The sequence below is a fragment of the Sphingomonas rosea genome, from assembly GCF_039538065.1.
Classification (GTDB): domain Bacteria; phylum Pseudomonadota; class Alphaproteobacteria; order Sphingomonadales; family Sphingomonadaceae; genus Sphingomicrobium; species Sphingomicrobium rosea.
In genome coordinates this window covers 2,565,301-2,621,962 of record NZ_BAABBR010000001.1, presented here as the reverse complement: position 1 = coordinate 2,621,962, position 56,662 = coordinate 2,565,301, and the positions used below count along the sequence as shown (strand labels likewise).

Sequence of the window (56,662 nt, the reverse complement as noted above, 5' to 3'; positions counted from 1 at the left end):
CAAGCGCGATCACCACCAGCACGAGGATGTTGACCGCCATGATCCGGCGGGACAGCCGCCAGCTCAGCTGCCGCCCGAACAGGGCCTGCCGATAGGGATCAGCCATCGTTGAACCGGTAGCCGACCCCGTAGAGCGTCTCGATCGCGTCGAAGGTCGGGTCGGCGCTGCGGAACTTGCGCCGGATGCGCTTGATGTGGCTGTCGATCGTGCGGTCGTCGACGAACACGTCCTCCTGATAGGCGATGTCGAGCAGCTGGTTGCGGCTCTTCACCACCCCCGGCCGCTGCGCCAGTGCCTCGAGGATCAGGAATTCGGTCACGGTGAGCGTGACCGGCTTGGAGTCCCAGCCGACCTGGTGGCGGGCGGGGTCCATGACCAGCCGGCCGCGCTCGATGACTGCCTCGGCGGGTTGTTCGCTGCTGGAGGCCGCCGAGCGGTTCATGTCGGCGCGGCGGAGGATCGCGCGGATGCGGGCGATCAGCAGGCGCTGGCTGAACGGCTTGGCGATGTAGTCGTCGGCACCGGCGGCAAGGCCGTGCGCCTCGTCCTGCTCCTCGTCCTTGGAGGTGAGGAAGATGACCGGCATCGCCGCCGCCGCGCCGCCCGCCGAGCGGAGCGCCTGAAGCAAGGACAGCCCGTCCATGCCGGGCATCTTGATGTCGAACACGCCAAGATCGGCGGGATTGTCGGCCAGCGCCTTCAACGCGCTCGAGCCGTCGGGATAGAGGCGGGTGACGAAGCCCTCGGCCTGGAGAGCGATCGACACGGACGTGAGGATATTGCGGTCGTCGTCGACCAGCGCGATCACCGGGCTCGTCATGGCGGGGAGGGCGTAGCGCCAAAGCGGGACGGTCTTCAAGCGGGGGCCTCGTTTGACCCGGGCAACCTTTTCCGCGCATAGGCGCTTTGACTACGCATACGTATGCGGCGGTGTCCCGAGGTAAGGGGCGCTGCCCTCTAAGCATGAGCGAAAGGGTTCTAATGACTTCGACCAGGGTTCCCGCACACGGTCTCGAGGCGCAGGGCATTTCCACTGCCGCCCGGCTCCATTGGAACCTCGTGACCGCCCCCCTCTACGAGGCGGCGGTCCGCCGCAACGAGGCGATGATCGCGAAGGACGGCCCGCTGGTCGTCACCACCGGTGCGCACACCGGCCGCAGCGCGCAGGACCGCTTCATCGTCCGCGACGACACCACCGAGCAGTCGATCTGGTGGGGCAAGTCGAACAAGCCGATGGACCCGGCCGCCTTCGACCGCCTCCACGAGGACTTCCTTGCCGCGCTCGGCCAGAAGGACGAACTGTTCGTCGCCGACCTGTTCGGCGGGTCGCAGCCCGAGCATCGCGTGAACGTGCGCGTGATCAACGAGCTTGCGTGGCACAACCTCTTCATCCGCACGATGCTGGTCCGCCCCGAGGGCGAGCAGCTCGCGGACTTCGTTCCCGACTACACGATCATCGACCTGCCGAGCTTCAAGGCCGATCCGGAGCGACACGGTTGCCGTTCGGAGACGGTGATCGCGATCAACCTCACCAAGAAGCTGATCCTCATCGGCGGCACGCAATATGGCGGCGAGATGAAGAAGAGCGTTTTCGGGCTGCTCAACTATCTTCTGCCGCAGGACGGCATCATGCCGATGCACTGCTCGGCCAACATTGGCCCCGACGGCGACACGGCGGTCTTCTTCGGCCTTTCGGGCACCGGCAAGACCACGCTCTCGGCCGATCCCAACCGCACGCTCATCGGCGACGACGAGCACGGCTGGTCGGACACCGCGGTCTTCAACTTCGAAGGCGGCTGCTACGCCAAGATGATCCGCCTGTCGGAAGAAGCCGAACCCGAGATCTACGCGACCACCCGCCGCTTCGGCACGGTGCTCGAGAATGTGGTCATGGACCCCGAGACCCGCGAGCTCGACCTCGACGACAACAGCCTCGCGGAGAACAGCCGCGGCGCCTATCCGATCGACTTCATCCCGAACTCGAGCGACGACAACCTCGGGCCCGTGCCCAAGACCATCGTCATGCTGACCGCCGACGCATTCGGCGTGCTGCCCCCGATCGCGCGACTGACGCCCGATCAGGCGATGTTCCACTTCCTCTCGGGTTACACCGCCAAGGTCGCCGGCACCGAGATCGGCGTGACCGAGCCCGAAGCGACCTTCTCGACCTGCTTCGGCGCGCCGTTCATGCCGCGTCATCCGAGCGTCTACGGCAATCTCCTCAAGGAGCGGATCGCCAAGGGCGGGGTGACCTGCTGGCTGGTCAACACCGGCTGGACCGGCGGCAAGTACGGCACCGGCAAGCGCATGCCGATCAAGGCGACTCGCGCGCTCCTCAACGCCGCGCTCGACGGCTCGCTGAACAACGCCGAATTCCGCAAGGACCCGCTGTTCGGCTTCGAAGTGCCGGTCGCCGTGCCGGGCGTCGACAGCGCGATCCTCGATCCGCGCTCGACCTGGGCCGACAAGGACGAGTTCGACCGCACCGCGGCCAAGCTCGTCGACCTCTTCTGCGACAATTTCGAGCAGTTTGCCGAGCATGTCGAAGAGGGCGTCCGCCAGTGCGCCCCCAAGGTGACCGCCGAGGTCGCCTGATCCTTTGCTGATGCGGCGCGGCTTCGGTCGCGCCGCCTCACGCCTGCGCGCTTGCCGCGCTTATTCGGTCTGCATGTCGCGCAGCGGCGCGCTGGCCCTGACCGTCAGCCCGGTCGCCTCGAACTGACGCTCCACCCCGCCGGACCCCGCCAGCCCGAGTCCGATCACGCGCGAGCCGAAGCCCTTGCGCTGCGGCTCGACCGCCGGCGGACCGCCGCGCTCGGCCCACACGAGGTCGAAGGTCTCGCCGCCCTCGGCGCCCGACACCGACCAGCGCACCTCGACCTTCCCGCCGACCGCGCTCAGCGCGCCATATTTGACCGCATTGGTCGCGAGCTCGTGGAACAGGAGCGAGGCCGCAAGGGTCGCGCGCGGGCCGATCGTCACGTCTGGTCCGGACAGGATGAACCGGTCCTCGCCGAAGCTCGCCAGCGCGGCGCGGGCGACATCGCCGAACTTCGCTTCCGACCAGCTCTGCCCGGTAAGCACGTCGTGCGCTGCGGCAAGCGCGCTCAACCGCCGCCCGAAGGCCGCGACCGCCGCCTGATCCTCGGACTTGCCCAAAGTCTGCTGCGCGATCGCCTGCACCAGGCTCATGGTATTCTTGATCCGGTGCGCGAGCTCGGCGTTGAGCAATTGCTGGCGGACCCGCGCCTGCTGCAATTCGGTGTGATCGCGCGAGACCGACAGGATCCGCGCGACATTGCCCTGCGCGTCCTCGATCGGCGAGACCGAGACTGACCAGTGCCTTGGATTACCCGCGAAGGTGTCGGCCGGCGCCTCGAAATGGGTAGTCTCGCCGCGCTTCGCGGCCTCGAGCGCGGCCCGGGCATGATCGGGCCCGTCGCCGTCGAGGAAGTCGGGCCAGGCACAGCCCCTGACGGCATTGAAGTCGCTGACTTCCATGACCTGCATCCCGCCATCGCTCATGAAGGACAGGCTGCCGTCGAGTTCGAGCACCTTGATGCAGTCGGTCGAGGCGGCGAGCACGCTGCCCATGAAGGCGGCCGCTTCGCGCGCGTCCTGCTCGGCCCGGCGCCGGGCCAGGCCGGCGCGGATCCGCGAGGCGGCGTCGGCGACGAAACTCAGTTCCTCGGTCTGCCATTCGCGGGGTTCGCGATCACCGATGAACAGCACCGCCACCGTCCGCCCGTCCTCGACGATCGGCTGGTTGACGAGACTGCGCACCGAGATTTCCGCGAAACGGCCGCGCGCACCGGCAGTGCGGGGATCATTCTCGACGTCGGCAATGACGACCATCTGGCCTTGCCGAAGCTCCTCGGCTTGCCGGCCGTAATCGTCGAGGACGTGCGGGCCGACAAGGCTCGGCAATCCCTCGGCCGCCCAGTCGCTGGCGATGGTGTAGGTCGTGCCATCCTCGCCGAGGGTCGCATAACCAACCCGCGCCACGCCGAGCGCACGGGCGATGAGCGCGGTCGAGGCCTGCTCGGCTTCGTCGCTGTCGCGCGCGGCGAACAAGGTACGGCCGAGCTCGGCCAGCGCCTCGCGCCGCGCATCCGCCCGGATCCGCGCAGTCACATCGACGAACAGCATGGTGAAGCAATCGCCGCCGGCGGGCTGGCAGATGCCCTCGAACCAGCGCTTCAGACGGTCGGAGTGGCGCGTGAACCGGATCGCCTCGCCCGTGTCGACGACTTGGGCGATTTCTTCGATCCAGCCGCTTGCAGCGTCGGGGAAGAGTTCGCGCATCGTCCGGCCGACCATCGACCCGCGTTCCATCTCGACGAGGTCGTACCAGGCGCTGTTGACCTCCTCGTAGCGAAAGTCGGTGACGGTGCCCGCCGGATCACGAATGACCTCGCCGAGGACGAAGCCTTCCTGCAGCGTCTCGAACAGCCCGTGCCACTTGGCTTCGTTGGCGGCGAGCTTGCGCGTCGCTTGGTCGCGCTCCTGCGCTGCCATGACGCGCGGCGTGCTGTCAGAGGTGACGTTGAGCAGCCCGACGATCTGCCCCGTCTCGTCGCGCACGGGCGAATAAGCAAAGTCCCACCACGTCTGCTCGGCAAAGCCGCGGCGGGTCATGGTCATCGGCTGGTCTTTGAAGGCGACGCTCTGCCCGGCGAAGGTGCCGTCGATCAGCGGCGCGATGTCGGGCCACAGTTCCGGCCAGACCTCGGCGGTGGGTCGTCCGAGCGCCGCGGGATGGCGGTCGAACAGCACCGGTGCATAGCCGTCGTTGTAGAGCAGGATGCGCTCGGGGCCCCAGATCAGGCACATCGGATGGAGCGAGGCGAGCATTGTCTGGACGCTGATCGTAAGCACCGCCGGCCAGGTCTCGCGCGCGCCGAGCGGGGTCGCGGCCCAGTCGTGGACGCGAAACAGGTCGATCATCGTCTGCGGGGTCGCGGGGGTCGCCTCGTCGAGCATCTCTCTTAAGCGTGGCTCCTCCCGCGAGCATTCTCAAGCGTCGCCGGAACGAGATGGCAGGAGCGAACCGGCAAGTCCATGCAATCGAACCATTAATTCTCGGCCATCAAAAGCCTTGCGACCGCGGTCGGCAATGCGCGTTGAGCGGGCATCAAAGCGAGGAAAAGCGACGTGAAGACGGTGACACTGCCCGGCGGCGAACAGGTGCCGATGCTCGGCCAGGGGACTTGGATGATGGGCGAGCGGCCCGAGCGCCGCGCCGACGAGATGGCGGCGCTGCAGGCCGGGGTCGAACTTGGCATGACCCTCGTCGACACCGCCGAAATGTATGGCGAGGGCGCCGCCGAAGAACTGATCGGCGAAGCGCTCGGCCACCGCCGCGACGAACTCTTTCTCGTCAGCAAGGCCTATCCGCACCATGCCTCGCGAACCGCGCTGCCCCGCGCCTGCGAAGCGAGCCTCGCGCGGCTCGGAACCGACCGCATCGACCTCTACCTGCTGCACTGGCGCGGGAGCGTGCCGCTCGCCGATACGGTCGAGGCGATGGAGCGGCTCCAGGAAGCGGGCAAGATCCGCCACTGGGGCGTCAGCAACCTCGACACCGACGACATGGAAGAGTTGCTCGAAGCGGGTGGCGAAGGCTGCGCGACCGACCAGATCCTCTACAACCTGACGCGGCGCGGGCCGGAGCAGGCACTGATGCCGTGGCTTGCCGCGCACCGCATCCCGGTCATGGCCTACAGCCCGGTCGAACAGGGGCGGCTGCTCGGCCACGCCCGTCTGGCGGCCATCGCCAGCCGCCTCGGGGCGACCCCGGCGCAGGTGGCGCTCGCCTGGGCCATGCGCGGCGAGGATGTGATCGCCATCCCCAAGGCGGGAACGCCCGAGCATGTGCGGGAGAACCGCGCCGCCGCCGATCTCGTCATCACTCCCGACGAACTTGCCGCGCTGGACGCCGCCTTCCCGGTCCCCGCGCGGCCGGTCGCGCTTGAAATGCTCTAGCCCGCGCCGCCCTTCGCACGGATATATTCGCCGACGTTCAAGGCGAGGACGTCCATCGGCACGTTGCCGCCGAGCACCACGGCATCGTCGAAGTCGCGCAGGTCGTAGCGCGCGCCCAGCGCCGCCTGCGCCCGGCTGCGTTCGCGGACGATCGTCTGGTGCCCGATCTCGTAACCACAGGCCTGTCCCGGCCAGGAGCAATAGCGATCGACCTCGCTCGCCACCTCGAGCGGGTTCGACCCATTGCGCTCGACGAAGAAATTGACCCCCTGTTCGCGGGTCCAGCGCTTGGCATGGAGGCCGGTATCGACCACCAGCCGGCAGGCACGAAAGGCGATCGACTGGAGATAGCCGAGGCGCCCGGCGGGAAAATCGTCGAACACGCCCAGTTCGTCCGCCAGCTGCTCGGCATAGAGCGCCCAGCCTTCGGAATAGGCATTGAACGCGAGCAGGGTCCGGATCAGCGGCAGCTGGAAGGTATATTCGCCCTGCCAGACGTGGCCGGGAATCGCTTCGTGGTGGGCGAGATCGGGCAGGCTGACGCGGCTGTGGAGGTCGGTCGTCCGCAGGTTGATCCAGAACTTGCCCGGGATCTTGCCGTCGGGCGAGCCGGGACCGCCATAAGCGCCGGGCGCGCCGGGTTCTTCCTCGGGCGGAAGGCGCTTCACCTCGAGATTGCCCTTCACCAGCGTCCGGAAGGCGCGGGGGAGCTGGGCCCGGATGATCCCCAGCCGCTCCTGGATGAAGGCCATGATCTCGGCCCGGCCCTTGTCGCCCTCGCTGAAGGCGTAGCGCGGGTCGGCGGCGAGCGCGCGCATCCGCTGGCCGACCGACCCTTGCGTGAGGCCGAGCTGGCGCAGCAGCGGATCCATCCGCGCGTGCAGCGCGTCGAGCGTGGTGAGGCCGAGCTGGTGGATCTCCTCGGGCGTCATGCGCGTGGTGGTCGAGGCCCGGAGCGCCCACTCGTAATAACGCTCGCCGCCGGGCCGTGCCCACATGCCGGCTTGGTCGGTGGCGAGCGGTCGCTGGCGGCGCAGTTCGGCAATCTGCCGCTGGAGCGCGGGCGCGACCTGGCCGGTGGCGATCGCCCGGGTGCGGGCGTCCCAGTCGCCGGCGATGCCCTTTTCGCGGGTGCGGCGGACGAGGCTCTCGACCAGCCCGCCGCCCTTGGCCGCGTCCTCGGCCGATCGGGTGAGCTGGGTGATCGCCTTGTCGATCAGGAAGCCGGGCGGGATCAGCCCCTTGCCCGCGGCCGCGCGCATCCGCTCGAACTCGCCGTCGAGGACCGCCGGATATTGGCTCAGCCGCGAGACATAGGCCTCGGCGTCCTCGCGGGTCTCGACCAGATGGTCCGTGTCGAGGAAGCGCGGCACGTCGAGATAGGCGCCGGTATTCTGGATCACGACATAAGGCGTGTTGCGCCAGCCCCCGACCGCGACGTCGCCATAGGGGAGGGCAAAGCCTTCGAGCGCGGTGCGGTAGGTCGAGCGGATGACCTCGAGCGTGGTCCGGGTCGAATGGTCGAGCGCGGCGAAGTCGGCGGTGTCGAGCGCCGCGAGGTCCTCGCGCAGGCCCGCCGCATAGCGCGACTGGCCAAGCGGGCTGCGATCGCCCAGCTGTCCCTTGAGCGCCGCCCAGCGGCCCTTGTCGACATTGTTCGAACTCGCCGCCTCGGGATTGAAGCGCAGGAAGCGGTCGGTGATCCGGTCGATCAGCGCGTCGGCCTCGGCCTTGGCGAGCGGGCGCTTCGCCGAGGCGGCGGTGCCGGGAAGGGTCGCGCAGGCGGCGAGCGGGGTCGAGGCGGCGGCGGCCAGTGCCTGGCGGCGGGTGAGGGCGGTCATCCCTCGAGCTTAGGCGCGGCCCTTACCATCAGGCAATTGCCTTCGACGGCCATGATCTCGACCCGCTCGCCCGGCCCAGCCGGCCCGCCACGCGCGCTCCATTCGCTGTCGCCGAGCCGGACCCGGCCACCATGCTCGTCGATCGCGCTGACCGCGACCGCGGTTCTGCCGATGAGTGCGCCCGAGCGGTCGTTGAGATGCCGGGCCGAGCTCGGCACCGGCCGGTTGGCATAGGCCTTGCGCCCGAAATAGACCGCCACCGCGGTGTAGATGGCGAACAGCGCGAGCGCGGGTGCCAAACCGAAGTCGAACAGCAGCACGAACACGCCGGTGATGATCGCCGCGACCCCGATGAACAGCAGGAAGAAGCCCGGCGCGAGCACCTCGGCGATCAGCAGCAGGACGCCGCCGATCAGCCACCACCAGCCCTGCGCGATCCCGTCCATCCGCTCAGGCCTGCGGAATGCCCGGGACGACCCGCGGCTTCGACGGCGCGGCAGTCTTGTCCGGCGCGTCCGAGAACGCGGCCTTGGCGAGTTCGCCGATCCCGCCGAGGCTGCCGATCAGCTGCGTCGCCTCGACCGGGAAGAGGATGGTCTTGGCGTTGGGGCTGTCGGCGAACTTGCCCAGTGCCTCGACATATTTCTGGGCGATGAAATAGTTGATCGCCTGCGTATTGCCGCCCGCGATGGCGTCGCTGACCGACTTGGTGGCCGATGCTTCGGCCTGGGCGGACCGCTCGCGGGCCTCGGCCTCGCGGAAGGCGGCTTCCTTCATGCCTTCGGACTGGAGGATCTTGGCCTGCTTCTCGCCCTCGGCGCGCAGGATCTCCGACTGGCGCATGCCCTCCGATTCGAGGATGGCGGCGCGCTTCTCGCGCTCGGCCTTCATCTGGCGGGTCATGGCGTTGACGATGTCGGCCGGCGGGCGGATGTCCTTAAGTTCGACCCGGGTGATCTTCACGCCCCAGCTTTCGGTCGCATGATCGACCACCTGCAGAAGGCGGACGTTGATCTCGTCGCGCTTGGACAAGGTCTCGTCGAGGTCCATCGAGCCCATGACGGTGCGCAGGTTGGTCGTCGAAAGCGCCAGGATCGCCATGTAGAGGTCGCTGACCTCATAGGCCGCCTTGGCGGGATCGAGCACCTGGAAGAAGACCACCCCGTCGACCGCCACCATGGCATTGTCCTTGGTGATGATCTCCTGCCCCGGGATGTCGAGGACCTGCTCCATCATGTTGATCTTGCGCCCCACGCGGTAAAAGAAGGCGGGGACGAAGTTGAAGCCGGGGTCGGCAACGCGGATGAAGCGGCCGAAATGCTCGATCGTGTAGCGATAGCCCTGGTTGACGATCTTGATGCTCATCATGACGAAGAGCAGGACCAGCACGGCCACGAACAGCAGGAACGTCTCGATCATGTCTTTCCCCAGGAATGTCGCCGCGCATCATGGCGGAGCCCCGGCCCCAAGCGAAGGGAAATCGGCATGACGGCGTCCCTGTTCGGCAGACCGGCGGTGCTGTTCCTCCCCGCCAACCGCGCCGGCGCGGTCGCCAGGGCGCGGGCGAGCGCGGCGGACATCATTTTCCTCGACCTTGAGGACGCCGTCGCGCCCGACGCGAAGGACGAGGCGCGCGCGGCGGCGGTGGCGGCGGTGGCCGAACCGTTCGGGGTGCCGGCGGCGATCCGCGTGAACGGCTTCGCCAGCGACTGGTTCGGGTCCGACGTAGAGGCGGTGGCGGCGAGCCGCGCCGATCTCGTCATCGTGCCGAGGGTCGAGGGCCCTGAGGTCATCCGCGAAGTGAAGGCGCTGACCGGCAAGCCCGTGGCGGCGATGATCGAAACCCCGCTTGGGGTCCGCCGCTGCTGGGAGATCGCCGACGAAGCCGCCGCGCTCATTGCCGGGACCAACGACCTTCGCGCCAGCCTGCGCCTCCCCGGCACCCACGACCGCGCGTCGATCCAGGCCGCGCTGCAGCTGGTGGTGCTGGCGGCCCGCGCGGGCGGCATCCCCTGCTTCGACGGGGTCTACAACAAGCTCGACGACGAGGCGGGCTTCGCGGTCGAGGCGGTGGAGGGGCGGGCGCTCGGCTTCGACGGCAAGACGCTCATCCACCCGAGCCAGATCGCCGCCTGCCGGGCCGCCTGGGTACCGACCGACAAGGAGCTCGCCCGCGCCCGGCGCCTCGTCGCGGCGGCGAGCGGCGGGGCGCAGCGCTTCGAGGGCGAGATGATCGAGCGGATGCATGTCGAGGCGGCGGAGCGGCTGCTCTCCGTCCGCTAGGTCTTGCCGAATCGTCTCATCCCCGCCAAGTGCGCGCATGGCCGACCTTCTCAACGCCCCCGACATCCAGCTGGGCCTCACTTTCGACGACGTGCTGCTGCAGCCGCTCGAAAGCTCGGTTCTTCCGACCGACGCCGATACCTCGACCCAGCTGACCCGCTCGATCCAGCTCAAGATCCCGCTGCTTTCGTCCGCGATGGACACCGTGACCGAGGCCGACATGGCGATCGCCATGGCGCAGCTCGGCGGGATCGGCGTCCTCCACCGCAACCTGACGGTCGAGCAGCAGGCCGACGCGGTCCGCAGCGTGAAGCGCTTCGAAAGTGGGATGGTGGTCAATCCCTTCACGCTCATGCCCGACCAGACGCTGGCCGACGCGCTCGAACTGATGAAGCGCCACAAGATCAGCGGCGTGCCGGTGGTCGAAAAGGGCGGGAAGCTCGCCGGCATCCTCACCAACCGCGACGTGCGCTTCGCCGAGAACCCGCGCCAGCCGGTCAGCGAGCTGATGACCCGCGACAATCTCGCGACCGTTTCGCCCGGGACCAGCCGGCAGGAAGCCCAGCGCCTCCTCCACCAGCGCCGGATCGAGAAGCTGATCGTGGTCGACGAGGCCGGGCGCTGCGTCGGGCTGATCACCGTCAAGGACATCGAAAAGGCCGTCGCCTCGCCCAACGCCACCAAGGACGGGGAGGGCCGCCTGCGCGTCGCCGCCGCCTCGACCGTCGGTGACAGCGGCTGGGAGCGCAGCCAGGCGCTGATCGACGCCGGCTGCGACTGCATCGTCATCGACACCGCGCACGGCCACAACATCGACGTCGCGCGCGCGGTCGAACGCGTGAAGGCCGCCTCGAACAGCGTCCAGGTCATCGCCGGCAACGTCGCCACCGCCGAAGCCGCCAAGGCGCTGGCCGACGCGGGCGCGGACGCGATCAAGGTCGGAATCGGCCCGGGCTCGATCTGCACCACCCGCATCGTCGCGGGCGTCGGCGTGCCCCAGCTGACCGCGATCCTCGGCGCGAGTGCGGCGGCCAAGGCGGCCGGCGTTCCGGTGATCGCCGATGGCGGCGTCCGCACCTCGGGCGACATGGCGAAGGCCCTCGCCGCCGGCGCCTCGAGCGTCATGGTCGGCTCGCTCCTCGCGGGCACCGACGAGACCCCGGGCGAGACCTTCCTCTACCACGGTCGCGCCTACAAATCGTACCGCGGCATGGGCTCGCTGGGCGCGATGAGCCGCGGCTCGGCCGACCGCTATTTCCAGCAGGACATCAAGGACACGATGAAGCTCGTGCCCGAAGGCATCGAGGGGCAGGTCCCCTACAAGGGCCCGGTCCGCGACGTCGTCCACCAGCTCGTCGGCGGGGTGAAGGCGGCGATGGGCTACACCGGCTCGCGCACCATCCCCGAGCTGCAGCAACGCGCGAAGTTCGTCCGGATCACCAATGCCGGGCTGAGCGAAAGCCACGTCCACGACGTCAGTATCACCCGCGAGGCGCCCAACTATCCGACGCGGTAAAGTCGTCCCCCTCCCGCTTGCGGGAGGGGCCAGGGGAGGGCATGTCGCGAGCGTGTCCCGATCCCCTGAACATTCCCTCCCCCGGCCCCTCCCGCGAGCGGGAGGCGAGCGTTGACCCCCTCCGCCCGCGCGCAGGCCGCGATCGAGATCCTCGACCAGGTCATCGCCGCCGCGCGTGACGACGGTTCTCCGGCCGACGCGCTCGTCTCGGCCTATTTCAAGACCCGCCGCTATGCCGGCTCGAAGGACCGCCGCGCGGTGCGCGAACTGGTGTTCCGCGCGATCCGCCATTCGGCTGAGGTTCCGGCGAGCGGGCGCGCGGCGCTGCTTCCGCTGGTGCCCGAGCTGTTCGACGGCGAGGGCCACGGCCCCACCGCGCCGACCCCCGACGAACCGCGCGCCGAGGCCGGCATCGTCCCCGGCTGGATCGCGCCGCTGCTCTCGCCGCTGGTGGGCGAGGGGGAATGGCCCGCGCTGACCGAGCGCGCGCCGCTCGACCTTCGCGCCAACATCGCCCGGACCGCCCGCGACGAGATGGCCGCGCATTTCGGCGCCGAGCCGGCCCCGCTCAGCCCGTGGGGCCTGCGCCTCCCCTCCGACGCCGCCGCGAGCGCCGACGAGGCCTTTGCCGACGGCCTCGTCGAGGTGCAGGACGAGGGCAGCCAGCTGATCGCGCTCGCCTGCGCGCCCGTCGACGGCCAGACCATCGTCGACCTGTGCGCCGGGGCGGGGGGCAAGGCGCTCGCGCTCGCCGCCGCCGCGACAGAGGCCCGCATCATCGCCTGCGACACCAACCTCGCGCGGCTGCGCAACCTCGCCCCGCGCGCCGAACGGGCAGGGGCGACAATCGAGACCCGGCTGCTCGACATGCCGCGCGAAGCCGAGGGTCTGGCGGATCTCGAAGGCCAGGCCGAATGCGTGCTCGTCGACGCGCCCTGCTCGGGCTCGGGCACGTGGCGGCGCAATCCCGAGGGGCGCTGGCGGCTGACGCCTGAGCGCCTCGACCGGCTCGAGGAATTGCAACGCCGCGTCCTCGACCTCGCCGCCCCGCTGGTGAAGCCCGGCGGCACGCTCGTCTATGCGGTCTGCTCGCTGCTCGCCCGCGAAGGCGCCGACCAGGCCGCCGCCTTCCTCAGCCGGCATTCAGGGTTCGTGCCCAAGGATATCGGCATGGATGTCGGGCGTTTGGAGGGGGTGGGACGGCTTCTCACGCCGGGACACGACCGGACCGACGGCTTTTTCATCGCCCGGTTTCAGGCTAGATGAACCGGACCGAGTATAAGGATTTGTTGATGCGCACGCTGCCGATCGCGATTTGCCTGGGCCTCGTCGCCGCCACCATGGCGAGCAGCGGCGGCACGCAGGTGCCCGACGCGCAGATCAGTCCGCGCTCGCTCCAGTGGCAGAAGGCGGGCGAGCAGGCGCTCGCGAACGGCAATCTCCAGGCCGCCGACGACGCGCTCGAGACCGCGCTGGTGCTCGACCCGCGCAACCGCGGCGCCTTTATTGCGCTGGCCCGCGTCGCGCAGCGCCAGAAGCTCTATGGCCAGGCGATCCGCCTCACCGGCAAGGCGCTTGCGCTCGAGCCCAACGACGCGGTCGCATTGGGCGTGCAGGGCGAGGCGATGGTCGAGGCCGGTGCCACCGCGCGCGCCCAGCAGAACCTCGCCAAGGTCCGTGCATTGTGCGGCAACAAGCCCTGCGCCCCCGCGACCAGCCTTGCCGCCGCGATCCAGCGCGGGCCGTCGCTCGCGGCGAAGGCCGACTCTAGCCCGAAGAAGAACTGAGGCTTTTCGCCAGTGCGACCCACTCGGGCACGCTGACCGTCTCCGCCCGCCGCTCGGCCGCGATGCCGAGCGTCGCGAGCGCGTCGAGCGCGTCGGGCACGCCCTTGAGGCTCTGGCGGAGCATCTTGCGGCGCTGGCCGAAAGCGGCGGCGGTGAGCCGTTCGAGCACCGCCAATTGCACCCCCTCGGGCTCCTCGGCCGGCACGATATGCACCACCGCCGAGGCGACCTTGGGCGGGGGCACGAAGGCCGAGCGATGGACCTGGAGCGCGATTCGCGGGCTCGCCCGCCACTGCGCCGCGACCGCCAGCCGGCCATAGGCATCCTCGCCCGGCGCGGCGACGATCCGCTCGGCCACTTCCTTCTGGAACATGAGCGTCAGGCTCGACCACCAGGGCGCCCATTCGGCGCCGAGCCACCGCAGCAGGAGCGCAGTCCCGACATTGTAGGGGAGGTTCGAGACGACGTGCGCGCCGCGCCCGACCAGCGCCACTTCGTCGACCTTGAGCGCATCCTCTTCGAGCAAGGTGAGCTTGCCCGGAAACAAGGCGCCGAGCTCCTCGAGCGCCGGAATGCAGCGACGATCGCGCTCGACCGCGGTGACGGCCGCCCCCGCATCGAGCAGCGCGCCGGTGAGGCCGCCCGGGCCGGGGCCGACCTCGTAGGCGGTCGCGCCCGACAGGTCGCCGGGAATGGCCGCGATGCGCGACAGCAATTGCCGGTCGAGCAGGAAATTCTGTCCGAGGGCCTTCGACGCGCTCAGCCCGTGGCGGGCGATCACCTCGCGCAGCGGCGGGAGGCTGGTCACCCCTGCGCCGCGCGCGTCGCCGCGCACTGGGCCGCGACACGGATCGCGGCGGCCATCGCGCGCGGGTCGGCGCGGTCCTCGCCGGCGATGTCGAAGGCGGTGCCATGGTCGGGCGCGGTGCGTACGATCGGCAGGCCGAGCGTCATGTTGACGCCTTCCTCGAAGTGCAGCGCCTTCAGCGGGATCAGCGCCTGGTCGTGATACATGCAGAGCGCCGCGTCGTAGCGCGCGCGCGCGCTCGTATGGAACATGGTGTCGGCGGGCATCGGCCCGACCACGTCCCAGCCCTCGGCGCGAAGCGCTTCGATCGCGGGCATGATGACCTCGATCTCCTCGCGCCCGAGCGCGCCATTCTCGCCGGCATGGGGATTGAAGCCCGCCACCGCGAGTGTCGGCTCGGCGATCCCGAAATTGCGCTGGAGCCCGCGCAGCGTGACCCGCCCGCGCGCCTCGATCAACGCGCTGCTCAGCCGGTCGGCGACCTCGCGCAGCGGCAGGTGCGTGGTGACGGGCACCGTCCGGAGGCTCGGTCCGGCGAGCATCATCGCGACATTGCCGGGCGAGATCCCGCAGCGCTCGGCGACGAACTCGGTCTGGCCGGGGTGCGCGAAGCCGATCGAATAGAGCTGGTGCTTGGAGACCGGGCCGGTCACGACCCCCGAGCAGGAGCCCGAGCGGGCGAGACCGACCGCGAGTTCGAGGCTGTCGAGGCTGCAATGCGCGCCCGCGGTCGACGGCTGGCCCGCGACGCTCGCCTCGGCGGCGACCACCGCGAGGAGGGGCAGGCCGCGCTCGAACGCGCCCTCGGCCTCGCGCGGATCGGAGACGACCGCGATCGGGCCGTTCCACACTTCGGACAGGCTGCGCGGATCGCCGACCGCGACGAACGGCGGCAGGCCAAGCGCATGCCGGCTGTCCCAGCATTTGGCGACGACCTCGGGACCGATGCCCGAAGGGTCGCCGAGCGAAACCGCGAGCGGAAGCAGGGACGGGCTCATGCCTGCCCCCTAGCGAGCGCTCGCACTGCCGTCATCCTCTAGCGATAGTCGATGATCGCGTCGCGGCGCAGGTCGCGCAGGTAGCGACGGGCGCGCTGGTTGACGCGCTCTTCCTGGATCTGCGCCATCACCGCGTCGGGGTTCGGCGCGCTCGCACCCTGCTCCTCGTCGCGGCCGCAGATGACCAGCACGCGCACACCCTCGGCGATGCTGCCGAACGGACGCGTCGCCTGGCCGACCTGCATCGGCATCATCATGTCCTGGAGCGCCGGCGGAAGATCGCGCAGCTTGACCGCATCCGACTGGACGACCTCGCCCTTGAAGTCGGCGGCGACCTTGTCGGCCCCGCCGCACCCGCCGATGTTCTGCGTGGCGGCGGCAAAGCGCTGGAGCAGCGGCTCGGCGGTCGCGGCGGTGGTGCCGGTCGGGAAGGCGACCGAGACCTGCTTGAGCGACAGCACCGCGTTGCGCGGATCGGCGGTCAGGATCTTGCGCTCGTCCTGCACCGCGAGGATCGAGAAGCCGCCCGGGATCGGGATCGGCTGCGAGACCATGCCCGGCTTCATTTCGCGCAAGGCGCCGGCGAGCTGCTCGGGGAGCTGCTCGGGGCGGACATAGCCAAGGTCGCCGCCGACCGCCGCGGTCGAGGCTTCGCTATACTGGCGGGCGTAACCGGCGAAGCTCGCGCCCTGCTCGAGCGCCTGGTAGATCTTCTGCGCGTTCTGGATGACCTGCGCCTGGTTGGCGGCGGTGGCCGAGAGGAAGATCTCGCCGACGCGATATTCGGTCTGGCCCTTGCTGGCGTTGAGCCGGTCGATGACGGCCTTCACCTCGTCGTCGCCGACGCTGACCGAGCTTTCGATCTCCTGGCGCTGGAGGCGCTGCCAGGCGATCTCGCCCTCGATCTGGCGGCGGATCGAGGCGAGCGAGCTGCCGTTTTCCTTGAGCCAGGTCGCCAGTTCGGCCGGGGTCTTCTTCACGTTGCCGGCGACGCGCGCGACCGTCTTGTCGATGTCGGCGCCATTGACCTTGATGTCCTTGGCCTTGGCCGCCTGGATCTGCAGCGTCTCGTCGATGAGGTTGCGCAGCACCTGGACGCGCAGCCGCTCCTGCTCCTCGTCGGGGATCGGCTGGTTGTTCGACAAGGCGAGAAGCGCGAGGCGCTGGTCGATGTCGGTCTGGGTGATGACCACGCCGTTGACGATGGCGCTGGCCTTGACGACCGCCGGGATCGGCTTGCCGTAGACGGTAAGGGTCTGCGGGAGATTGAGCGGCGCCGTGCTGTTCACCGCCGGCCGTGCGTTCTGCGCCAGTGCGGTGCCCGCCAGGCCCGTCAGCCCGACCACTGCCGCCATCGTCAGAAACTGTGTCGCCTTGCGCATGGGGGTCGTTCAATCCCTTGTTATCGAATGTGTTTTGTCGCTCTGGCAAACGCGCGCTGAACGGCTGATGAGCGCGTCTTAGCGGCTCAGGCCTTTCAGCGACAGGCGGAAACTGAAGGTGCTGCCCTCTGCCCGGTCGCCCAGCCGCTCATAGTCGCGGCGCCAGCTCACCCCGAAGGCGAGGCAATCGTCTTCATAATCGAGGCTCACCCGGTGGCGGACCGAATTGACGCCGTCGGAGATGCGCAGCGGATCCTCCGACTGGTTGGTGAGGTCGAGCACGGTCGCGCCGAAGATCGACCAGTAACGGTGGAACTTGTAACGCCCGGCGAGCCGCAGCTCCTCCTTGTCGCGCAGATCCTCGACCGCCGCGTCGACGTTGCGGTTGAGGCGGAGGTAATCGACCCGCGCATAGGTTTCGGTGGTGCCGACAGTGAGGTCGAGCTCGTTGCGGCGGATCGCGAAATTGTCCTTGTCGACCCGGAAGCGATGGGTGAGGTCGATGAAGCGCCCGAACTTGAGGCGGGTGCGGCCAACCACGTCCGAGAAGCGGTCGGTGAGGCCGGTGCCCTGCGGGAAGATCTGCTCGGCGCGGTTGAGGCGATAGGATTGGCCGATGTTGCTCGACACCGACCAGCCCGGCCGGTCGAGGTTCCAGTCGACGCCGTAGGTCACGCGGCTGCCGTCTTCCCAGCGGTCGTAGCCCGGGAAGCGGTTGATCGCGAACAGGTTGCTGTCCTCGAGGTCGACCGAGCGGCTGTCCTCGTTGGGCAGGCTGATGTTGGCGGTCGGCGGGGTCAGGACGAGCTGGACCCGCGGGGTGAGGCGCTGGATCCCGCCGAGGAGATTGCCCATCAACGGCCAGCGCAATTCGGCGGCGGCGGCGGCGATCCCGCGTCCACGCCAGCCCGGCAGCCCGCGATAGATGGCCGCCGAGGTGAGCTCGTTTTCGTCGCTGTGATAGACGTCGCCGCGCACCAGGCCCGTCAGCAGCAGCTCCTGCCCGAAGCCCGTCAGGCGGCGAAGGTCCCAGCGCGCCGAGGCAAAGGCCCGCTGGCTGTCCTGGCCCTCGCGCCGGAACACCGCGAGGCTGTTGGCCTGAAGCTCGACCCGCCCACCGAGGATCGGATCGGCCAGCCGGACGCGGGCATCGAAGGCGGGAAGGGCGATGGGGATGGTGCGCTGGATGTCGTTCTGGCGCAGGCCCTGGAAATACCAGCCGGCGAGGCTGACGTAGCTGTCGGTATCGATCCGCTCGAGATCGAGGAAATTGCGGAAGCGGTCGTCGCGGTTGAGGTCGTAGAAGCGCGCGACACTCTTGTCGGTCGCGAGCCGGACCTGGCCCGTCAGGCTCCACAAGGGATCGAACTGGAACTTGCCGTTGCCCTCGACATAGGCGCGGAGCCCGCGATTGGTGATGCTGTCGTCGTAGCTCGAGCGGTCGCCGTAGGTCAGGAACGCGCCGACCGAAAAAGCACCGAGCTTGTTGAGCTCGCGATACCGCCCCTCGATCGCCGGATTGACCGCGGTGTAGAGGTGGGGCGTGAGCGTGAAATCGCGATTGGGCCCGAAACTGCGGTGATAGGGCGTGCCGAGCTCGACCCCGCGGCGGCGGCTGTAGCGGATCTCGGGCGCGAGGAAGCCGCTATAGCCCTGCGAGTTGGACCCGGTGCCGATGGCGAACACCGGCAGCAGCGGAATCTGGACCCCGAACAGCTGCAGCCGCCCGCGCTCGAACCGGATCGACTGCGACTGCTCGTCGTAGCGGACCCGCGCGGCGAGGATCTGCCAGCTCGGCTTCTTGGGGCAGCCGCTCGCCGTGGTCACCGCGCAGGCGCTGTAGACCGCGTTCGAGAGCGTGGTCACCCGGTCGGTTCGGACCGCGCGGTCGGCGGCGATGCGTCCGCCGCTCTCGAGCACGACGAGGAGGTTCTCGACCGTCGCGTCGCGCAGGTCGTCGCTCAGGACCGCGCGCTCGGTGACGAGCTTGTCGCCCGCCGGCTGGACCACCACGACATTGCCGGTCGCGACGACCTCGCCCGTCTTGCGGTCCCAGCGGACCTGGTCGGCGGCGACGAAGGTGCCCTGGCGGTTGACGCGCACCTGCCCGCTCGCGGTGACGACTTCGGCCTCGTTGTCATAGGCGACGCTGTCGGCGCTGAAGGTGATGTCCTCGTCGGTCGCGGGGGCGGCGACCGGAACGATCGCGGCTGGAGAGGGAGCCGGGGCAGGGGCCGGCGTGGCCGCGGGCGCGCTTTCCTGGGCAAGCGCCGGCGCCGACAGCGCGAGGATCAGCGGGAGCGCTGTCCAGCCCATGACGCCGTTTCGCACTTCGCCTGTCCGCCTTGCCGCTTGCTAAAACCGTTTGCCGAAGCGCCGCCTATTGCAGCTTGGGTGGCGTGGGGCAACGGGGTTGGCGCGCGGGGGGCGCGCGCCTAGATGTCAGGCGAACCAGTCCTTGCCCCTTCGCGAGTAGCCCCATGCAGATCCGTTTCGCCGACCAGCTTCCCACCGGTGCCTATGCCCTCGCCATTCCCGTCGCCGGCCCGGAGCGTGGCAACCTTGCGTCGCTCGGCGAAGGCCGGGCCGCGGTCGAGGCGGCGGCGCGTGGCCAGCGCTTCGAGGGCGAGGCCGGTGCGGTGGCCGAAACCTGGATCGGCGGCACGGGTGGAAGCCAGGTCCGCCGCCTGCTCCTGATCGGCACCGGCAAGGCCTCGGACGGTCCCGCGGCCGAGAAGCTCGGCGGCGCTGCGGTCGGCCGGCTGCTGACCTCGGGTGAAAAGACGCTGGTGATCGACCTGAACGGCAGCCGCTTCGATGCCGATGCGGCGGCGCGGCTGGTGCTCGGGGCCGCCGCGCGCGGCTGGCGCTACGACCGCTACCGCACCCGCCTCAAGGACAAGCAGAAGGTCAGCCTCGAGGAACTGATGATCGTCGGCGCGCCCGCCGGCACGCAGGACCGCTGGAACTCGCGCTACGCCGCGGTGCTTGAAGGCCTGAAGTTCACCCGCGAGCTCGTCACCGAGCCCGCCAACATCATCTACGCCGAGACCTTCGTCGAGCGCGTGAAGAAGGCCGCCGAGGGCACCGGCCTCGTCGTCGAGGCGCTCGGCCAGGCCGAGATGGAGAAGCTCGGCATGGGCTCGCTCCTGTGCGTCAATCAAGGCACGATCCGCGAGCCGCGCCTGCTCGTCATGCGCTGGAACGGCGGCGCCGAGGGCGAAACGCCGGTCGCGCTGATCGGCAAGGGCGTGACCTTCGACACCGGTGGCATCTCGATCAAGCCCGCCGCCGGCATGGAATCGATGAAGTGGGACATGGGCGGTGCCGGCGCGGTCGCCGGCGCGATGATCGCCATCGCGGGGCGCAAGGCCAAGGCCAATATCGTCGGCCTGTGCGGTCTCGTCGAGAACATGCCCTCGGGCGCCGCGACCCGGCCGGGCGACGTCGTTACCTCGATGAACGGCCAGACGATCGAGGTCATCAACACCGACGCCGAGGGTCGCCTCGTGCTCGCCGACGTCCTTACCTATGCCCAGCGCGAGCTCGGCGTGAAGAAGATGGTCGACCTCGCAACCCTGACCGGCGCGATGCTGGTCAGCCTCGGTCACGAATATGCCGGCATCTTCTCCAACGCCGACGGGCTCGCCGGCGAACTGGTCGCGGCGGGGCAGGAGACCGGCGACAAGCTGTGGCGGATGCCGCTCGGCGAAGCCTACGACCGGCTGATCGACAGCCCGATCGCCGACATCAAGAACGTCGGCCCGCGCGAGGGCGGCTCGATCACCGCCGCCCAGTTCCTCCAGCGCTTCGTCGAGGAGGGCAATGAATGGGCCCACCTCGACATCGCCGGCACCGTCTGGTCGGACAAGCCTGGCGCGACCCACGACAAGGGCGCGACCGGCTTCGGCGTCCGCCTTCTCGACCGCTGGGTGGAGATGGTCGCGGAGTGAGATTGCCGGCGGGTAGGGGTTGAAGAGCCCATGAGGGTCGATTTCTACCAGCTCGCCGGTGCGCCCGTGCACGAGGTCGTCGCGACGCTGGCGGGCAAGGTCCTCGACAGCGGCGAGCGGCTGCTGGTCGTGATGGACGACGAGAACCAGCTCGCGCGGCTCGACCGGCTGTTGTGGGACGAGGGGGCGACCGCCTTCCTCGCCCACGGGATCGCGGGCAGCGCCGACGATAGCCGCCAGCCGATCCTCCTCTCGACCACCCCCGATCCGGTCAACCAGGCCCGCAACCTCCTTGTCGCCGACGGCCAGTGGCGCGAAGCCGCGCTGACCTACGAGCGCGCCTTCCACCTGTTCGACGACGACGGCCTCGCCGACGCCCGCCTCGCCTGGAAACTGCTTTCGGGGCGCGAGGGCGTCGAACGCTTCTACTGGGCGCGCGAGGACGGGCGCTGGGTCAACAAGGGCTGAGCCTTGCGTCGCTCGCGCTCCGACCGTAGAGAGCCGCGCGATTTCCGACCCAATCCAACCCTCAGAAACCGGAGTTTTCCCGTGGCCGTCACGCGCACCTTCTCGATCATCAAGCCCGATGCCACCCGCCGCAACCTGACCGGCGCCGTCACCAAGATGCTCGAGGAAGCCGGCCTTCGCGTCGTCGCCTCCAAGCGCATCCACATGACCCGCGAGCAGGCCGAGGGCTTCTACGGCGTTCACCGCGAGCGTCCCTTCTTCAACGACCTCGTCAGCTTCATGATCTCGGGCCCGGTCGTGGTCCAGGTGCTCGAGGGCGAGGACGCAGTGAAGCGCAATCGCGACATCATGGGCGCGACCAACCCCGAGAACGCCGAGCCGGGCACGATCCGCAAGGAGCTGGCGGAGTCGATCGAAGCCAATTCGGTCCATGGCTCGGACAGCGACGAGAATGCGAAGACCGAAATTTCCTTCTTCTTCTCGGACGACGAAATCGTCGGCTGACCGCTTTCGCCACGTGAAAGTGGCTTGAGTATCAACAACTTGGCCCGTCGGAGTTGCTCCGGCGGGCCTTTTTGTCGGCTCGCCGACTGTTGCTAAATTGTCGCATTTTCCGGGAAGACCGATTGTGGCCCCTGCAAAGTTGGAAACCTTCCTGAGGGGTCCCCGTTTGGAGCAGCGTCAACTTTGACCAACCCACCTTTAGAAGGGGTAGAATATGCGACTGACACTTCTCGCTGCCAGCGCGGCGGCGGCGATTGCCGCGCCTGCGTTTGCGCAGACCGGCCCGTATGCCGGCATCGAAGGGGGCATCCTGTTCCCGAAGAGCCGCAGCGGCACTGCCACCACCGTTTTCTCGCAGACGGCCCAGACTCCGGCCGCCGGCACCGCCGCGACCTCGGGCACCGGCGCCGTCGGCACCCTGCCGACCACGCTGACCACGCTTCCGGCTGGCGGCTCCTTCTCGGAGCGCGTCAAGTACAAGAAGGGCTATGATGTCGACGGCATCATCGGTTACGACTTCGGCGCGTTCCGCCTCGAAGGCGAAGTCGGCTACAAGCGCTCGAAGGTGAAGTCGTTCTCGCAGGACGCCGCTCTCGGCACCGGCCTGACCACCTTCTTCACCCCGACCGGCACCACGACCGGCACGACCTTCGTCTACCCGGGCAGCTCGCTCGGCGTGTACAACCTGCGTGACCACGTCAGTGTTCTCTCGGGCATGGTCAACGCGCTCCTCGACCTCGGTGGTTCGAACGGCGTTCCGGCCTTCTACATCGGTGCCGGTGCGGGTCGTGCCCGCGTCAAGGCGCTCGGCGATCGTGACAGCGCGTGGGCCTATCAGGGCATCGCGGGCGTCCGCTTCCCGATCAGCGACAACATCGACCTCGGCCTGAAGTATCGCTACTTCCGCACCGCCAAGCTCGACCTGGATCCGGTCAACACCGGCTTCTCGCAGACCTTCACCGCCGCCGTGCCGAACGTCGCCACGACCGCCGTCCCGGCTCCGACCGGTTCGTCGAACGTGTCGTTCACCCGTTCGGGCGTCGTCAGCCAGGACTTCAACAACCGCTTCAGCTCGCACAGCCTGCTCGCGAGCCTGATCTTCAACTTCGGCCGCACCGCGGAAATGGCTCCCCCGCCGCCGCCGCCGCCGGCTCCGGTTGTCGAAACCCCGCCGCCGCCGCCGCCGCCTGCCACGCAGACCTGCCCGGACGGTTCGGTGATCCTCGCGACCGACGCCTGCCCGGTGCCGCCGCCGCCGCCGCCGCCGCCGGCCCCGGCGCCCGAGCGCGGCTAAGCCTCGGCTTAGTTGGAATGGAAGGAGCGGCCCGGGAAACCGGGTCGCTCTTTTCGTTTGGGGCAAGCTTTTCATTACGCTTCGGTAAGCAAGCGGAACCGGCTTTCGGGTTCGGGCGTAGCGCCTGCATGGTCGATCAAGTCCTCACCCGCGAAGGCGACCGCCCTCGCTCCACCGCCGCCATCTTCGGTCATCCGCTGCACCCGATGCTGGTGCCGTTCCCGATCGTCTGCTGGATCGGCGCGCTCATCACCGACATCACTTATTCGCGCACCGCGAACATCCAGTGGGCCAATTTCTCGGCCTGGCTGATCGTCGCCGGTCTCGTGATGGGCGGGTTCGCGGCGCTGGCGGGAATCATCGACTATTTCGGCGATCGCCGGGTCCGCTCGGGCACCGCCAAGCTTCACGGGCTCCTCAACATCACCGTGTTCGTGATCCAGATCTTCAACGCCTTCATCCATTCGCGCGACGGCTGGACCTCGGTGGTGCCGACCGGTCTTCTGCTCTCGGCGATCTCGGTACTGCTGCTCGCGGTCAGCGGATGGCTCGGCGGAAGCCTCGTTTACAAGCAGGGGGTGGGAACGCCGCGATGATCAAGCAAACGCTCGCCACCACCGCCCTCGCGCTCGCGCTCGCCGCCTGCGGGTCGGCCAATGCGGTCAATCCCGACGACCTCACCGGTCCCAATCCCAAGCTTCCGCCGATCCAGCAATATCTGCTGCCGCCGATGAAGATCGCGCCGCCGCAGGGCTGGAAGGACGGGCAGAAGCCCAAGGCGCCGGCGGGCTTCACCGTCGAGGCGCTCGCGACCAACCTCAAGAATCCGCGCTTCATCTATCCGCTGCCCAACGGCGACATCATCGTGGTCGAGAGCCAGGGTCCCAATCTCGAGGGGATCAACCGGCCCAAGGACCTGCTGATGGGCTATTTCTTCGGCCGCGCGCACGGTGACGTGCCGGGCGAGGGGCCGTCCAACCGCCTGCTCCTGCTCCGCGACGCCAATGGTGACGGCCGGATCGAGGGCAAGTCGGTCCTCATCGACCACGTCCAGTCGCCCTTCGGCGTCGCCTACGCCGACGGCAACCTCTACGTCGCGGGGACGGCCGGCGTGCTGCGCTACGCCTTCACGCCCGGCCAGACGCACATCGCCACCCCGCCGACCCTCCTGACCGAGCTTCCCGGCGGCCCGATCGACCACCACTGGACCAAGAGCCTCGTGCTCAGCCCCGACGGCCAGCGCCTCTACGCCACGGTCGGCTCCAATTCGAACATCGTCGAGAACGGGTTCGAGGCCGAGAAGGGGCGCGCGGCGGTGTGGGAGATCGATCGCCAGACCGGCCGTGCGCGCATCTTCGCGACCGGCCTGCGCAATCCCAACAGCCCGACTTTCTATCCGGGCACCAACACCTTCTGGGTGGTGGTGAACGAGCGCGACGAGATCGGGCAGAACCTCGTCCCCGACTATATGACGAGCGTGAAGGACGGCGCGTTCTACGGCTGGCCCTACAGCTATTACGGCCAGCACGTCGATCCGCGGGTCCGTCCGCAGAACCCGGCCATGGTCGCCAAGGCCATTGCGCCCGATTACGCGCTCGGGCCGCACGTCGCCGCGCTGGGCCTCAGCTTCTACACCGGCGCGAGTTTCCCGGCGCAATATCGCGGCGGCGCCTTCATCGGCGAGCACGGCAGCTGGAACCGCACCCAGTTCAACGGCTACAAGGTGGTGTTCGTGCCCTTCGCCAACGGCAAGCCGAGCGGCAAGCCGCAGGACTTCCTGACCGGCTTCACCGACGGCGAGAAGGTCTATGGACGCCCCGTCGGCATCGCCCAGGACCGCACCGGTGCCCTCCTGGTCGCGGACGACGCCGCCAACACCGTCTGGCGGGTCACCCCCAACACCCCCGCCGCTTTGCCCCCGCGAGTCGCCAGCCGCTAGAAGGCGTCCGCCGCGCGCATCAGCTTCGTCAGCCGGGCAGGGGCGGCGGCGGCCCAGCTTCGGGTCAGCCAGTCGCGAACCTGCGCCCAGTCGGTGTCGGGGCGATTGAGCTTGAGCCCGAGCCAGCCGCTCGCGCCATAATATTTGGGCCAGTAGTAGAGCGCGGGATCGGCTTCGATCAGGCCGGTCATCTCGTCCGCGCCGCTCGCCTTGACGAGGAGCCCGATCGTCTCCTCCCCGTGGAAGCGGTCGGCGAGGATGGCGAAATGCTTGGCGGTCTTCTCGGACCCGACCGCCCATCCCGGTGACCCGTGATTGGTCTTGCGGCTGACCTCGGCAAGGTCGGCGGTCAGCGCGTCGACCTGTGCCTCGATCCAGCCGGCGTCCTCGTGACGCGACACATAGGCCCCAAGCGTCGAAGGATAGAGCTGGTGCTCGGCCAGCCGGACGCGCGCGGCGAGCGTTTCGGGCGTGTCGCCGGGGCGGATCGCGACCGCCAGCTGACCGAGGATATCCCCGCTGTCGACCTCGTCGGTGACGAGATGCACGGTGCAGCCGCCGCTTGAGTCGCCCGCCGCGATCGCCCGTGCGTGGGTGTCGAGCCCGGGGTAGAGGGGGAGGAGCGAGGGGTGGATGTTGAGCAATCGCCCGCGCCACTTCTCGACGAAGCCCGGGGTCAGGATCCGCATGTAGCCCGCGAGCGCCACCGCGTCTGGCCTTGCTGCGGCAAGCGCCGCGTGCAGCGCGTCATCGAATGCCTCGCGGCTCATTCCCCGGTGCGATTGCGACCAGGTTGGAACACCCTCGGCCGCGGCAAGCGCGAGCCCTGGCGCGTCCGGGTTGTTCGAGGCGACCAGCACGACCTCGTAGGGGCTGGTCGGCAAGCGGCTGGCATAGAGCAGGGCCGCCATGTTGCTGCCCTCGCCCGAGATCACGATCGCGACGCGGGCCTTCACGCTCGCCGCGCCGTCAGCCATGCCGGTGCGTGGCGCTCCACAGGCCCTTGCCGCTCCACGTCTCGTCCGAGCCGCGCACGGTGCAGCCGCGCGGGCCTTCGTCGATCCGGCCGATGCGGTGGACGGTCTCGCCCGCCGCCTCGAGCGCCGCGGTGACGCCCTCGGCCTCGGTTTCCTTGACCACCGCGACCATCCCGATCCCGCAGTTGAAGGTCCGCGCCAGTTCCTCGGGCTCGATCCCGCCGCCGGCCTGGAGCCAGGCGAACAGCGGCGGCAGCTCCCAGGCGTCGGCGTCGATCGTCGCGTGGCAGCCTTCGGGCAGGACCCGCGGGATATTCTCGAGCAGGCCGCCGCCGGTGATGTGGGCGAGCCCCGCGATCCGCCCCTCGCCAAGCAGCGGAAGCAGGCTCTTCACATAGATTCGCGTCGGCTCGAGCAACAGCTGGCCGAGCAGGTGGTCGGGCGCGAAGCGGGCAGGGCGGTCGAGCTTCCACCCGTTCACCTCGATCAGCTTGCGCACCAGGCTGAAGCCGTTCGAATGGACGCCCGAGCTCGCCAGCCCGAGCACCACGTCTCCCGGCGCAATGGCCTGGCCGGTGAGCTGGCGCCCGCGCTCGACCGCGCCGACGCAGAAGCCCGCGAGGTCGTAGTCGCCCGCCGCATACATGCCCGGCATCTCGGCGGTCTCGCCCCCGATGAGCGCGCAGCCGGCCTGTTTGCAGCCGTCCGCGATCGACGCGACCACGGCCTCGGCGACCCCGTTGTCGAGCTTGCCGGTCGCGAAATAGTCGAGGAAGAACAGGGGCTCGGCGCCTTGCACGATGAGATCGTTGGCGCACATGGCGACGAGGTCGATGCCGACGCCCCCGTGCGACCCCATGTCGATCGCGAGCTTGAGCTTGGTCCCGACGCCGTCGTTCGCGGCGACCAGGATCGGGTCGGTGAAGCCCGCGGCCTTCAGGTCGAAGAACCCGCCGAACCCGCCGAGATCGGCATCCGCACCCGGTCGCCGCGTCGCCTTCGCCAAGGGCGCGATCGCCTTAACCAGCGCATTGCCCGCGGCGATGTTCACGCCGGCCTCTTCATATGTCAGCCCCATGCGCCGAGCGACTAGCCCACAAGAGCCTTGGAAATCCACCTCCAAGCTGCTTTGAGCTACAGCCATGTTGTCGCGCCGCACCGGTCCGTTCCTCGGTCTTGCCTTGCTGATTGCCCTCGGAGCGGGCGGCGTGGGCCTCGCCCAGCTCGAGAGCGGTGACCGCGGGATCGCCCCGATCGACAGCGCGAGCACGCTCGAGATCGGCGGGATCAAGGTCGACGTCGCCGCCAAGGACGCCGAGACCGCGCGGCTCGCCGGCTGGCGGATCGCGCAGCGCCAGGGTTTCAAGGCGCTCTGGGCCAAGCTCCACAACGCCCCGGCCAGCGCCGCGCCGACGCTGCCCGATTCGACCCTCGACGACATCGTCAGCTCGATCGCCATCGAGGAAGAGCGGATTGCGCCCGGCCGTTACATCGCCTCGCTCCAGATCCTGTTCGACCGCTCGCGCGCCGCCGGGCTGCTCGGCGCGGGCGGGCCGGTCCGACGCTCGGCGCCGATGCTGCTCGTCCCGGTGATGGTCAGCGGCGGGACCGCGACCACGGTCGAGACCCGCAATCCCTGGCAGCGCGCCTGGGCCGAATATCGCACCAGCAACAGCGCGATCGATTATGTCCGGATCTCGGGGCAGGGGATCGATCCCCTGCTCGTCAACGCCGGCCAGCTCCGTCGCCCGGGCCGCGCCATGTGGCGCAACCTCGTCGATTTCTATGGCGCCGCCGACGTGCTGGTCGCCACCGCCGAGGTCCGCCGCCTCTATCCCGGCGGCCCCTCGGTCGCGACCTTCACCGGCTCGTTCGGCGCCGACCGCAAGCCGCTTGGCTCCTTCACGCTGCGCGCCAAGGACAGCGCGGACCTGCCGCGCATGATGGCCGAGGGCGTGCGCCAGATGGACGCGCTCTACACGCGCTACCTCAATGCCGGCGAACTCAACCCCGATCGGAGCCTCCTCCCGCCGCCCCCGCCGCCGGTCGAGGAAGTCGAGGAGGAAGCGCCCGAGGCGCCCGTCCAGCAGACCATCCAGATCGCGGTCACCTCGCCTTATTCGCCGGTCGGCTGGCTGCGCTCGATCCCCGGCGTCGCAAGCGTCCAGGAAATCGGCGCGCAGGTGCTCGTGGTCCGCTTCAACGGCTCGCCGGGCCAGCTTGCCGGCGCGCTCAACGCGCGCGGCTGGCAGACCAGCAATGCCAGCGGCGTCTTCACCATCACCGGCTACGCCCCGCCCAAGCCTGCCGCGCCCGCCCCGGCACCTGCGCCCGCCGCGCCGGCCCCGGCGGGAACACCGCCTCCGGCACGCCCGGCGCCCGAGCCCCTCGTCCCGGTCAACACCAACACGCAGGGGCGCTAGGTGCGCGCCCCCGACCAGATCGCGCTTCCGCTCGACTGGCCGCAGGGAAGCGACGACAGCCGCTTCATCGTCAGCACGGCCAATCAGGCGGCGTTCGACCATTTCAAGCGCTGGTCCTCCTGGCCGGTCAAGGCGACCATCCTCGTCGGTCCGCGCCGCTCGGGCCGCTCGCTGCTCGCGCGCAATTTCGTCGCGCGCGTCGGCGGCCGGCTGTTTGATCCCGCCGAGCGGCAGGAAGAGGAAACGCTGTTTCACGCCTGGAACCAGGCGCAGGAGACCGGGCGCCCGCTGGTGCTCGTCGCCGACCAGGCCCCGCCCGCCTGGGAGATCGCGCTCCCCGACCTGCGCACCCGGCTCGCGGTCACCCCGGTGACCCGGATCGAGCAACCCGACGACGCCCTGTTTGCAAGCCTCATCCAGCGCCTCTTCGCCGACCGCGGCCTCCACCTTCCCGACGAGGCGCTGCGCTATGTCGTGAGCCGGGTCACCCGCGACTATTATACCGCCGAGCGGCTGGTCGACGCGATCGACCGCTTCGCCATCGCCAGCCAGGCCCGCCTCACCCTGCCGACCGTGCGCCGGGCGCTCGTCGCGGGGCGGATCATCGATGGGGGAGGGGAAGAATGAACGCGCCCGCCGACCTCAAGGCCAAGGCCCCGCCCAGGCCCGAAAGCCGCTTCTTCAACCGCGAACTCTCGTGGCTCGCCTTCAACCGCCGGGTCCTCGAGGAAGCCGCCAACCCCGCGCATCCCTTGCTCGAGCGGCTCCGCTTTCTGTCGATCAGCGGCTCCAACCTCGACGAATTCTTCTCGGTCCGCGTCGCCGGCCTCAAGGAACAGCAGCTCGAGGGGGTCGAGCAGCACAGCTACGACGGCCAGACCCCGAGCCAGCAGCTCGACCTCATCAGCGCCGAGGCCGATGCGCTGATCGCCGACCAGCAGGCGAGCTGGGTCGAACTCTCGGGACTGCTCGCCGAAGCCGGGGTCGGGGTCGTCGGCGCCAAGGCGCTCTCGGCGCAGGATTGCGAGTGGCTGCGCACCTATCTCGCCGAGCAGATCCTGCCCGTCCTCACCCCGCAGGCGATCGACCCCTCGCACCCGTTCCCGTTCGTGCCGCACCTCGGCTACGCGCTCGTCTTCGCGATGCTCGATCCGGCCGACGGCGAGGAAGTCAGCGAAGTGCTGATGATCCCGGCGAGCGTCCCGCGCTTCATCCGCCTGCCGGGCAAGGCCAGCCGCTACCTTGCCATCGACGAGGCGATCGGCGCCAATCTCGAACTCCTCTTCCCCGGCTTCCGGCTGATCGGGGCGGGCGCCTTTCGCGTGCTGCGCGACACCGACATCGAAATCGAGGAGGATGCCGAGGACCTCGTCCGCCACTTCCGCTCGGCGATCAAGCAGCGTCGCCGCGGTCGGGTCATCCGTCTCGAATTCGCCAGCGGCACCCCGCTCGACCTCGAAAGCCTGTGCCGCGAGGGGCTCGACGCCGAGCATGCGCTGATCGCCGAATATTCGGGATTCATCGGCATCGCCGACCTCGGCGAACTGGTCGACAGCGAGGACCGGCCGGCGCTGAAATTCGCGCCCTACACCCCGCGCTTTCCCGAGCGGATCAAGGAGCATGGCGGCGATTGCTTCGCCGCGATCCGCGCCAAGGACATCGTCATCCACCACCCCTACGAGAGCTTCGACGTGGTGGTCGCCTTCCTCCGCCAGGCCGCGAGCGATCCCGACGTGGTGGCGATCAAGCAGACGCTCTACCGCGCGGGCAAGCAATCGGCGATCGTCGACGCGCTGGTCGCGGCGGCCGAAAACGGCAAGTCGGTCACTGCCGTGGTCGAACTCAAGGCCCGCTTCGACGAGGAACAGAACCTGCTGTGGGCCTCGCGGCTCGAGCGTGCGGGCGTCCAGGTCGTCTATGGCTTCACCCAGTGGAAGACCCACGCCAAGGTCTCGATGGTCGTCCGCCGCGAGGGCGGCGCCTTCCGCACCTACTGCCACTTCGGGACCGGCAACTACCACCCGACCACCGCGCGCTTCTACACCGACCTCAGCTTCTTCACCGCCTCCAAGCGCGCCGCGCGCGATGCCTCGAAGCTGTTCAACTTCATCTCGGGCTATGTCCCGCCAAGGGGGCTCGAGCTCCTCACGATGAGCCCGATCAACCTGCGCGACAAATTGTCGGGCTGGATCGACACGGAGATCGCCAACGCCCGCGCCGGCAAGCCCGCCGCCATCTGGGCCAAGATGAACAGCCTCGTCGACCCGGGCATCATCGAGAAGCTCTATGAGGCGAGCGAGGCGGGGGTGAAGATCGACCTCATCATCCGCGGCATCTGCTGCCTCAAGCCCGGCGTTCCCGGCATGAGCACGAACATCCGGGTGAAATCGATCGTCGGCCGCTTCCTCGAGCACAGCCGCATCTGGTGCTTCGCCAACGGCGCCCGGCTGCCGCATCGCAAGGCCCGGCTGTTCATTTCCTCGGCCGACTGGATGCCCCGCAACCTCGACCGGCGCGTTGAGGTGGCCGTGCCGCTCGAGAACCCCACCGTCCATGCCCAGGTCCTCGACCAGGTGATGGTCGCCAACCTCATCGACAACGAGCAAAGCTGGAGCCTCGACGCCGGCGGCAGCTACACCCGCGTGCCGGCCGGCAAGAAGCCCTTCAACCTGCACACCTATTTCATGACCAACCCCTCCCTCTCGGGCCGCGGCCAGGCGCTCGAAGGCCGCAAGGTGCCCAAGCTCAAGCTGGAGCAGGGTGGGTGATGCGTTCGAGTGGGCGCCCGCTTAGGCGTGAGCCCAGTGTTTTTCCTTTTCAAGCGAACCAAAGGCACCGGGCTCCGGCCTGCGCCGGAGCACAAGAATGAACCGCAATTTCGGCCCCGTCGGCATCATCGACATCGGCTCCAACTCGATCCGTTTCGTCGCCTATGCGGGCTCCGAACGAGTTCCCTCGACGCTGTTCAACGAGAAGGTCTCGGCCGGCCTCGGGCGTGAACTCGCCACCACCGGACGGCTGCCCGACAAGGCGATGGACCAGGCGATCGCCGCCTTGGCCCGCTTCCGGCTCCTCGCGCGCGAGATGAAGCTGAAGCGTCTCGACGTCGTCGCCACCGCCGCCGTGCGCGACGCGTCCAACGGCGACGAATTCCTCGAGCGCGCCCGCAAGGTCGGGATCGAGCCGACCGTCATCGCGGGCGAAGAGGAAGCGCGCCTTGCCGCGCTCGGCGTCATCTCGGCCATTCCCCATGCCCGCGGGGTCGTCGCCGACCTCGGCGGCGGAAGCCTCGAACTCACCCCCGTCAACGGCGGCCAGCCCGGCCCCGGCATCTCGCTGCCGCTGGGCGTGCTTCGGGTCGGCCCCGAGGCGAGCGCCAAGCAACTCACCAATTTCCTGCGCAAGAACGTGCCCCCCGCGATCCTCGCCGCCGCGGCCGAGCGCACCCTCTATCTCGTCGGCGGCTCGTTCCGTGCGACCGTCCAGCTCGACCAGCAGAGCGCGGGCGATCCGCTGCACATCGTCCACGGCCACGCCATCGACCAGGCCCGCGCCCGCGAGCTTCGCCAGCTCGTCCGGGCGGCGACGCCCGAGGAGATCAAGCAGCGCTACGGTCTCTCGACCACTCGCGCCAACACGCTCGCCGCCGCCGCCGCGGTCCTCGACGCCCTGTTCCGCGTGCTCGAACCCACGCGCGCCGTCGCCAGCGCCTACGGGCTTCGCGAAGGCATCCTCTACGACCACCTCACCCACGACCGGCAGCGGCAGGATCCGCTCCTCGCCGCTGCACTCGAAGCAGGCGAGAAGCTCGGCCGCTTCGGCGACCATGGCGCCGAGCTCGACAGCTGGATCGCGCCGCTTTTCCCCGACGACGACGAGGCCGCGCGCCGGCTCCGGCTCGCCTCCTGCCTGCTGGCCGATGTCGGCTGGGAAGCGCATCCCGACTTCCGCGCCCTGTGGGCGGTCGACATGGGCGTCCACGGCAACTGGGTCGGGATCGACGCCGAGGGCCGGACGATCATCGGCCGCACCCTCTGGGCGGCCTTCGGCGGGGAGGGGAGCTTCTCCCCCGAGCTCGCCGACCTCGTCGATGCCCGGGTCCTCGACCATGCCGGCCAGTGGGGCGCCGCGCTGCGCCTCGCCCAGCGCCTATCGGGCGGGACCGAGAAGCTGCTCTCGCGAAGCGCGGTCTCCCTCGACGAGGGCGAGCTCGTGCTTCACCTCAAGAAGAAGGATGCCGCACTCTACAGCGACGCGGTCGGCCGCCGCCACCGCCAGCTCGCGGCGCTGATGGGGGCCAGCCCCCGGCTCGAGATCGGCTGACGCGTCAGCCGCAGCGGACGCGTTCGACCTTGTTGGCGGCGTCGAGATGGACCCGCACGCGGTCGGCGCGGAAATCCATCGTCACCATGCTGCCCTTGGCGACCCACTGCAGCGTCTTCGAGCCCGACGCGCGGATGATCTCGTTGGCGAGCTGCGTGTCCGCCGCGCGGCCGACGAACTGGTCGAGCATCGTGTTCGAGCAGACATAGGTGTCGCGGCTGTTGCCGTCGGGATAGGGCGAGCCCGGCACCGCGGTGGCACAGGCGGCGAGCGACAGGATCGCGGGGCCAACAAGAATGAAACGGGTCATTCGGCATCCTCCAGGCTGCGGGTCATCTTGAGCTTGCCGTTGACGGTGGCGAACGCAAGCCGCCCCTCGACAAGGTCGAGCGCGTCGCGCCCGAATTCCTCGAACCGCCAGCCGGTCAGGATGGCGAGGTCCTTGCGCACCCCCGCCGCCAGCGCTTCCAGTTCGTCGGTCCGGGCGATCAGCTTGGGCGCGACGCCGCTTTCCTTGGCCTTGATCTTGAGGAGGAGCTTGAGAAGGTCCGCGACCAGCGCGCCGTCCTTGGTCAGCCCCGGGCGGCTCGGCCCGCGGTCGGGCAGTTCGTCCTCGCCGAGCGGCTTGGCGTCCGCCAGCGCCGCCATCAGCCGCGCGCCGATGTCGTTGTTCTTCCACCCAGCCGACAGCCCGCGCACCTTGGCGAGGTCCTCCTGCGCCTTGGGCGGATGCCCGACGATGTCGGCGAGCGTGTCGTCCTTGACGATCCGGCCCCGCGGCAGGTTCTTGCCGCGCGCTTCCTTCTCGCGCCACGCCGCCAGCGCCTTCAGCCGGCCGAGCACCGCGGGATTGCGGCTCGGCAGCTTCAGGCGCTTCCACGCGTCGGCGGGATCGAAGGCGAAGCTCGACGGGTCGGCCAGCCGCTCCATCTCCTCATCGAGCCACAGCCCGCGCCCGGTCTTGCGCAGCTTGGCCACCATCTTGGGGAAGATGGTGGCAAGATGGGTGACGTCGCCGATCGCATAATCGATCTGGCGCTTGTCGAGCGGGCGCCGGCTCCAGTCGGTGAAGCGCGCACCCTTGTCGAGCGCGTGGCCGAGCATCGATTCGATGAGGTTCGAGTATCCGATCTGCTCGCCATAGCCCAAGGCCATGGCCGCGATCTGCGTGTCGAACAGCGGATGCGGCACCTTGCCGGTGGCATTGTAGACGATCTCGAGGTCCTGCCCGCCGGCGTGGAAGACCTTTAGCACGTCCTCGTTGTCGACCAGCAGGTCCCACAAGGGCTTGAGGTCGATCCCGTCGGCCAGCGGATCGATCGCGGCCGCCTCCTCGACGCTCGCGATCTGGATCAGGCACAGCTCGGGCCAATAGGTGTTCTCGCGCATGAACTCGGTGTCCACGGCGACGAAGTCGTGTTCCGACAGGCGTTCGACGAGCGCGGCGAGGCTGGCGCTGTCGGAAATCAGGGGATGAATCTTCATGTGATGCGCGCTGTAGCGAGCCGCGCGCGGGTTGACAAAAGGGAAGGGGATGGGGAAGCGCCGGCCCATCCTTTTATCGTCGCCCCGGACTCGATCCGGGGTCCCGCTACCGGACGGAACCTCCATGCACGCCTATCGCTCCCATCATTGCGGCCAGCTTCGCGCCACCGACGTCGGCAACGACGTCCGCATCTCGGGCTGGATCCACCGCAAGCGCGACCATGGCGGCGTGCTGTTCGTCGACCTGCGCGACCATTACGGCATCACGCAGGTCGTGTGCGACAGCGACAGCCCCGCGCTGCCGATCCTCGAGCGCCTCCGCGTCGAGAGCGTCGTTACCATCGACGGGCTGGTCAAGGACCGCGCGGCGGGCACCACCAACGCCAATCTTCCGACCGGCGACATCGAGGTCTTCGCGCGCGGCGTGACCATCCAGTCGAACGCCGCCGAGCTGCCGATGCCGGTCGCGGGCGAGCAGGAATATCCCGAGGAAATCCGCCTCAAGTATCGCTACCTCGACCTGCGCCGCGAGCGCCTGCACGCCAACATCATGCTGCGCTCGAACGTCATCGCGTCGATCCGCCGTCGCATGGTCGAGCAGGGCTTCACCGAGTTCCAGACCCCGATCCTGACCGCGTCCAGCCCTGAGGGCGCGCGCGACTATCTCGTTCCCAGCCGCGTCCACCCGGGCAAGTTCTACGCGCTCCCGCAGGCGCCGCAGATGTTCAAGCAGCTGCTGATGGTCGCCGGCTTCGACCGCTATTTTCAGATCGCGCCCTGCTTCCGCGACGAGGACGCCCGCGCCGACCGCAGCCCCGGCGAATTCTACCAGCTCGACTTCGAGATGAGCTTCGTCACGCAGGACGACGTGTTCAACGCGATCGAGCCGGTGCTCGCCGGCGTGTTCCGCGAATTCGCCAACGGCCGCTACGTCACCGAAGGCGCCTTCCCGCGCATCCCCTACAAGGAAGCGCTGCTGAAGTACGGCTCGGACAAGCCCGACCTGCGCAATCCCATCGTCATCTCCGACGTCGGCCAGCACTTCACCGGCTCGGGCTTCGGCCTGTTCGCGTCGATCGTCGAGAAGGGCGGCTTCGTCCGCGCAGTTCCCGCACCGAACACCGCCGACAAGAGCCGCAAGTTCTTCGACGAGATGAACGACTGGGCGCGCTCAGAGGGCTTCGCCGGCCTTGGCTATGCCACCCGCAAGGGCGGCGAATGGGGCGGACCCATCGCCAAGAACCACGGCACCGAAGGCATGGACAAGCTCGCCGCCGAATTGGGCCTCGGCCCCGACGACGGCATCTTCTTCGCCGCCTCAAACAAGGAAGCCGAAGCCGCCAAGCTCGCCGGCGCCGCCCGCACCCGCGTCGGCACCAGCCTCGGCCTGATCGACGAGAACCGCTTCGACTTCTGCTGGATCGTCGACTTCCCGATGTTCGAATATGACGAGGACGCGAAGAAGGTCGACTTCAGCCACAACCCCTTCTCGATGCCGCAGGGCGAGCTCGAAGCGCTCGAGACCAAGGACCCCTTGGACATCCTCGCCTGGCAGTATGACATCGTCTGCAACGGCGTCGAACTGTCCTCGGGCGCGATCCGCAACCACCGCCCCGACATCATGTACAAGGCGTTCGAGATCGCCGGCTACACCAAGGAGCAGGTCGACGAGAATTTCTCGGGCATGATCAACGCCTTCAAATATGGCGCGCCCCCGCACGGCGGTTCGGCGCCGGGCATCGACCGGATCGTCATGCTGCTCGCGGGCGAGCCCAACATCCGCGAGGTCGTGGTCTTCCCGATGAACCAGAAGGCCGAGGACTTGATGATGAACGCCCCGGCGTTCGTCACCGCCAAGCAGCTGAAGGAACTGTCGATCAAGGTCGTCGGCGAAGCGGCCGCGCAGCCGCAGGGCTGAGCTTCCGCGCGCGGCGCTTGACCTTGGTCGGCGCCGCGCCGACGCTGGCCCCTCCACGATGAGGGGTCGGCCGTGCTGTTCGCGTTCCTGATGCTGTCGACCGGGCAGCCAGTCCCGGCCTCGCCGCCGCCGGCTGTCCCGCCCAAGGTGGCAACCCAGACCTGCGCCGACGGTGCGGTCATCCTCGCCACCGACCGCTGCCTGGTCTTTCCCGATCATCGCTACCTCCTCGACCACGAGCCGCAGCGCCGGATCCTCACCGAGCGCTGGTGGTGCGGGCGTTCGAAAGAACCCAATGAGGCCCGAGTCTCGGTCGAACTCGTCCAGCCGACGAGCCCCACGGCCCGGACATACTGGGTCGCGCGCCTCCTCTCCCTGACCCTCGACGGCCGCCCGGCCCCGCGACCCATCATGCGCAAGGTCGAAACCGAACTGGGCGCCATGGCCTGGCTCACCGGCCTCGGCTCGCGCTGCCTCTTCGTCCAACCGAATTTCGCGACGATCGGCATCCTCACCATGAAGGGCAGCCAGGGCGAATACCGCACGGTCGAGCTCCGCTAGCCGCCCGGCGGGTCACCGCACGATCAGGCCGGCTGCAACCGGAGCGGCGCTCCCGACGGCTCGGCCAGCAATCCCTCGTCCTTGGAGACGATGTAGGGCACGAGCATCTGCCCGGTGACGTTGAGCGCGGTGCGTCCCATGTCGATGATCGGGTCGATGGCCAGCAGCAGCCCGACTCCCTCGAGCGGGAGGCCGAGGGTGCTCAAGGTCAGCGTCAGCATCACCGTGGCGCCGGTGACGCCCGCCGTCGCGGCCGATCCGAGCACCGAGACCAGCGCGATCAGCACATAATGTTCGGGCCCGAGCGCGATGCCATAGGCATGGGCGATGAACAGCGCCGCGACCGCGGGATAGACCGCCGCGCAGCCGTCCATCTTGGTGGTCGCGCCCAGCGGCACCGCGAAGGCCGCATAGGCGCGCGGCACGCCGAGCACGTCGACCGTGCGCTCCTCGGTGACGGGCAGGGTCCCGATCGACGAGCGGGTGATGAAGCCGAGCTGCGCGGCCGGCCAGGCGGCGCGGGCGAACTCGCCGACGCTCAGTCCCTTGGCGAGGAGGAGGGCCGGATAGACGCCGAACGCGACCGCCGCGAGCGCCGCGTAGAGCGCGATGGTGAAGCCGCCGAGCGCTGCCAGCGTCGCCCAGCCATAGGTCGCGACCGCCGTTCCCAGCAGCGCGGCGGTGCCGACCGGCACCAGCTTCAGGAGCCAGCCGAGCAGCAGTCGGCTGATGGCGAGGAGCGACGCGGCGAAGGCGAGGAAGGGTTGGCCCTTCTCTCCGGTCCGCACCGCGGCCACGCCCAGCAGCAGCGACAGGACAAGGAGCTGGAGGACGTTGAAATTGAGCGCCGTCCGGACGGTTTCTCCGTCGATGGTGGTTCGCGCCTCGAGCCCGAGCAGATTGACGGGGACGACCCCCTTCAGGAAGTCGAGCCACCCGCCGACATTCGCCGGGGCCTTGGCAGCCGCGACCGCGAACGGCGCCTGCACGGCGGTGAGGATCGTCCCCGCGACCAGCCCCACCGCGACCGCCAGCGTGGCGGTGATCGCGAACCACAGGAGCGTCTTGCCGGCGAGCCGGGCGCCGTTGGTCAGCGTCCCGAGCCCGGCGATGCTCGACACCACCGAGCCCACGATCAGCGGCGGCACGAGCAGCTTCAGGAGCTGCACGAAGATGCTTCCAACCGTCTCCAGCAGCCCCGTCAGCCAGGCCGCGCCTGGCACGCTCCGCGCGAAGAGGCCCAGCGCCAGCCCGACCGCGATGGCGACCAGGATCTGCTGGCCATAGGTCGAGCGACGCAGGCTCGATGACGATTGCGTTTGCGTGGCCACGCGGCCTCATTCCTCGGATGATTGTTTCTCAGGATGTAAGGGCCGCGCGCCGGGGCCTGTAGCGCGGCGGGGCAAATAACATGCAGCGTGCGGCGCGTGGTTGCGGATCGCAATAATCTTGCAAGGCAGACGGGGCAGGGAGCATGAGCGTGCTCGGCCTTCTCGCCCGTTCGGCCTCGGCGCAATGCCATGCCCTAGCCATGCGAAGCCGCGAAAAGCATGGGAGCCCCCGAACCTCGAACCCACGCGGACCGACTGATGACCGACCTTCCTGCCCCCACGGCCGCCCCCAAGCTCCGGCTCTGGCCCATCCTTGCTGCGCTGGTGCTCGGCCTGCTGCTCGGAGTCCTCGCCCACGGACGGGTCGCGGACGGGTCGCCGGTGGTCGAGGCGGCCCGGCTGGTCGGAAGCCTGTGGCTGAACGCGCTGCGCCTGACGCTCGTCCCCCTGGTCTTCAGCCTCGTCGTCACCGGCGTCGCCGCGGCGGTCTCGAGCCACGTCGGCGGTCGCCTCGGTCGCCGCATCGCGCTGAGCTTCGTCGCGCTGCTCCTCCTCTCGGCGGTGCTCGCGGCGCTGCTCGGGCCGCTCCTCCTCGACCTCGGGCCCAGCCCCGATCTCGCGCTGGCGCCGACCGCCAGGGTCGAGGTTCCCGCCGCCACCGCGTGGATCCTCGGCCTCGTGCCGCCGAACCTCGTCAACGCCGCCGCCGAGGGCGCGATCGTCCCGGTCGTGCTCTTCGCGCTCGTCTTCGCGCTCGCGGCGGTGAAGCTCGGGCACGAAGCCGCGCCCGTGCTCGGCTTCTTCAAGGCGCTCGCCGCGGTGATGATCCGCCTCGTCCAGTGGGTGCTCGTCCTCGCGCCGCTGGGCATTTTCGGCCTCGCCTTCGTCCTCGGCGCGACGACGGGGCTCGGGGCAGGGGCCTTCATCGGCTGGTATGTCGTGGTGCAGATCGCCGTCACGCTGACGCTCGCCGCGCTGATGATCCCGCTCGCGCTCCGCTCAGGCGTCAGGCTGTCGGCCTTCGCCCGCGAGGCCGCCCAGCCGCTCGCGATCGCCGCCAGCACGCAAAGCTCGCTCGCCGCGCTTCCCGCCATGGTGACCGCGGCCGCGCGGCTGGGCCTGCCCGAGCGGAGCGCCGGCGTGGTGCTGCCGCTGGCCGTCGCCCTGTTCCGGATCGCGGCCCCCGCCTCGATCGTCATCGTGACGCTCGCCCTCGCGCGCCTCGCCCAGGTCGAGCTCGGGCTCCTTCAGGTCGCGGTGATCATCGGCCTGGCGACCCTCAACACCCTCGTGATCGCGGGCCTGCCCAACCAGATCACCTTCTTCGCCGCCTACGCCCCGCCAGCCCTCGCGGTCGGCGTCCCCATCGAGCTCCTGCCGATCTTCCTCGCGATCGATGCCATCCCCGACATGTTCTACACCGTCACCAACGTCACCGCCGACCTCGCCGTCACGAGCTTCGTCAGCCGTGACGCGGCGGAAGGGCCGGAAGAGGCGACAAGCTGACCGCGAGGGACGAGCGCTTCGCTGGCGGCGATTTCGTGTAGGCTGCGCGGATGAAGATCACCGTTGCCGCGTCGCTGTTGCTTGCTGCCTGCGCGTCGCCGACCGCGAATCCCCATGATCGGATCATGGACCAGATCGAGGCGCAGGTGCGGCTGCCCAAGGGCGCGTGGCCGCTCCGAGACTATGCCCGCTACTATGCGGTCGATACCAAGGACCGAGAGGGCCTCGGCAAGAAAAGGATCGTCGGCATCTATCTGAAGCCGCTGCCGCCGGAACCCTCGGGGCCGGGCATCGGCTGCTCGGAGGTGGTCCGGGAGGATGGCCGCGATATTCTCCGCGACGTCCCTTGTCCGCCCGAGACGAGAAGCAAGGACGAACTCGCTGCCGGCGAACGCCGCTGGCTCGATGATACCAGCGGCATCCCGATTATCATGGACGGCGCCTGCCTCATGGTGACCGTCGTCTTCGACCCCACCACGCAGCGCGTCGAACAGGCGCAGTGCAACGGCGAGGCCTGATAACCGCTATCAACCCGTTGCGGACATTGGTGCCTCGTGCGAGCTTATCCTGATGGCTCAAGGGTTTCTCTGTCCGGTGTGCGGCTACAACGACCCGTCGGCTCCGCCCTTCGCAGACGGGCAGAATGACTGGTATCAGGAAATCTGCCCCTCGTGCGGCACACAGTTCGGCTACGATGATTGCACCACAACCCATCGAGAACTGCGCCAGCTATGGCTGGATGGAGGCGCTCGCTGGTGGTCTCCCAGCCCACAGCCACCGAACTTCAAAGGCGTGGAGCAGCCAAGGATTGCTGGTCTGCGGGATTAGGCTGTGCGTATGTCCGCTTCCCACCCGAAGCAGTCATTCAGCGCATCGGAACCACGGCTAGACCATCCGTATCCGATCATCCCGCATTCCCACCTTCGCGCCCCTTGCGCCACGCGTCCATCAGCGCGCGGCTGAAGCGGCGGTGGGTCTCGGTCTCGCGGTGGCTGCCGAGCGCCGAGGGGGCGATGCCGAGCGAGGCGGCGGGGGTGAAGGTCAGTTCGCCGAAGACGATCCCGTCGAGCCCGTCATAGAGGTCGACCCGGACATAATCGAACGGCGCCGACAGCGCGCGGGCGGCGGCGACCATCGCGGCGCGGCGCTCCGCCGAGGGCAATGACATGCCCGCGGGCATGACCAACCCGTCGTCGGGGTCCATCGGCGCGAACTCGGGGACGCCGAAGATCCGGCTCCACGCGCCGCCGAAGCGCGCGTGATCGACCTGGCACCAGATCGGCTCGCCGCCGATGCAGTGGAACTTGAGGTCGTCGGGCGGCTGCCCGTCGCGGGTGGGGATCAGCGTCTCGACGATCACCCGGCGCGGCAGCCCGGCATATTGCATCTCGCGCATCACGCCCGCGTAGTCATGGGTGGCGAGCGCATGCAGGGTCGCCACGTTCGCGGGCCGCTTGAGACCCCGAAGGAAGACGATGCCGCCGCTCGCCTGCGCGGGCTTGGCGACAAGGTCGCGCCCGGCGAACGGACGAAGCCGATCGAACAGGGCGAGCGGGCTATCGACCCCGTCCATCGCGATCACCGCCACCGTCGGTGCCGTCCGGAGCCCGGGGCAAAGCCGCACCGCCTCCTCCTTCGCGCTGACCTTGTCGACCATCGCGCGCGCTAGCGGCGACCAGTCGGGGTCGATCATCCGCGCGAAGACGAGATCGTTGAGCAGCGCGCGCGGATCCTCTGGCGGCAAGGGCGGACGGCCGAACTTCTCGGCGAAGGCCGGCACCACCGCCGCACGATTGGCGGCGGGGGAGAAGTCCATGGCGTTTCCGTCGATCTCGCTCACCTTTGTCCCATCGGTCGATCCATTCGCCCTGCCATTGTCGGAGCCCTGTGGCGACTTGCAAAGTAGGATTCCGCCTGCTCAACTAACCGCAAGGGTTCATGTCACGCCCATTCGCATTGTTGACGGCAAGTGCGAAGGTCACACTATGGGACCTTGTTCAGATTCACCAAGTCATTCCAACGAATGAGAAACAGGAGAAATTAGAAGCGTTCTTTTACCCCCGGACCCTTGGACCTTCGTGAACCATCAGGGATAGGTGATGGCCATGACTTCCCAGCTCTTCTCGCCCGCCGGGAGGCGCACGGTCCGTTCGTCGCCGACCCGGGCCCCGACCAGCGCGCGGGCCATGGGGCTGGCCCAGGCGATCCGGCCGGCCGAGGCGTCGGCCTCGTCGTCGCCGACGATGGTGAAGGTCCGCCGCGCATCCTCCTCGTCGGCGAGCTCGACCGTCGCGCCGAAGCGGATGACGTCGCGGTCGGGCTGGCTCGCGGGGTCGACCACCTTGGCGTTTTTCATTACCTTCGAGAGGTAGCCCAGCCGCCGGTCGATCTCGCGCAGCCGCTTGCGGCCATAGATGTAGTCGCCGTTCTCCGAGCGGTCGCCATTGCCCGCCGCCCAGCTGATCGTCTCGACCAGCTTGGGCCGCTCGGTGCCGAAGAGCTGCTCATATTCGGCGCGGATCCGGGCGAATCCTTGCGGAGTGATCAAGCGGGGACGGTCGGCCATCCCCGGCCCTTAGCCGAGGCGGGACTTGCCGAGGAAGTGGCTGAGCTGGCGCGGGCTCGAGACGGCGGCCGGGTTCATCCGGTCGTAGACCACCGTGTTCTCGAGCACGCGCTGGACGTAGCCGCGGGTCTCGGCGAACGGAATGTCCTCGATCCAGGCGACCACGTCGACGCCGCTCGAGCGCGGATCGCCGTTGCGCGCGACCCACTTGCGGACGTTGCCCGCGCCGGCGTTGTAGCTCGCCACCGCCAGCACGTAATTGCCGCCCCACTGGTCGAGCAGCCGGCGGAAATAGGCCGAGCCGAGCATGACGTTATAGGCGGGATCGCTGGTCAGGCGGCCATAGTCGTAGCCGACGCCCATCTTGCCCGACTGCTCCTGCGCGGTGGCGGGCATCAGCTGCATCATGCCGCGCGCGCCGGCGCCGCTCACCGCCTGGCGGTCGAAGCTGCTTTCCTGGCGGGTGATGCCATGGGCGACGGCCCACAGATGGTCCTGGCTCAGTGTCGAGCCGCCGACCACCGGGAAGGCCGCGCGATAGTAGAAGGCGTCACCGCTGTTGCGGCTGCTGCGCGCGGTCCAAACGGCCAGGTCCTGCCGCGCGATCTGGGGCGCGAGCTCGGTCGCCAGCAGCCGGTCGCTGTCGTTGGTCAGGCTCTCGGACAGGGCGCGGACGAACAAGGCCTGCTCGTCGGGGCGGCCCTGCTGGCCGAGCAGCCGCACCGCGCGCACCAGCGCCTTGTTGGCAAACGCACTGCGCTGGGCCGGCGTGACGAGCATCTGCGGCGTGCCCGCCGGCGCCGGGACGGTCCGCCCGAGCCGCTCGTGCGCGAGCTGGCCGTAGAAGAGGTCGGGATAGGCCGCGGCGCGGGCGAAGTGCGCCGTCGCGTTCTGGAGCTGCCCGGCCTGCGCGGCGGCACGGCCGGCCCAGTAAGCGCCCTTGGTCAGCACCTGGAGCGAGCGGCCCCCGGTCGAATATTTGTCGAACAGGATCACCGCGTCGGCGGGGCGATTGAGGGCCCGCACCGCCATCTGCCCGGCAAGCCAGGTGAGGTTGGTATATTCATCGCGCACGGGCAGCGACTGGCTGCCGATCGTCTGGCCGGGCGGCACCGCATCGTCGACCTGCCGCGCGATGTCGTAGGCGAGCTGGTACTGGCGGTCGGCGGCGGCCTCCTGCGCGACGATGCGCTTGAGCTCGAGCCACTTGGCGGGGTCGACGGGCAAGTAGGTGAAATTGTGCGGCCGGGCGAGGAGCTGGCGCGCGGCCGCCTGCCAATTGGCTTCGCGCAGGTAGCGCGCGCGGTCCTGCATCAGGCCGGCGTCGGTCGTGACCTGGGCGAGCACCGCATTGTAGAGCGCCTCGGTGTTGGGATCGCGCTGCTGCATCGCGATGCGGGCGGCGAAAGCCGGGCGACGGGCGGCGCTAGTCGAGCCGAGCATCCGCGCGGCATCGGTCGGATCGCGGTCGATCAGCAGCCGGTCGACACGGGAGTCATGGTCGGCGGTGGTGAAGCTCGCGCCGAAGCGCTGGTAAAGCGCGATCTCGTCCATCGCGGCGAGGTTCGAGGCCTTCCACGCATTGCGCGCGGCGGCGAGCGCCTCGGCCTGCCGGCCCTGCGCGGCGAAGCTCTCGGCCAGGCGGGCATAGCCGTTGGCGCTCGCCGGCGGATCCTTGCGGAAGAAGGCGATGACGGTGGCGGGGTTCTCGCCTGGCTGCATCACCCGCTCGGCGGCGCGGCGCATGCTCGTCTCGGCGGGCCAGCCCGGATAGGCGTTGAGGAAGCGGGCATAGTCGGCGAAGCTCGAGCTTCCGGCCCGCAGCCGGCGCCAGTCGTTGAGGGCGTAGCCGACGTCGTTGATCGGGGCATATTGGACAGCCGGCGGCGCGCTGTTCAGCGGCACCAGCTGGGCGGACCCGGCCGCCGGCGCGATCAGGACCATCGGAAGGAATAGAGCCACTCGTCGCATGCTGGACATCTTCGCCCCCAAGTCCTTATCAACGCCTGAACGGCTTGCCCGACAGTCTAGTCGCAAGCAGCAACGAAAACAGAGGCAGCGCCCATGTTCACCGGGTCGATCCCCGCACTCGTGACACCGTTCACCGCAGGCGAGGTGGATCACGCCGCCCTGCGCGATCTTGTCGACTGGCAGATTGCCGAGGGTTCGGGCGCGCTGGTGCCGTGCGGGACCACGGGCGAAGTGCCGACCCTCTCGGCCGACGAGCATGCGGCAGTGGTCCGAACGACGGTCGAGACCGCGAACGGCCGGGTCCCGGTGATCGCCGGCTGCGGCAGCTATACGACCGCTGCGAGCCTCAGGATGATGAAGGCGGCGAAGGACGCCGGGGCCGACGCGGCGCTGGTCGTCGTGCCTTATTACAACAAGCCGAGCCAGGCCGGGATGCTCGCCCATTACCGGCACCTCGCCGAAGAGGGCGGGCTGCCGATCGTCGTCTACAACGTGCCGTCGCGGACCGTGGCGGACATTTCGGTCGAGACGCTGGGCGAACTCGCCAAATTGCCGGGCATCGTCGGGATCAAGGATGCGACCGGCAATCTCGCCCGGGTGACCGCGCAGCGGCTCGCTTGCGGAGAGGACTTCTGCCAGCTGTCGGGCAATGACGACATGGCGCTGGGTTTCAACGCCATGGGCGGCGTCGGCTGCATCTCGGTCACCGCCAATGTCGCGCCGCGGCTCTGCGCCGACTTCCAGCGCGCGACGATGGAGCGCGACTGGGACGAGGCGCTGCGGCTCCAGGACCGCCTGTTCGCGCTGCATACGGCGATGTTCGCCGACAGCTCACCCGGGCCGGCGAAATATGCGCTCGGCCGCGTCCGGCCGGGCTTCCCGCAGGAATTGCGCCTCCCGCTCATCCCGGCGAGCGAGGCCGCGCGGGCCGCGGTCGACGACGCGCTGAAGGTGGCGGGCCTAGCCTAGTTCGGACAAGCCGCAGGCGTCGAGCAGCGCCGCGCGCGCCGCTTCGACGTCGCGGATGAGCGCCGGCGCGCCAAGGTCCGCGACCGCGATCTCCTCGGGCCAGGTCCGGGCGATCACCGCGGCCAGCCGGTCGAGCTTCGCCTCGTCGACGAGGAAGCGCGGGTCGACCGTGGCGGGATCGCAGACGACGCGAAGGCGAAGGCACGCCGGCCCGCCGCCATTGGCCATCGACTGGCGCACGTCGACCACGCGCACGTCGCGGATCGCGCCATTGCCGGCGAGGTGGCGCTGGAGCCAGCCCCACACGCTCGGCGTCTCGCGCGCTTCCTCGGGCACGATCAGCGTGGTTCGGCCGTCGGGTGGGGTCACGAGCTGCGCGTTGAAGAGATAGGATTTGATCGCGTCCGCGAGGCTGACCTCGGCCGCGGGAACTTCGACATAGTCGAGCTCGGGGAAGCGCCGCTCGAGATCGCCGAGCAAACCCTCGCGGTTGGCGAAGGCCAGTTCGTGGGCGAACAGGACCCGCTCGTTGGCGACGGCGACCACGTCATTGTGGAAGGCGCCCGCGGCGATGGCTTCTTCGGACTGTTCGACGAACAGGGTGCGTGTCGGATCGAGGCCGTGGCGGCGGGCGATGGCGCGGCTCGCCTCGACATGCTGACGGGCGGGGAAGGGGCCGCCGGCGACGCCGAAGACGAACAGCTCGATCCCGGGCTCGCCGTGGCGGGCGCAGAGCCGCATGTGGTTGGCCGCCCCCTCGTCGCCGAAAGCCGCTGGGACCGGCCCATGCACCCGGAAGGCGTCATGCGCGAAGGCGAGACGTAACTGGGCGAGCGTCGCGGGCCATTCATGGCTGCGGTGGGTCATGGTCCGCAGATTGGCGACGGTGAGATGCGTGCGGCCGTCGGCGGTGTCGGGCGCGGGGCTGACGGTCGCGGCATTGGCCGCCCACATTGCGCTCGCGCTCATCGCATTGGCGAGAAGGGCGGGCGAGGCTTCCTCGGGCGTGGTACCGAGCTCGGCGAGCCAGGCACGGGCGGGCCGCGGCTGGGGGAGGAAGATCCCCTGCGGCAGGCCGAGCCGCAGGTTCGAGCGCATCTTCTCGATCCCCTGCAGGGCGGCAGCGCGTGGATAGCTCACCGCGCCGAGGTTCCGGGCGGAGGCGAGATTGCCGAGGCTGAGCCCGCCATAATTGTGGCTCGGCCCGACGATCCCGTCGAAGTTGATCTCGACCAGGCTCACCGGTTCACCGCCAGCACTTTTGCGCCCTCGTCGATGCCGAGCAGTTCGGCGGCCTCGCGGTTGATGGCAATGCCCTTGCGGCCGACACGGCGGACCTCGGCGCGGACACAGCGGAAGTCGCGCAGCTTGCCGGCGGCGAGCAGCATCTTCAATTTTCCGCCCTCGCCGATCTCGACCACCGTCTCCTCCTGGCTCTCGCGGATAGTGCGGACCTGGTCGGTCGGGGCGGTCACCGTCGGGCCGCCGTCGAAGATGTCGACGTAGCGGTCGAAGGTCAGTCCCTCGTCCTGCAGCATGCGCAGCGCCGCGCGGCCGGTCGGGTGCGGCTGGCCCATCACCGCCCGAGCCGCTTCGGGCAGGAGCGAGACGTAGATCGGGGTCTTGGGCATGAGGTCGGCGATGAACTGCGTGCCGTTGATGGCATTGAAGCCGTCCGCCTCGGGGAAGGTCATGTCGAAGAACCGGCCCGCGAGCGCGTCCCAGAACGGGGAGTTGCCGGCCTCGTCCATCACCCCGCGAAGCTCGGCGAGGAGCCGGTCGCCGAAGCGCTGGCGATGCGCCTTGATGAAGAGATAGCGGCTCTTGGCGAGCAGCATGCCCCAGCCGCCCGCGCGCAGGGCCGGGTGGAGGAACAGCCCGCCGACCTCGCTCGACCCTTCAAGGTCGGTGGTCAGCGTCAGCATCTGGTTGCGGAAGGTCTTGCCGAGCTCGGGGCTCCACTGGGTGAGCGTCGAGAGGTGGTAGGAGTAAAAGGCCTGGGTGACGCCGACCTGGCCGAACACCTGGCAGGTGCCGCGGATGACGCCTTCCGCGGGATTTTCGAGGACGAAGATGTAGCAGTCGTTGCCCTGGACTTCCTCGGGCTTGTCGAAGGCGCGTTCGGACTTTTCGAGCTTGGCAACGAGCGTCGCCTTGTCGGCGGGGAGGTTGGTGAAGCCCCCGCCGGTGAGCTTGGCCATTTCATAGATGGCGTCGAAGTCGTTGGGTGTCGCGGGACGGATGCGGAAACTCACAGGCGGCCCTCCGCGAGACGGGCGATGACGAGGGCGGAGAGCGCGGCGCGCTCGCCAAGGGACTCGGGGATCAGATATTCCTCCGCACTGTGGATGGCGCCGCCACGGACGCCCATGGTGTCGACCACGGGGACCCCGCAGGCCGCGATGTTGTTGCCGTCGCACACCCCGCCCGAATCCTTGCGGCCGATGGTCTGGCCAAGGTCGCGGCCGGCGGCTTCGACGAGCGTGAAGAGGCGGGTCGCCTCGGGAGTGAGCGGCTTGGGCGGTCGGGCAAAGCCGCCGTGCCGGTGGATGTGGACCTCGCGGCGCGCGGCGACGGTGGCGGCGAGGCGCTCGATCTCGGCGCGGGCCATGGCTTCGAGTTCGGGAGTGCGGGGGCGCAGGTTGACGCGCAGCACCGCGCTGTCGGGAACGACATTGTTGGGCGAGCCGCCCTCGATCCGCGCGACATTGACGCTGAGGCCCGGCCGGCGGAGCGCCTCGAGGGCAAGCGCGAGCTCGGCGGCGGCGGTGACCGCGTTGCGCCCGTCCTCGGGATTGCGGCCCGCATGCGCAGCGCGCCCGGCGATATGGAAGGAGAAATTGCCCGAGCCCGGCCGCGCGGCGGCGAGCGTTCCGTCTGGCAGCGCCGAGGGCTCGTAGGTCAGCGCCGCGATTTTGCCTTGCGCCGCGCGGGCGAGCAGCGGGGCCGAGGAGAGCGAACCCACTTCCTCGTCGGCGTTGATGACGATCTCGTAGCCGGTGCGGGCCGCCTCGGGATGCCGCTCGAACGCGGTCAGCGCGGCGATCATCACCGCGATCCCGCCCTTCATGTCGGCGACACCCGGTCCGTTGACCCGGCCGTCGGGAAGATCGCGGACATGCTGGAACGGATGGTCGGCGGGAAACACCGTGTCCATGTGCCCGGTGAAGAGGAGCTGGGTCGCCGCCTCGGGCCGGACGACGAGATGGAGGTGGCGGCCATGCGCGACCGACTGCTCCCGGCCACCGGCATCGAGCGCGGTGACCGGCGCGGGGTCTTCGAGGGTGAGCTTGCCGGGAAGCGGGCTCAGGGCGCCGGCGAGGACATCGGCCATGATGGCGAGGCCGGAAAGGTTGGTCGAACCGCTGTTGATCGCGGCCCAGGCCCGGACATCCTCGATACGGCAGGCGGCCGCAGCCTCCTCGACCAGACTGGCTTCGACGCTCGGCAACCCACCCATGACTGGCCCTTAGCCAAGGGCTTCAACGAAGGCGAGGGTGGGCCGAAACGAAAAAGCCCCGGCGGTGAGGCCGGGGCTGTTCGTCTCTAGTCGAAGCGAGCTTCGATCACGGAGGGCTGATCGGCCGGATGGCGATCGAGTCGTTGCCGTTGTTGTTGCCGGTGAGCAGCGCGATCGCGCCCGCGATGACGGCGAGGCCGGCGATCAGCGGGAGGACGCCGATGCCCGACGGGGCAGCGACGGCCACCGGGGCAGCGACCGGGGTCTCGGCGACCGGAGCGACCGGCGCGTCGACGGCGGGAAGAACGCAGCCCGGGGTGCCGGCCTGAGCGGCATTGGCCGCAGCGCTGGCAGCGGCGCCGCAAAGCGCCTGGCTCGAGGCCGGGGTGGCAAGCGCCGACAGGGCAGCCCACGGGCTGTACGACGCCGCGGCCGAAGCCTGGACGGCGGCCGACGCGGGCGCCGCGGCAGCGAAAGTGATGGCGCCGGTCACAGCAACCAGACGGGCAGCAAAGGTCTTCATCGTCACGCGAACTCCCAGATTCCCCAGCTCAATGCCCCACTAGGAGCGCCGTGCCAAGTCAATTTCTCGCCAGTTAACCAGCCGCTCGTTCAACATACCATGGTGTCAGCATGGTGACAGGATTGCGCTTCTCCTGCTTCGCCGCCAGTCGACCAAGGTCAAACTGTTCGTCGAAGCGAACCCCGAAACGATTACGCTGCGCCCAGCGGATGGTTCCGCTCACCGGACCGACCCCGACGATGTCGATCGCGATCGACTTGCCGGGTGTGACCGGACTGACACACTCGACGAGGGCGCCCATGGCCGAGATGTTGCGCAGGCGCACCTCGGTCACCTTGCCCTCGAGCGCAATGAGGGCGCGGCGCATCAGGCGCTGGCGCGGCTCGCGGACATATTGGTGTCCGTCGGCCTCGACGCTCCGGCTGCTGGCGAGAAGGCTGGCTTCCTCAAGCGGCGAGGGGCGGCCGAAGATGAACCCCTGGATCTGGCTGACCCCGAGGTCGCGCATCAGCTGGAGGTCGTCGTGAGTCTCGACGCCTTCGGCGACCGTGTCCATGTCGAGGCTCTCGGCCAGGGTCACGATGGCGCGGATGATCGCCGCGTTGCGGTTCGAGCGCGAGGCGGCGCCGCGCACGAAGCTCTGGTCGATCTTGATCTTGTCGAACGGCGCCTTCTTCAAATAGCCGAGTGAGGAATAACCCGTGCCGAAATCGTCGAGGACGAGGCGAACTCCGAGATCCTTCAGGCGGGTGAAGGTGGCGTCGGTGATGTCGCTGTCGGCGAGGAACACGCCTTCGGTGATCTCGAGCTCGAGCCGCGAGGGCTTGACCCCGCTGGCGGTGAGCGCGGCATCGACGATCTCGGTGATCCGCGGATCGTTGAACTGGATCGGCGACAGGTTGACCGCGACGCGGACGTCCTCGGGCCACTGGCGGACGGCGTGGAGCGCCTGGTGGAGCACCCACTCGCCGACCTTTCCGATCATCCCGCATTCCTCGGCGAGCGGGATGAACTGGGCGGGCGAAATGGCACCGCGCTTGGGATGCTGCCAGCGTACGAGCGCCTCGAACCCGGCCATCTCCTCGCCCGCGGCACGGACGATCGGCTGGTAGACGACCGACAGCTCGTCGCGCTCGATCGCGCCGCGCAGGTCGTTCTCGAGCAACTGCCGGTCGGTCGCCTCGGAATGCATCGAGGGCTCGAAGAAGCAATGCTTGCCGCGCCCGGCGGCCTTGGCGGCATAAAGGGCAAGGTCGGCGTTGCGGATCATCGAGTCCGCGCACGAGCGGCCCGGATCGCCAATCGCGATCCCGACCGAAGCGCCGATGGTCACGCGGTGGCCGTCGAGCATGTAGGGCCGCGAGACCTGCTCGATCAGCGTCTTGGCGAGGCTTTCGAGGAGGCCGATGTCGACCTGGCCCGGGAGCACCGCCTTGAATTCGTCGCCGCCGAGGCGCCCGATCTGCCCGTGCTCGCCCATCACGCTGATCAGCCGCTGGCCGACCTGCTTGAGGAGCGCGTCGCCCGCCGGGTGGCCGAGCGTGTCGTTGACGTTCTTGAACCGGTCGAGGTCGATCAGAAAGAGCGAGCAGCCCTTCTGGCGGTGCTTGGCGTTGCGCAGGCCCTCGTCCAGCGTCTGGCGCATCATCGCGCGGTTGGGCAGGCCGGTCAGCGAATCGAACCGGGCGAGGCGGCTGATCTCCTGCTCGGAGCGGCGCTGTTCGGTGAGGTCGGTGCCGATCCCGCGGAAGCCGAGGTAACGGCCGTTGTCGTCGAAGATCGGATTGCCCGACAGCGACCAGTGAACGTCCTTGTCGCTCGCCGCGCGGACCACGACGTCGCTGAAGGGAAAGCGGGCCGACAGGTGAAAGCCTAGGGTTCGTTCCTCGCGCAGTGCCTCGCTACCGCCATTCTCGACCGAGAGGAGGTCGGTGAACTGCCGGCCGAGCAGCGTTTCGGGCGAGGTCTTGAAGTCGTCGGCGAGCTGCTGGCTGACGTAGGAGAGGGTGCCCGCGGCATTGGTTTCCCAGAACCAGCCGCGGCCGCTGTTCTCGAATTCCTCGACGAAGTTGAGCGCCTTCTTGGCCTGCCAGTCGAGCGCGAGGCGGCGACGCGAGCTCGCCAGCATCATGCGGGTGATGACGATCGAATAGGCCGCGGTAGCGAGGCCGAGCAGGGGTATCGCCGCCTGCAGCAGCGGATCGTCGGTCAGCAGCCGGACGCCGATCGCGGCGAGCAGCGCGTTGACGATGGCGGCGGGCGGAGAGCCGATGCTGAGCATCGCCTTGACCGCGAGACCGGCGCCGAGCGCCAGCGGCAGGAAGCTCTTGTCGGCTACCCCGCCATAAGCCGCACCGCCGAACATGATCCACAAGGCGCCGCTCGCCGCGAACCAGGCGAGGACGAGCTGCGCAGTGAGGACCGGCGAGACGCCGATGCGCTTGCGTGCCCACAGGAGCAGGCCGACCGCTGCGTCGAGCGCGATCGCGGCGCCCACGGGTGCGACCGCGAGCACCCGGTCGAGAAAGGAAAACGAGTGAATCCCGCGCAGCAGCAGGATGGAGCCGACGATGGTGTGGGTCAGCGCAAGGAGCCACGGGGCATAGGCCCACATGGTCACGCGCTTCGATTGCAGCGTGAAATCGTCGTCGGTTTCTGGCGGAAGAACGTCGAACGTCATCGCCTCGCGCACCGAAACGTGCGCGAGGCGATGACCCTCGGACGGTATGGCAACCCTTGTTCGCCGCATTTCTGGTCCTAGCCCGGTGTCCCCCCGAGCCAGACCAGTTATGCGGAAATCCGTTAACGGATTGTCACGTCCGTGGTGCTAATTCGCCTTTAACCCTACTCGGGCAGGAAGTCGGCTACCGAGAGGTAGCGCTCGCCCGTGTCATAGTTAAAGCCGAGCACGCGCGGATTGGCGCCGAGCTCGGGAAGTTTCTGGGCGATGGCCGCCAGGGTCGCGCCCGAGCTGATCCCGACGAGCATGCCTTCCTCGCTTGCCGCGCGGCGGGCCATTTCCTTGGCGTCCTCGGGGGTGACCTGGATCACGCCGTCGAGCACGTCCATGTCGAGGTTCTTCGGAATGAAGCCCGCTCCAATTCCCTGGATCGGGTGCGGCGAGGGCTGGCCGCCCGAAATGACCGGCGAAAGGGTCGGCTCGACCGCGAACACCTTGAGCTTGGGCCAGCGCTTCTTGAGCTCGCGGCCGACGGCGGTGATGTGGCCGCCCGTGCCGACGCCCGTGATCAGCGCGTCGAAGCCGCGGTCATCGTCACCGAAATCGGCGAGGATCTCGGGCACGGTGGTGGCGAGATGGGCGTCGATGTTGGCGGGGTTCTCGAACTGCTGGGGCATCCACGCGCCCGGGGTCTCGGCGACGATCTCCTCGGCCCTGGCGATCGCGCCCTTCATGCCCTTTTCGCGCGGCGTGAGATCGAAGGTCGCGCCATAGGCCAGCATGAGGCGGCGGCGCTCGATGCTCATGCTGTCGGGCATGACGAGGATGAGCTTGTACCCCTTGACCGCCGCGACCATCGCAAGGCCGACGCCGGTGTTGCCGCTGGTCGGCTCGACGATCACGCCGCCGGGCTTGAGGTGACCGTCGCGTTCGGCCGCCTCGATCATCGCGAGCGCGATGCGGTCCTTGACCGAGCCGGCGGGGTTCGACCGCTCGGACTTGATCCAGACCTCGGCGCCGGCGTCGAACAGGCGGTTGATTCGGATGTGGGGGGTGCCTCCGATGGTCTGGAGGATGTTGTCGGCCTTCACGCGGGTTTCTCCTGCATAACAGCGTTGGCGAGCACTTCGGGTGGCGGGTCGAAGGTCTTCGCCCGCTTGAGTTCGGGAAACAGATAGGACCACAGCCCGGCGATTATAACCGCCGCCCCGCCGCCGGCGACGACGGCGCCCACGGGTCCCAGCAGCGCGGCGGCCAAGCCGGACTGCAATTCGCCAAGCTCGTTCGAGGCGCTGATCGCGAGCCCGCTCACCGCCGAGACGCGGCCGCGCATCTGGTCGGGGGTGTGGAGCTGCACGAGGCTCGAGCGGACATAGACGCTCAGCATGTCGGCTGCGCCGAGCAGGGCCAGGACGAACAGGCTGAGGCCGAAATTCTTCGAGATGCCGAAGAAGATCGTGATGAGGCCGAAGGCGGCGACCGCCCACAACATCTTGATGCCCACGTCTTTCTTGAGCGGGCGCCAGGCGAACAGCCCGGCCATGAGCGCGGCGCCGATCGCGGGCGCGCCGCGCATCAGCCCGAGCCCTTCGGTGCCGACATGGAGGATGTCGCGGGCGAAGACCGGCAGCATCGCGGTCGCCCCGCCGAGCAGCACCGCGAACAGGTCGAGCGTGATGGCTCCGAGGAGGAAGCGGTGGCGGCGGACATAGGTCAGTCCGTCGACCATCTGGCGGATCGGATGCGGATGGCCGGTCATCGGCGGGGGCATCACCCGGCGGACCGGGGTCAGGAGCAGGATCGCGCACAGCATCAGCCCGCTCGCCCCCCAATAAGGCAAGGCCGGGTGGGCCGCGTAGAGGAAGCCGCCGATCGCCGGGCCCGCGACGGTGGCCGACTGCCAAGCGATGGAGGACAAAGCGATCGCCTTGGGGAGGAGTTCGGGCGGCACGATATTGGGCGCGATCGCCGACATGCTCGGCCCCGTGAATACCCGGGCCACCCCGTGCAGCGCGGCGAGCGTGAAGAGCAAAGGCAGGCTCAGCACCTGCGCATAGGTGACGAGCCCGAGCGTCAGCGCGACCAGCATGTCGACCCCGTTGGCGAAGCGCGCGACGGTGCGCCGCTCGAACCGGTCGGCGGTCCAGCCGGCAACGGGTGTCAGCACCGCCAGCGGCACGAACTGCACCGCGCCCAGCAGGCCCAGCATCAGCGAGGCTTCCTTGATGCTCATGCCATAGGCAGCGCGGGCGGTGTCGTAGACCTGGTAGCCGATGATCACGACCATCCCCATCGTCGCGAGCACGGCGAAGAAGCGCGCCAGCCAGTAGAGGCGGAAGTCGCGGATCTGCAGGGGAGAGGTGGGCATGGCGCTCAAGCGTCCGGGCCTTCGTAAAGTGCCCCGGCAAAGTAAAGTCCTTCCGCCGGTGCGTTGAGCCCGAGCGCTGCGCGGTCCCTGGCCTCGAGCGCGGCGCGCATCGAGTCGGGCGACCATTGCCCCATGCCGACGAGGCCGAGGCAGCCGACCATCGAGCGGACCTGGTGATGGAGGAAGGAACGGGCGGCGGCGTGAACGTGGATCTCGTCGCCGACTTGTTCGACCTCGAGCCGGTCGAGCGTCTTCAGCGGGCTGTCCGACTGGCAGTTGACCGAGCGGAAGGTGGTGAAGTCGTGATGGCCGACGAGGTGCGCCGCCGCTTCCTGCATCGCGGCGAGGTCGAGCGGCTTGGCGATGCGCCATGCGCGGCCGCGATCGAGCGCGAGCGGCGCGCGGCGATTGCTGATCCGGTAAAGATAGCGCCGGCCGAGGCAGGAGAAGCGCGCATGCCAGTCGGGCGCGACTTCTTCCGCCGACAAGACGGCGACGGGATCAGGGCGCAGGAGCGCGTTGAGGCCTTCCTGCAATCGGTGCGCGTCGAGCGTCTTTTCGAGGTCGATGTGGACCGGCATGGCGAGCGCATGGACGCCCGCATCGGTGCGGCCCGAGGCGTGGGCGGTGACGTCCTCGCCGGTCATCTGCCGCGCGGCCCGCTCGATCGCGCCCTGGACCGAGGGGCCGTGGTCCTGTCGCTGCCAGCCCATGAAGGGCTCGCCGTCCCACTCGAGGATCAGCTTCCAACGCGTCACGCGAGGACCGTGCCGGGAGGAATGGGAAAACCGCGCAGGAGCTCGGCCGGGGTCATCGGGCGGCCGCCGGCCCGCTGGACGAGCGTCGGGCGGATCGCACCGGTCCCGCCCGCGATGGTCAGCGCCTCGTCGAGGACGGTGCCCGGCGGCGCAGAGACGCCGCTGACGAGCGTCGCCGCAAGGCACTTCACCCGCTCGCCATTCGCCTCGAACCAGGCGCCCGGCGCGGGGGCGAAGGCGCGGACCTGGCGCTCGGTGAAGGCCGCCGCACGGGTCCAGTCGATCCGCGCCTCGGCCTTGGCGATCTTGGGGGCGAGGGTGACACCTTCGTCGGGCTGCGGCCGGGGCGGGGAGGGGGCGGCCAGCTCCTCGACCATCAGCCGGGCGCCCATCGCCGCCAGCTCGTCGGTCAGATCGCCCACGGTCTTGCTGCCGATCGGCGTGGTTCCGACCCGCAGCATCGGTCCGGTGTCGAGCCCGGCTTCCATCTGCATGATCGTGACGCCGGTCTCGGCATCACCGGCGAGGATCGCGCGGTGGATCGGGGCGGCACCGCGCCAGCGGGGAAGCAGGCTCGCATGGACATTGAGGCAGCCGCGCGCCGGCGCGTCGAGGATCGCCTGCGGGAGGAGTAGGCCATAGGCTGCGACCACCGCCGCGTCGGCCCCGAGCGCGGCGAACGCCTCCTGCTCCTCGGCCGAGCGCAGCCGCTCGGGCGAACGGACGGGGAGGCCGAGCGCTTCGGCCCGGACCTGGACCGCGGTCGGCTGGAGCTTCTTGCCGCGCTGGGCAGGGCGGGGCGGCTGGCAATAAACGGCGGCGATCTCGTGGCCCGCGGCGACGAGTGCGTCGAGCGTCGGCACCGCGAAGGCGGGCGATCCCATGAAGATGAGGCGCATGGGCGTCGCCTATGGCCTAGGGAGCGCGAAATTCCTACATGGGTTGCCAATGGCGAGCCAAGAGATTGAAGCACTGGCCGGCGCGCTCGCGCGGCTTCCCGGCCTCGGGCCCCGCTCGGCCCGGCGTGCGGTGCTGCACCTGATGAAGCGCCGTGAGGGCGCACTGATGCCGCTGCTTGCCGCGTTGGAGACCGTCGCCGAGCGGCTGTCGACCTGCTCGATCTGCGGCAATGTCGATACGCGCGATCCCTGCACCATCTGCGCCGACCCGCGCCGCGACGAGAAGAGCCTGTGCGTGGTCGAGGAAGTGTCCGACCTCTGGGCGCTCGACCGCGCGCGGCTGTTCCCGGGACGCTTTCACGTGCTCGGGGGGCGGCTATCCGCGCTCGAAGGCGTGCGGCCCGAGGACCTGTCGGTCGAGCCGCTGCTGCGCCGGGTCGCGGCGGGCGGGATCGACGAAGTGGTGCTGGCGATGAACGCCACCCTCGAAGGCCAGACGACCGCCCATTATCTCGCCGAGCGGCTCGAGAAATATCCGGTGCGGCTGACGCAGCTCGCGCACGGGCTGCCGGTCGGCGGCGAGCTCGACTATCTCGATGAGGGGACGCTGGCGCAGGCGCTGCGCGCGCGCCGCCCCGTCGCCTGAGATGCGCGACCGCGATCTTCTCCGGCTGCACTGGCCCGAATCGCTCCGGCCGGCCTTCGATACCCTTCTCACGCTCGACGACCGGTTGGCCGAAGTGGCACTCGGCGCGACCCAGCCGGCCCTCGGCGCGATCAAGCTCACCTGGTGGCGCGACCAGCTGGCGGCGCTCGACACCCAGCCTGCCCCGCCCGAACCGCTGCTGATGAAGGTCGCGAGCGAGCTGTTTCCGGTGGGCCTTACCGGTGCCGCTCTCGCCAGCCTCCCCGAGGGCTGGCTCGCCGTGCTCGACGAGGTGCCCGACGCGGCGCCGCGAGGACAGGCCTTGTTTGGCCTGCTCGGGCGAATGCTCGGCGTGGAGGCGCCTGGCGGCGAGGCCTTCTCGCGTGCCGATCTGGCCCGGCGCTCGGGAGATTCGGCATGGCTGGCGCGGACCGACACGCCGTCCTCACCGCGGCCCGCCCGGCCCGTCACCGCGCTCGACGCGCTCGGCCGGCGCGACGCGGCGCGTTTCTGGCCGCCCGAGCGCGAGGCGACGCCGG

At 69.2% G+C, this 56,662-nt stretch carries 50 protein-coding genes (2 of these 50 running past the window's edge); 23 read left to right on the top strand and 27 right to left on the bottom strand.

Annotated elements, in window-relative coordinates:
* Nucleotides 1–106, bottom strand: the 5' portion of a protein-coding gene (locus ABD693_RS12935; RefSeq protein WP_344697486.1) for a sensor histidine kinase. The gene continues 1,463 nt to the left of window position 1, outside the view; 106 of the gene's 1,569 nt are visible here — the first part of the coding sequence; the start codon lies at nt 104–106; the stop codon falls past the left edge of the window.
* Nucleotides 99–821, bottom strand: a complete 723-nt coding sequence (locus ABD693_RS12930; protein WP_344697633.1) for a response regulator transcription factor — start codon at nt 819–821, stop codon at nt 99–101. Before ABD693_RS12930 ends, ABD693_RS12935 begins: the two co-directional genes overlap by 8 nt.
* A 161-nt stretch (nt 822–982) precedes the next feature.
* Between ABD693_RS12930 and ABD693_RS12925 the strand changes: the two genes are divergently transcribed.
* Nucleotides 983–2,596, top strand: coding sequence for a phosphoenolpyruvate carboxykinase (locus tag ABD693_RS12925; protein WP_344697485.1), 1,614 nt, complete (start codon nt 983–985; stop codon nt 2,594–2,596).
* 60 nt (nt 2,597–2,656) lie between these two features.
* Here the strand turns inward: ABD693_RS12925 and ABD693_RS12920 are convergent, their stop codons facing one another.
* Nucleotides 2,657–4,984, bottom strand: coding sequence for a PAS domain-containing sensor histidine kinase (locus ABD693_RS12920; RefSeq protein WP_344697484.1), 2,328 nt, complete (start codon nt 4,982–4,984; stop codon nt 2,657–2,659).
* A gap of 171 nt (nt 4,985–5,155) precedes the next feature.
* Here ABD693_RS12920 and ABD693_RS12915 point away from each other — a divergent pair, with 171 nt between their 5' ends.
* Entirely contained in the window at nt 5,156–5,986 is an 831-nt protein-coding gene (locus tag ABD693_RS12915; protein WP_344697483.1) for an aldo/keto reductase, read from the top strand.
* On the opposite strand, the gene ABD693_RS12910 is transcribed toward ABD693_RS12915, so the two are convergent.
* From ABD693_RS12910 to ABD693_RS12900, 3 genes are read right to left on the bottom strand one after another with little or no spacing between them, the layout of a single operon-like run.
* Entirely contained in the window at nt 5,983–7,827 is a 1,845-nt protein-coding gene (locus ABD693_RS12910; RefSeq protein WP_344697482.1) for a DUF885 domain-containing protein, read from the bottom strand. The two genes, ABD693_RS12915 and ABD693_RS12910, sit on opposite strands and share 4 nt — an antisense overlap.
* Nucleotides 7,824–8,273 (bottom strand): NfeD family protein, encoded by a 450-nt coding sequence (locus ABD693_RS12905; RefSeq protein ID WP_344697481.1) that lies wholly within the window; start codon nt 8,271–8,273, stop codon nt 7,824–7,826. Before ABD693_RS12905 ends, ABD693_RS12910 begins: the two co-directional genes overlap by 4 nt.
* A gap of 4 nt (nt 8,274–8,277) precedes the next feature.
* Nucleotides 8,278–9,246, bottom strand: a complete 969-nt coding sequence (locus ABD693_RS12900) for an SPFH domain-containing protein (protein WP_344697480.1) — start codon at nt 9,244–9,246, stop codon at nt 8,278–8,280.
* A gap of 66 nt (nt 9,247–9,312) precedes the next feature.
* Here ABD693_RS12900 and ABD693_RS12895 point away from each other — a divergent pair, with 66 nt between their 5' ends.
* The 4 genes from ABD693_RS12895 (at nt 9,313) to ABD693_RS12880 (ending at nt 13,413) form a co-directional block, all read left to right on the top strand.
* Nucleotides 9,313–10,110 carry an HpcH/HpaI aldolase/citrate lyase family protein gene (locus ABD693_RS12895; RefSeq protein ID WP_344697479.1) on the top strand — a complete coding sequence of 266 codons (798 nt, stop codon included), beginning with the start codon at nt 9,313–9,315 and terminating at the stop codon, nt 10,108–10,110.
* Between the two features lie 37 nt (nt 10,111–10,147).
* A complete protein-coding gene (gene guaB, locus ABD693_RS12890; protein WP_344697478.1) occupies nt 10,148–11,626 on the top strand; it encodes an IMP dehydrogenase in 1,479 nt (492 codons plus the stop codon).
* Between the two features lie 111 nt (nt 11,627–11,737).
* Entirely contained in the window at nt 11,738–12,892 is a 1,155-nt protein-coding gene (locus ABD693_RS12885; protein ID WP_344697477.1) for an RsmB/NOP family class I SAM-dependent RNA methyltransferase, read from the top strand.
* Between the two features lie 26 nt (nt 12,893–12,918).
* Entirely contained in the window at nt 12,919–13,413 is a 495-nt protein-coding gene (locus tag ABD693_RS12880) for a tetratricopeptide repeat protein (protein WP_344697476.1), read from the top strand.
* On the opposite strand, the gene rsmA is transcribed toward ABD693_RS12880, so the two are convergent.
* The 4 genes from rsmA to ABD693_RS12860 form a co-directional block, all read right to left on the bottom strand.
* Nucleotides 13,394–14,221, bottom strand: a complete 828-nt coding sequence (gene rsmA, locus ABD693_RS12875; RefSeq protein WP_344697474.1) for a 16S rRNA (adenine(1518)-N(6)/adenine(1519)-N(6))-dimethyltransferase RsmA — start codon at nt 14,219–14,221, stop codon at nt 13,394–13,396. The two genes, ABD693_RS12880 and rsmA, sit on opposite strands and share 20 nt — an antisense overlap.
* The gene (gene pdxA / locus ABD693_RS12870) at nt 14,218–15,219 is read right to left on the bottom strand and encodes a 4-hydroxythreonine-4-phosphate dehydrogenase PdxA (protein ID WP_344697473.1); all 1,002 of its coding nucleotides are present in this window, start codon (nt 15,217–15,219) and stop codon (nt 14,218–14,220) included. The genes rsmA and pdxA overlap by 4 nt, the downstream gene beginning before the upstream one ends.
* Nucleotides 15,220–15,257: 38 nt before the next feature.
* On the bottom strand, nt 15,258–16,601 hold the full coding sequence (locus ABD693_RS12865) for a peptidylprolyl isomerase (RefSeq protein ID WP_344697472.1): 1,344 nt from the start codon (nt 16,599–16,601) through the stop codon (nt 15,258–15,260).
* Between the two features lie 78 nt (nt 16,602–16,679).
* A complete protein-coding gene (locus tag ABD693_RS12860) occupies nt 16,680–18,932 on the bottom strand; it encodes an LPS-assembly protein LptD (RefSeq protein ID WP_344697471.1) in 2,253 nt (750 codons plus the stop codon).
* Between the two features lie 149 nt (nt 18,933–19,081).
* Here ABD693_RS12860 and ABD693_RS12855 point away from each other — a divergent pair, with 149 nt between their 5' ends.
* The 6 genes from ABD693_RS12855 (at nt 19,082) to ABD693_RS12830 (ending at nt 24,759) form a co-directional block, all read left to right on the top strand.
* A complete protein-coding gene (locus ABD693_RS12855; RefSeq protein WP_344697470.1) occupies nt 19,082–20,554 on the top strand; it encodes a leucyl aminopeptidase in 1,473 nt (490 codons plus the stop codon).
* 30 nt (nt 20,555–20,584) lie between these two features.
* Nucleotides 20,585–21,022: a DNA polymerase III subunit chi gene (locus ABD693_RS12850; RefSeq protein WP_344697469.1), complete on the top strand. Its 438-nt coding sequence runs from the start codon at nt 20,585–20,587 to the stop codon at nt 21,020–21,022.
* 81 nt (nt 21,023–21,103) lie between these two features.
* Nucleotides 21,104–21,526: a nucleoside-diphosphate kinase gene (gene ndk, locus ABD693_RS12845; protein ID WP_344697468.1), complete on the top strand. Its 423-nt coding sequence runs from the start codon at nt 21,104–21,106 to the stop codon at nt 21,524–21,526.
* Nucleotides 21,527–21,740: 214 nt separating this feature from the next.
* Nucleotides 21,741–22,820, top strand: a complete 1,080-nt coding sequence (locus tag ABD693_RS12840) for a P44/Msp2 family outer membrane protein (RefSeq protein WP_344697467.1) — start codon at nt 21,741–21,743, stop codon at nt 22,818–22,820.
* A 128-nt stretch (nt 22,821–22,948) separates the two neighbouring features.
* On the top strand, nt 22,949–23,416 hold the full coding sequence (locus ABD693_RS12835) for a DUF2231 domain-containing protein (protein WP_344697466.1): 468 nt from the start codon (nt 22,949–22,951) through the stop codon (nt 23,414–23,416).
* Nucleotides 23,413–24,759 (top strand): PQQ-dependent sugar dehydrogenase, encoded by a 1,347-nt coding sequence (locus tag ABD693_RS12830; protein WP_344697465.1) that lies wholly within the window; start codon nt 23,413–23,415, stop codon nt 24,757–24,759. Before ABD693_RS12835 ends, ABD693_RS12830 begins: the two co-directional genes overlap by 4 nt.
* Here ABD693_RS12830 and purN read toward each other — a convergent pair.
* Entirely contained in the window at nt 24,756–25,736 is a 981-nt protein-coding gene (gene purN / locus ABD693_RS12825) for a phosphoribosylglycinamide formyltransferase (protein ID WP_344697464.1), read from the bottom strand. The genes ABD693_RS12830 and purN overlap by 4 nt on opposite strands.
* Nucleotides 25,729–26,814 carry a phosphoribosylformylglycinamidine cyclo-ligase gene (gene purM / locus ABD693_RS12820; protein WP_344697463.1) on the bottom strand — a complete coding sequence of 362 codons (1,086 nt, stop codon included), beginning with the start codon at nt 26,812–26,814 and terminating at the stop codon, nt 25,729–25,731. Before purM ends, purN begins: the two co-directional genes overlap by 8 nt.
* 64 nt (nt 26,815–26,878) lie before the next feature.
* On the opposite strand from purM, the gene ABD693_RS12815 reads away from it, so the two are divergent.
* The 4 genes from ABD693_RS12815 (at nt 26,879) to ABD693_RS12800 (ending at nt 32,482) form a co-directional block, all read left to right on the top strand.
* Entirely contained in the window at nt 26,879–28,159 is a 1,281-nt protein-coding gene (locus ABD693_RS12815) for a heavy-metal-associated domain-containing protein (RefSeq protein ID WP_344697462.1), read from the top strand.
* Nucleotides 28,160–28,786, top strand: coding sequence for an HdaA/DnaA family protein (locus ABD693_RS12810; protein ID WP_344697461.1), 627 nt, complete (start codon nt 28,160–28,162; stop codon nt 28,784–28,786).
* Nucleotides 28,783–30,927, top strand: a complete 2,145-nt coding sequence (locus ABD693_RS12805) for an RNA degradosome polyphosphate kinase (RefSeq protein WP_344697460.1) — start codon at nt 28,783–28,785, stop codon at nt 30,925–30,927. Before ABD693_RS12810 ends, ABD693_RS12805 begins: the two co-directional genes overlap by 4 nt.
* Nucleotides 30,928–31,024: 97 nt before the next feature.
* Nucleotides 31,025–32,482, top strand: coding sequence for a Ppx/GppA phosphatase family protein (locus ABD693_RS12800; RefSeq protein ID WP_344697459.1), 1,458 nt, complete (start codon nt 31,025–31,027; stop codon nt 32,480–32,482).
* Nucleotides 32,483–32,486: 4 nt separating this feature from the next.
* Here the strand turns inward: ABD693_RS12800 and ABD693_RS12795 are convergent, their stop codons facing one another.
* Together ABD693_RS12795 and rnd are read right to left on the bottom strand one after the other, a co-directional pair.
* Complete coding sequence (locus ABD693_RS12795) at nt 32,487–32,792, bottom strand: I78 family peptidase inhibitor (RefSeq protein ID WP_344697458.1); 306 nt, start codon at nt 32,790–32,792, stop codon at nt 32,487–32,489.
* Entirely contained in the window at nt 32,789–33,967 is a 1,179-nt protein-coding gene (gene rnd, locus ABD693_RS12790) for a ribonuclease D (RefSeq protein ID WP_344697457.1), read from the bottom strand. Before rnd ends, ABD693_RS12795 begins: the two co-directional genes overlap by 4 nt.
* Before the next feature lie 124 nt (nt 33,968–34,091).
* Here rnd and aspS point away from each other — a divergent pair, with 124 nt between their 5' ends.
* Both aspS and ABD693_RS12780 read left to right on the top strand, forming a co-directional pair.
* Nucleotides 34,092–35,885, top strand: a complete 1,794-nt coding sequence (gene aspS, locus ABD693_RS12785) for an aspartate--tRNA ligase (RefSeq protein WP_344697456.1) — start codon at nt 34,092–34,094, stop codon at nt 35,883–35,885.
* A 72-nt stretch (nt 35,886–35,957) separates the two neighbouring features.
* A complete protein-coding gene (locus tag ABD693_RS12780) occupies nt 35,958–36,446 on the top strand; it encodes a hypothetical protein (protein ID WP_344697455.1) in 489 nt (162 codons plus the stop codon).
* 23 nt (nt 36,447–36,469) lie between these two features.
* Here ABD693_RS12780 and ABD693_RS12775 read toward each other — a convergent pair whose 3' ends face one another.
* Nucleotides 36,470–37,777, bottom strand: a complete 1,308-nt coding sequence (locus ABD693_RS12775) for a dicarboxylate/amino acid:cation symporter (protein ID WP_344697454.1) — start codon at nt 37,775–37,777, stop codon at nt 36,470–36,472.
* A gap of 258 nt (nt 37,778–38,035) precedes the next feature.
* Here ABD693_RS12775 and ABD693_RS12770 point away from each other — a divergent pair, with 258 nt between their 5' ends.
* Complete coding sequence (locus tag ABD693_RS12770) at nt 38,036–39,283, top strand: dicarboxylate/amino acid:cation symporter (RefSeq protein WP_344697453.1); 1,248 nt, start codon at nt 38,036–38,038, stop codon at nt 39,281–39,283.
* Between the two features lie 50 nt (nt 39,284–39,333).
* Nucleotides 39,334–39,801 carry a hypothetical protein gene (locus ABD693_RS12765; RefSeq protein WP_344697452.1) on the top strand — a complete coding sequence of 156 codons (468 nt, stop codon included), beginning with the start codon at nt 39,334–39,336 and terminating at the stop codon, nt 39,799–39,801.
* A 386-nt stretch (nt 39,802–40,187) separates the two neighbouring features.
* Here ABD693_RS12765 and ABD693_RS12760 read toward each other — a convergent pair whose 3' ends face one another.
* The 3 genes from ABD693_RS12760 to ABD693_RS12750 all read right to left on the bottom strand — a co-directional run bounded on the left by ABD693_RS12760 (nt 40,188) and on the right by ABD693_RS12750 (nt 43,811).
* A complete protein-coding gene (locus ABD693_RS12760; RefSeq protein ID WP_344697451.1) occupies nt 40,188–41,123 on the bottom strand; it encodes an ATP-grasp fold amidoligase family protein in 936 nt (311 codons plus the stop codon).
* Nucleotides 41,124–41,369: 246 nt separating this feature from the next.
* Nucleotides 41,370–41,849 carry a transcription elongation factor GreB gene (greB, locus tag ABD693_RS12755; RefSeq protein WP_344697450.1) on the bottom strand — a complete coding sequence of 160 codons (480 nt, stop codon included), beginning with the start codon at nt 41,847–41,849 and terminating at the stop codon, nt 41,370–41,372.
* Nucleotides 41,850–41,858: 9 nt separating this feature from the next.
* Nucleotides 41,859–43,811, bottom strand: a complete 1,953-nt coding sequence (locus tag ABD693_RS12750) for a lytic transglycosylase domain-containing protein (protein ID WP_344697449.1) — start codon at nt 43,809–43,811, stop codon at nt 41,859–41,861.
* Between the two features lie 102 nt (nt 43,812–43,913).
* Here ABD693_RS12750 and dapA point away from each other — a divergent pair, with 102 nt between their 5' ends.
* Nucleotides 43,914–44,789, top strand: a complete 876-nt coding sequence (gene dapA, locus ABD693_RS12745; protein WP_344697448.1) for a 4-hydroxy-tetrahydrodipicolinate synthase — start codon at nt 43,914–43,916, stop codon at nt 44,787–44,789.
* Here the strand turns inward: dapA and ABD693_RS12740 are convergent.
* The 9 genes from ABD693_RS12740 to fmt form a co-directional block, all read right to left on the bottom strand.
* Nucleotides 44,781–46,031, bottom strand: coding sequence for an N-succinylarginine dihydrolase (locus ABD693_RS12740; protein WP_344697447.1), 1,251 nt, complete (start codon nt 46,029–46,031; stop codon nt 44,781–44,783). The genes dapA and ABD693_RS12740 overlap by 9 nt on opposite strands.
* A complete protein-coding gene (locus tag ABD693_RS12735; RefSeq protein ID WP_344697446.1) occupies nt 46,028–47,044 on the bottom strand; it encodes an arginine N-succinyltransferase in 1,017 nt (338 codons plus the stop codon). The genes ABD693_RS12740 and ABD693_RS12735 overlap by 4 nt, the downstream gene beginning before the upstream one ends.
* A complete protein-coding gene (locus tag ABD693_RS12730; protein ID WP_344697445.1) occupies nt 47,041–48,249 on the bottom strand; it encodes a hydrolase in 1,209 nt (402 codons plus the stop codon). The genes ABD693_RS12735 and ABD693_RS12730 overlap by 4 nt, the downstream gene beginning before the upstream one ends.
* Before the next feature lie 106 nt (nt 48,250–48,355).
* Entirely contained in the window at nt 48,356–48,772 is a 417-nt protein-coding gene (locus ABD693_RS12725; protein WP_344697444.1) for a hypothetical protein, read from the bottom strand.
* 73 nt (nt 48,773–48,845) lie between these two features.
* Nucleotides 48,846–51,452 carry an EAL domain-containing protein gene (locus tag ABD693_RS12720; protein WP_344697443.1) on the bottom strand — a complete coding sequence of 869 codons (2,607 nt, stop codon included), beginning with the start codon at nt 51,450–51,452 and terminating at the stop codon, nt 48,846–48,848.
* 164 nt (nt 51,453–51,616) lie between these two features.
* Complete coding sequence (gene cysK / locus ABD693_RS12715; protein WP_344697442.1) at nt 51,617–52,543, bottom strand: cysteine synthase A; 927 nt, start codon at nt 52,541–52,543, stop codon at nt 51,617–51,619.
* Nucleotides 52,540–53,820, bottom strand: coding sequence for an MFS transporter (locus tag ABD693_RS12710; protein ID WP_344697632.1), 1,281 nt, complete (start codon nt 53,818–53,820; stop codon nt 52,540–52,542). The genes cysK and ABD693_RS12710 overlap by 4 nt, the downstream gene beginning before the upstream one ends.
* Before the next feature lie 5 nt (nt 53,821–53,825).
* On the bottom strand, nt 53,826–54,578 hold the full coding sequence (truA, locus tag ABD693_RS12705) for a tRNA pseudouridine(38-40) synthase TruA (protein ID WP_344697441.1): 753 nt from the start codon (nt 54,576–54,578) through the stop codon (nt 53,826–53,828).
* Nucleotides 54,575–55,477 (bottom strand): methionyl-tRNA formyltransferase, encoded by a 903-nt coding sequence (gene fmt, locus ABD693_RS12700; RefSeq protein ID WP_344697440.1) that lies wholly within the window; start codon nt 55,475–55,477, stop codon nt 54,575–54,577. Before fmt ends, truA begins: the two co-directional genes overlap by 4 nt.
* 49 nt (nt 55,478–55,526) lie before the next feature.
* Between fmt and recR the strand changes: the two genes are divergently transcribed.
* On the top strand, nt 55,527–56,123 hold the full coding sequence (gene recR, locus ABD693_RS12695; RefSeq protein WP_344697439.1) for a recombination mediator RecR: 597 nt from the start codon (nt 55,527–55,529) through the stop codon (nt 56,121–56,123).
* Between the two features lies 1 nt (nt 56,124).
* On the top strand, nt 56,125–56,662 hold the 5' portion of the coding sequence (locus ABD693_RS12690; RefSeq protein ID WP_344697438.1) for a hypothetical protein. The gene runs 44 nt beyond the window's last position; 538 of the gene's 582 nt are visible here — the first part of the coding sequence; the start codon lies at nt 56,125–56,127; the stop codon falls past the right edge of the window.

What these genes read in the sequence shown, in the direction of transcription:
- ABD693_RS12930 (WP_344697633.1), bottom strand. Translation starts at nt 821, where the DNA reads ATGACGAGCCCGGTGATCGCGCTGGTCGACGACGACCGCAATATCCTC.
- ABD693_RS12925 (WP_344697485.1), top strand. Translation starts at nt 983, where the DNA reads ATGACTTCGACCAGGGTTCCCGCACACGGTCTCGAGGCGCAGGGCATT.
- ABD693_RS12920 (WP_344697484.1), bottom strand. Translation starts at nt 4,984, where the DNA reads ATGCTCGACGAGGCGACCCCCGCGACCCCGCAGACGATGATCGACCTG.
- ABD693_RS12910 (WP_344697482.1), bottom strand. Translation starts at nt 7,827, where the DNA reads ATGACCGCCCTCACCCGCCGCCAGGCACTGGCCGCCGCCGCCTCGACC.
- ABD693_RS12905 (WP_344697481.1), bottom strand. Translation starts at nt 8,273, where the DNA reads ATGGACGGGATCGCGCAGGGCTGGTGGTGGCTGATCGGCGGCGTCCTG.
- ABD693_RS12900 (WP_344697480.1), bottom strand. Translation starts at nt 9,246, where the DNA reads ATGATCGAGACGTTCCTGCTGTTCGTGGCCGTGCTGGTCCTGCTCTTC.
- ABD693_RS12895 (WP_344697479.1), top strand. Translation starts at nt 9,313, where the DNA reads ATGACGGCGTCCCTGTTCGGCAGACCGGCGGTGCTGTTCCTCCCCGCC.
- guaB (WP_344697478.1), top strand. Translation starts at nt 10,148, where the DNA reads ATGGCCGACCTTCTCAACGCCCCCGACATCCAGCTGGGCCTCACTTTC.
- ABD693_RS12880 (WP_344697476.1), top strand. Translation starts at nt 12,919, where the DNA reads ATGCGCACGCTGCCGATCGCGATTTGCCTGGGCCTCGTCGCCGCCACC.
- pdxA (WP_344697473.1), bottom strand. Translation starts at nt 15,219, where the DNA reads ATGAGCCCGTCCCTGCTTCCGCTCGCGGTTTCGCTCGGCGACCCTTCG.
- ABD693_RS12865 (WP_344697472.1), bottom strand. Translation starts at nt 16,601, where the DNA reads ATGCGCAAGGCGACACAGTTTCTGACGATGGCGGCAGTGGTCGGGCTG.
- ABD693_RS12855 (WP_344697470.1), top strand. Translation starts at nt 19,082, where the DNA reads ATGCAGATCCGTTTCGCCGACCAGCTTCCCACCGGTGCCTATGCCCTC.
- ABD693_RS12850 (WP_344697469.1), top strand. Translation starts at nt 20,585, where the DNA reads ATGAGGGTCGATTTCTACCAGCTCGCCGGTGCGCCCGTGCACGAGGTC.
- ABD693_RS12840 (WP_344697467.1), top strand. Translation starts at nt 21,741, where the DNA reads ATGCGACTGACACTTCTCGCTGCCAGCGCGGCGGCGGCGATTGCCGCG.
- ABD693_RS12835 (WP_344697466.1), top strand. Translation starts at nt 22,949, where the DNA reads ATGGTCGATCAAGTCCTCACCCGCGAAGGCGACCGCCCTCGCTCCACC.
- ABD693_RS12830 (WP_344697465.1), top strand. Translation starts at nt 23,413, where the DNA reads ATGATCAAGCAAACGCTCGCCACCACCGCCCTCGCGCTCGCGCTCGCC.
- purN (WP_344697464.1), bottom strand. Translation starts at nt 25,736, where the DNA reads ATGGCTGACGGCGCGGCGAGCGTGAAGGCCCGCGTCGCGATCGTGATC.
- purM (WP_344697463.1), bottom strand. Translation starts at nt 26,814, where the DNA reads ATGGGGCTGACATATGAAGAGGCCGGCGTGAACATCGCCGCGGGCAAT.
- ABD693_RS12815 (WP_344697462.1), top strand. Translation starts at nt 26,879, where the DNA reads ATGTTGTCGCGCCGCACCGGTCCGTTCCTCGGTCTTGCCTTGCTGATT.
- ABD693_RS12805 (WP_344697460.1), top strand. Translation starts at nt 28,783, where the DNA reads ATGAACGCGCCCGCCGACCTCAAGGCCAAGGCCCCGCCCAGGCCCGAA.
- ABD693_RS12800 (WP_344697459.1), top strand. Translation starts at nt 31,025, where the DNA reads ATGAACCGCAATTTCGGCCCCGTCGGCATCATCGACATCGGCTCCAAC.
- ABD693_RS12795 (WP_344697458.1), bottom strand. Translation starts at nt 32,792, where the DNA reads ATGACCCGTTTCATTCTTGTTGGCCCCGCGATCCTGTCGCTCGCCGCC.
- rnd (WP_344697457.1), bottom strand. Translation starts at nt 33,967, where the DNA reads ATGAAGATTCATCCCCTGATTTCCGACAGCGCCAGCCTCGCCGCGCTC.
- aspS (WP_344697456.1), top strand. Translation starts at nt 34,092, where the DNA reads ATGCACGCCTATCGCTCCCATCATTGCGGCCAGCTTCGCGCCACCGAC.
- ABD693_RS12770 (WP_344697453.1), top strand. Translation starts at nt 38,036, where the DNA reads ATGACCGACCTTCCTGCCCCCACGGCCGCCCCCAAGCTCCGGCTCTGG.
- ABD693_RS12765 (WP_344697452.1), top strand. Translation starts at nt 39,334, where the DNA reads ATGAAGATCACCGTTGCCGCGTCGCTGTTGCTTGCTGCCTGCGCGTCG.
- greB (WP_344697450.1), bottom strand. Translation starts at nt 41,849, where the DNA reads ATGGCCGACCGTCCCCGCTTGATCACTCCGCAAGGATTCGCCCGGATC.
- dapA (WP_344697448.1), top strand. Translation starts at nt 43,914, where the DNA reads ATGTTCACCGGGTCGATCCCCGCACTCGTGACACCGTTCACCGCAGGC.
- ABD693_RS12730 (WP_344697445.1), bottom strand. Translation starts at nt 48,249, where the DNA reads ATGGGTGGGTTGCCGAGCGTCGAAGCCAGTCTGGTCGAGGAGGCTGCG.
- ABD693_RS12725 (WP_344697444.1), bottom strand. Translation starts at nt 48,772, where the DNA reads ATGAAGACCTTTGCTGCCCGTCTGGTTGCTGTGACCGGCGCCATCACT.
- ABD693_RS12720 (WP_344697443.1), bottom strand. Translation starts at nt 51,452, where the DNA reads ATGACGTTCGACGTTCTTCCGCCAGAAACCGACGACGATTTCACGCTG.
- ABD693_RS12710 (WP_344697632.1), bottom strand. Translation starts at nt 53,820, where the DNA reads ATGCCCACCTCTCCCCTGCAGATCCGCGACTTCCGCCTCTACTGGCTG.
- fmt (WP_344697440.1), bottom strand. Translation starts at nt 55,477, where the DNA reads ATGCGCCTCATCTTCATGGGATCGCCCGCCTTCGCGGTGCCGACGCTC.
- recR (WP_344697439.1), top strand. Translation starts at nt 55,527, where the DNA reads ATGGCGAGCCAAGAGATTGAAGCACTGGCCGGCGCGCTCGCGCGGCTT.